36 protein-coding genes, 1 tRNA gene and 2 pseudogenes are annotated in these 42,391 nt (G+C 67.5%); 12 read left to right on the top strand and 27 right to left on the bottom strand.

Features of this window, described 5'->3' with window-relative positions:
* Positions 1 to 280 (bottom strand): annotated as a pseudogene (locus LSI54_RS12435) (hypothetical protein); the annotation flags it as partial.
* 188 nt (positions 281 to 468) lie between these two features.
* Between LSI54_RS12435 and LSI54_RS12430 the strand changes: the two are divergent.
* From LSI54_RS12430 to ppsA, 3 genes are all read left to right on the top strand, one after another.
* Positions 469 to 939 (top strand): pyridoxamine 5'-phosphate oxidase family protein, encoded by a 471-nt coding sequence (locus LSI54_RS12430; protein WP_241466120.1) that lies wholly within the window; start codon positions 469 to 471, stop codon positions 937 to 939.
* A gap of 67 nt (positions 940 to 1,006) precedes the next feature.
* Positions 1,007 to 1,843 (top strand): pyruvate, water dikinase regulatory protein, encoded by an 837-nt coding sequence (locus LSI54_RS12425; RefSeq protein WP_241478512.1) that lies wholly within the window; start codon positions 1,007 to 1,009, stop codon positions 1,841 to 1,843.
* Between the two features lie 10 nt (positions 1,844 to 1,853).
* Positions 1,854 to 4,235 carry a phosphoenolpyruvate synthase gene (gene ppsA / locus LSI54_RS12420; protein WP_241471192.1) on the top strand — a complete coding sequence of 794 codons (2,382 nt, stop codon included), beginning with the start codon at positions 1,854 to 1,856 and terminating at the stop codon, positions 4,233 to 4,235.
* A gap of 95 nt (positions 4,236 to 4,330) precedes the next feature.
* Here ppsA and pth read toward each other — a convergent pair whose 3' ends face one another.
* From pth to LSI54_RS12385, 7 genes are all read right to left on the bottom strand, one after another.
* Positions 4,331 to 4,909 carry an aminoacyl-tRNA hydrolase gene (gene pth / locus LSI54_RS12415; protein WP_241478511.1) on the bottom strand — a complete coding sequence of 193 codons (579 nt, stop codon included), beginning with the start codon at positions 4,907 to 4,909 and terminating at the stop codon, positions 4,331 to 4,333.
* 35 nt (positions 4,910 to 4,944) lie between these two features.
* Entirely contained in the window at positions 4,945 to 5,583 is a 639-nt protein-coding gene (locus tag LSI54_RS12410; protein ID WP_241466112.1) for a 50S ribosomal protein L25/general stress protein Ctc, read from the bottom strand.
* 313 nt (positions 5,584 to 5,896) lie between these two features.
* The gene (locus LSI54_RS12405; RefSeq protein ID WP_241471194.1) at positions 5,897 to 7,321 is read right to left on the bottom strand and encodes an NAD(P)-binding domain-containing protein; all 1,425 of its coding nucleotides are present in this window, start codon (positions 7,319 to 7,321) and stop codon (positions 5,897 to 5,899) included.
* A 293-nt stretch (positions 7,322 to 7,614) separates the two neighbouring features.
* Positions 7,615 to 8,283: a 3-oxoacid CoA-transferase subunit B gene (locus LSI54_RS12400; RefSeq protein ID WP_241478510.1), complete on the bottom strand. Its 669-nt coding sequence runs from the start codon at positions 8,281 to 8,283 to the stop codon at positions 7,615 to 7,617.
* Between the two features lie 8 nt (positions 8,284 to 8,291).
* The gene (locus LSI54_RS12395) at positions 8,292 to 9,053 is read right to left on the bottom strand and encodes a 3-oxoacid CoA-transferase subunit A (protein ID WP_241478509.1); all 762 of its coding nucleotides are present in this window, start codon (positions 9,051 to 9,053) and stop codon (positions 8,292 to 8,294) included.
* Between the two features lie 11 nt (positions 9,054 to 9,064).
* On the bottom strand, positions 9,065 to 10,270 hold the full coding sequence (locus LSI54_RS12390; protein ID WP_241478508.1) for a thiolase family protein: 1,206 nt from the start codon (positions 10,268 to 10,270) through the stop codon (positions 9,065 to 9,067).
* Between the two features lie 121 nt (positions 10,271 to 10,391).
* Positions 10,392 to 11,222, bottom strand: a complete 831-nt coding sequence (locus LSI54_RS12385) for an IclR family transcriptional regulator domain-containing protein (RefSeq protein WP_241476741.1) — start codon at positions 11,220 to 11,222, stop codon at positions 10,392 to 10,394.
* Between the two features lie 141 nt (positions 11,223 to 11,363).
* Here LSI54_RS12385 and LSI54_RS12380 point away from each other — a divergent pair, with 141 nt between their 5' ends.
* On the top strand, positions 11,364 to 12,845 hold the full coding sequence (locus LSI54_RS12380) for a sodium/glutamate symporter (RefSeq protein ID WP_241476740.1): 1,482 nt from the start codon (positions 11,364 to 11,366) through the stop codon (positions 12,843 to 12,845).
* A gap of 120 nt (positions 12,846 to 12,965) precedes the next feature.
* Here LSI54_RS12380 and LSI54_RS12375 read toward each other — a convergent pair whose 3' ends face one another.
* The 3 genes from LSI54_RS12375 to LSI54_RS12365 form a co-directional block, all read right to left on the bottom strand.
* The gene (locus LSI54_RS12375; RefSeq protein ID WP_241466099.1) at positions 12,966 to 13,946 is read right to left on the bottom strand and encodes a ribose-phosphate diphosphokinase; all 981 of its coding nucleotides are present in this window, start codon (positions 13,944 to 13,946) and stop codon (positions 12,966 to 12,968) included.
* A 54-nt stretch (positions 13,947 to 14,000) separates the two neighbouring features.
* Positions 14,001 to 15,464 (bottom strand): bifunctional UDP-N-acetylglucosamine diphosphorylase/glucosamine-1-phosphate N-acetyltransferase GlmU, encoded by a 1,464-nt coding sequence (gene glmU / locus LSI54_RS12370; RefSeq protein WP_241471207.1) that lies wholly within the window; start codon positions 15,462 to 15,464, stop codon positions 14,001 to 14,003.
* Between the two features lie 69 nt (positions 15,465 to 15,533).
* Positions 15,534 to 15,605, bottom strand: a tRNA-Gln gene (locus LSI54_RS12365).
* A 128-nt stretch (positions 15,606 to 15,733) separates the two neighbouring features.
* Here LSI54_RS12365 and LSI54_RS12360 point away from each other — a divergent pair.
* Positions 15,734 to 17,614, top strand: a complete 1,881-nt coding sequence (locus LSI54_RS12360; RefSeq protein WP_241478507.1) for an ABC-F family ATP-binding cassette domain-containing protein — start codon at positions 15,734 to 15,736, stop codon at positions 17,612 to 17,614.
* Positions 17,615 to 17,711: 97 nt separating this feature from the next.
* Here the strand turns inward: LSI54_RS12360 and LSI54_RS12355 are convergent, their stop codons facing one another.
* The 5 genes from LSI54_RS12355 to rsmI all read right to left on the bottom strand — a co-directional run bounded on the left by LSI54_RS12355 (position 17,712) and on the right by rsmI (position 23,649).
* Positions 17,712 to 18,698 carry a 4-(cytidine 5'-diphospho)-2-C-methyl-D-erythritol kinase gene (locus LSI54_RS12355; protein ID WP_241476739.1) on the bottom strand — a complete coding sequence of 329 codons (987 nt, stop codon included), beginning with the start codon at positions 18,696 to 18,698 and terminating at the stop codon, positions 17,712 to 17,714.
* 9 nt (positions 18,699 to 18,707) lie between these two features.
* Positions 18,708 to 19,664: a 16S rRNA (adenine(1518)-N(6)/adenine(1519)-N(6))-dimethyltransferase RsmA gene (rsmA, locus tag LSI54_RS12350; RefSeq protein ID WP_241478506.1), complete on the bottom strand. Its 957-nt coding sequence runs from the start codon at positions 19,662 to 19,664 to the stop codon at positions 18,708 to 18,710.
* Complete coding sequence (locus LSI54_RS12345; protein ID WP_241478505.1) at positions 19,661 to 20,653, bottom strand: TatD family hydrolase; 993 nt, start codon at positions 20,651 to 20,653, stop codon at positions 19,661 to 19,663. The genes rsmA and LSI54_RS12345 overlap by 4 nt, the downstream gene beginning before the upstream one ends.
* A gap of 131 nt (positions 20,654 to 20,784) precedes the next feature.
* A complete protein-coding gene (locus tag LSI54_RS12340) occupies positions 20,785 to 22,659 on the bottom strand; it encodes an AMP-dependent synthetase/ligase (RefSeq protein WP_241478504.1) in 1,875 nt (624 codons plus the stop codon).
* Between the two features lie 66 nt (positions 22,660 to 22,725).
* Complete coding sequence (gene rsmI, locus LSI54_RS12335) at positions 22,726 to 23,649, bottom strand: 16S rRNA (cytidine(1402)-2'-O)-methyltransferase (RefSeq protein ID WP_241478503.1); 924 nt, start codon at positions 23,647 to 23,649, stop codon at positions 22,726 to 22,728.
* Between the two features lie 52 nt (positions 23,650 to 23,701).
* On the opposite strand from rsmI, the gene LSI54_RS12330 reads away from it, so the two are divergent.
* The 4 genes from LSI54_RS12330 to LSI54_RS12315 all read left to right on the top strand — a co-directional run bounded on the left by LSI54_RS12330 (position 23,702) and on the right by LSI54_RS12315 (position 27,754).
* Positions 23,702 to 25,375 carry a dolichyl-phosphate-mannose--protein mannosyltransferase gene (locus LSI54_RS12330; RefSeq protein ID WP_241478502.1) on the top strand — a complete coding sequence of 558 codons (1,674 nt, stop codon included), beginning with the start codon at positions 23,702 to 23,704 and terminating at the stop codon, positions 25,373 to 25,375.
* Between the two features lie 93 nt (positions 25,376 to 25,468).
* A complete protein-coding gene (locus LSI54_RS12325) occupies positions 25,469 to 26,623 on the top strand; it encodes a hypothetical protein (RefSeq protein ID WP_241478501.1) in 1,155 nt (384 codons plus the stop codon).
* Between the two features lie 5 nt (positions 26,624 to 26,628).
* Positions 26,629 to 27,330, top strand: a complete 702-nt coding sequence (locus LSI54_RS12320; protein ID WP_241478500.1) for a 5-formyltetrahydrofolate cyclo-ligase — start codon at positions 26,629 to 26,631, stop codon at positions 27,328 to 27,330.
* A gap of 73 nt (positions 27,331 to 27,403) precedes the next feature.
* Positions 27,404 to 27,754: an FmdB family zinc ribbon protein gene (locus LSI54_RS12315; protein ID WP_241466078.1), complete on the top strand. Its 351-nt coding sequence runs from the start codon at positions 27,404 to 27,406 to the stop codon at positions 27,752 to 27,754.
* Here LSI54_RS12315 and cpaB read toward each other — a convergent pair.
* From cpaB to LSI54_RS12300, 3 genes are all read right to left on the bottom strand, one after another.
* Entirely contained in the window at positions 27,734 to 28,477 is a 744-nt protein-coding gene (gene cpaB / locus LSI54_RS12310) for a Flp pilus assembly protein CpaB (RefSeq protein ID WP_241478499.1), read from the bottom strand. The two genes, LSI54_RS12315 and cpaB, sit on opposite strands and share 21 nt — an antisense overlap.
* Positions 28,478 to 28,846: 369 nt before the next feature.
* Entirely contained in the window at positions 28,847 to 29,095 is a 249-nt protein-coding gene (locus LSI54_RS12305) for a hypothetical protein (protein ID WP_241476732.1), read from the bottom strand.
* A gap of 62 nt (positions 29,096 to 29,157) precedes the next feature.
* Positions 29,158 to 32,937 carry a DUF4011 domain-containing protein gene (locus LSI54_RS12300; RefSeq protein WP_241478498.1) on the bottom strand — a complete coding sequence of 1,260 codons (3,780 nt, stop codon included), beginning with the start codon at positions 32,935 to 32,937 and terminating at the stop codon, positions 29,158 to 29,160.
* Between the two features lies 1 nt (position 32,938).
* On the opposite strand from LSI54_RS12300, the gene LSI54_RS12295 reads away from it, so the two are divergent.
* Entirely contained in the window at positions 32,939 to 33,253 is a 315-nt protein-coding gene (locus LSI54_RS12295) for a hypothetical protein (protein WP_241478497.1), read from the top strand.
* Between the two features lie 247 nt (positions 33,254 to 33,500).
* Here the strand turns inward: LSI54_RS12295 and LSI54_RS12290 are convergent, their stop codons facing one another.
* The 5 genes from LSI54_RS12290 to LSI54_RS12275 form a co-directional block, all read right to left on the bottom strand.
* The gene (locus LSI54_RS12290; protein ID WP_241466069.1) at positions 33,501 to 34,013 is read right to left on the bottom strand and encodes a DUF456 domain-containing protein; all 513 of its coding nucleotides are present in this window, start codon (positions 34,011 to 34,013) and stop codon (positions 33,501 to 33,503) included.
* 12 nt (positions 34,014 to 34,025) lie between these two features.
* Positions 34,026 to 35,576, bottom strand: coding sequence for a glutamine-hydrolyzing GMP synthase (gene guaA, locus LSI54_RS12285; RefSeq protein WP_241478513.1), 1,551 nt, complete (start codon positions 35,574 to 35,576; stop codon positions 34,026 to 34,028).
* A gap of 356 nt (positions 35,577 to 35,932) precedes the next feature.
* A complete protein-coding gene (gene fmdA, locus LSI54_RS12280) occupies positions 35,933 to 37,192 on the bottom strand; it encodes a formamidase (protein WP_241466067.1) in 1,260 nt (419 codons plus the stop codon).
* A gap of 68 nt (positions 37,193 to 37,260) precedes the next feature.
* Positions 37,261 to 37,545 carry an FmdB family zinc ribbon protein gene (locus LSI54_RS13295; protein ID WP_446740433.1) on the bottom strand — a complete coding sequence of 95 codons (285 nt, stop codon included), beginning with the start codon at positions 37,543 to 37,545 and terminating at the stop codon, positions 37,261 to 37,263.
* A gap of 52 nt (positions 37,546 to 37,597) precedes the next feature.
* Positions 37,598 to 38,230, bottom strand: a complete 633-nt coding sequence (locus LSI54_RS12275; RefSeq protein WP_241478496.1) for an AmiS/UreI family transporter — start codon at positions 38,228 to 38,230, stop codon at positions 37,598 to 37,600.
* Positions 38,231 to 38,504: 274 nt separating this feature from the next.
* On the opposite strand from LSI54_RS12275, the gene LSI54_RS12270 reads away from it, so the two are divergent.
* Positions 38,505 to 39,818: an MFS transporter gene (locus LSI54_RS12270; RefSeq protein WP_241478495.1), complete on the top strand. Its 1,314-nt coding sequence runs from the start codon at positions 38,505 to 38,507 to the stop codon at positions 39,816 to 39,818.
* Positions 39,819 to 39,863: 45 nt separating this feature from the next.
* Here the strand turns inward: LSI54_RS12270 and LSI54_RS12265 are convergent, their stop codons facing one another.
* Both LSI54_RS12265 and LSI54_RS12260 read right to left on the bottom strand, forming a co-directional pair.
* Positions 39,864 to 40,385 (bottom strand): DUF3817 domain-containing protein, encoded by a 522-nt coding sequence (locus tag LSI54_RS12265; RefSeq protein WP_241471222.1) that lies wholly within the window; start codon positions 40,383 to 40,385, stop codon positions 39,864 to 39,866.
* A gap of 6 nt (positions 40,386 to 40,391) precedes the next feature.
* The gene (locus LSI54_RS12260; RefSeq protein ID WP_241471223.1) at positions 40,392 to 41,237 is read right to left on the bottom strand and encodes an SURF1 family protein; all 846 of its coding nucleotides are present in this window, start codon (positions 41,235 to 41,237) and stop codon (positions 40,392 to 40,394) included.
* A 137-nt stretch (positions 41,238 to 41,374) separates the two neighbouring features.
* Between LSI54_RS12260 and LSI54_RS12255 the strand changes: the two genes are divergently transcribed.
* Positions 41,375 to 42,019, top strand: a complete 645-nt coding sequence (locus LSI54_RS12255; RefSeq protein WP_241466057.1) for a VOC family protein — start codon at positions 41,375 to 41,377, stop codon at positions 42,017 to 42,019.
* Positions 42,020 to 42,161: 142 nt separating this feature from the next.
* Here the strand turns inward: LSI54_RS12255 and LSI54_RS12250 are convergent.
* Positions 42,162 to 42,391 (bottom strand): annotated as a pseudogene (locus tag LSI54_RS12250) (DUF3618 domain-containing protein); the annotation flags it as partial.

The raw sequence follows: 42,391 nt of genomic DNA, 5'->3' as shown, positions 1-42,391 counted from the left end.
GCGCCATCCCGACGTGGATGAACCGCTCGAGGGAGCCATCAGCGGCGATGACGCCCAGTGCGGCGTACTCGGCGTCCGCGACGGTCCTGGCCTCCTCGGCGATGCGCCGCAGAACATGTTCCAGGTCCAGATCGCTGGCCACGACGTTGCTGGCGTCGAGCAGGGTCTGCAGTCTGCGCTGGGAGCTGAGGACCCGGATAGTGCGCGCGATGGAATCCCCCACCGCACCATTGACTTCAAGCTTCGGAAGGTAGGTCACCCGAAGTTCATCGGCATCCATAACCCTCCTTACATCAAGAACTAAATTCCATTCTATGTCTTTCCTCGGGAAAGAGAACCCCGTTCAGCTCCGCAGCGCTGCGACGGTGAACCGGCGCGGCCAGCAGTCGCCGAGGCGGCGGACGTGAGCGGCATCGCCTTCGCTTCAGACTCTGGCTTCCGCGGTGGAGCCGGAGTAGGCTCGCCGCCATGCAGAAGACACCCTCGACACCCAGGACAGAGGTCCTCGAGAGCCGCGAGTGCTGGGAGCTGCTGCGCAGCGTCTCGCTCGGCAGACTCGCCGTCTGGACCGGTGATCATCCAGAGCTGTTCCCGGTCACCTACCTGGTGGATCAGCGGACCATAGTCTTCCGCACCGGGCCCGGCACGAAACGGACGGCCGCGCTGGGCTCCAGTCCCGTGGCCTTCGAGACGGACGGTGTGGATCCGCGCACCAATGTCGCCTGGAGTGTGATCGTCAAGGGCACGGCGGCGGAGGTCGAGCAGACGGACGACTCTCTCAGCAGCTCTTCGCGCCGACTGTTCCCCTGGGAATCGGGGGAGAAAGACCATTTCGTCCGGATCACGCCGGAGGTCGTCACGGGTCGACGCTTCATCGTCGCCCACCCCCAGGCCTGGGACATCTCCTTGAACGACGCCACCCGATCAGGCCTCGACTGAAGGACCGGCTATGACGATCGTGCACCAGGCACCGGTTCGCTCAGGTGCACGGTAGGGCGGCCAACCCATGACCGGCGCCGTCGGAGCACCCGTGCCGGTGTTCTTCATCTCTGACAACACCGGCGTCACCGCCGAGACCCTCGGCAACGCGCTCCTGGCGCACTTCCCCGGCATCCGATTCGTCCGCAGAACCTTCCCCTTCGTCGATTCCCCGCCGATCGCACAACAGGTGCTGAGTGCGGCGCGCACCGCGGGACCTGCCACCCTGCTGCTCGTGACCGTTCGCGCCGCGGAGGTCAGCGCCGAACTGAGCGCAGGCCCGTTCGCCGTGGTGGATCTCATCAAGGGACATCTCACCGCGCTCGAGAAGCTCCTGGGCGTCAAGGGCGCTGCTGAGGTGGCCCCGCATCACAGCATCGGGAACCTGGACCAGTACAGCTCCCGCATGCGCGCGGTGGAGTACACATTGACGCACGACGATGCAGCGGGCGCGAGCTCTCTGGTCGGCGCCGATCTCATCATCATCGCTCCATCTCGCTGCGGGAAGACTCCCACCGCGCTGTACCTGGCCCTCCAGCACGGTCTGCGGGTCGCCAACTACCCCTTGACGGAGGAGGACTACCCGGCACTGGAGCTGCCCCGGGCGGTGGAGCCGTATCGGGTTCGGTGTTTCGGGCTGACCAGCACTGCGCAGCGGCTGAGCCAGATACGCCAGGAACGCCGTCCAGGCGGGGCCTATGCAAGCCTGTTCCGCTGCCGCCAAGAGCTGCGTTGGGCGGAATCCCTGTACCGACGGCACTCGATCCCGAGCCTGAACACGGCGGCCAGAAGCGTGGAAGAGATTGCGGCAGCGATCCTGCAGACGATGCATCTTCGTCCCGCCGCAGCGCCAAGCAGTCCCTGAGGAGACACTGATGAGCAACATCTTGTGGTTCGACGACATCTCGCTAGCCGATATCGCAGCCGTGGGCGGGAAGAACGCCTCGCTGGGCGAGATGGTGGCCCGCCTCTCCGAGGCAGGAGTGCGTGTACCGGGCGGTTTCGCGACGACTGCGGATGCCTACCGCGTGTTCCTCGCTGCGAACGGACTCGACCACAGGATCCGGGCGGCCCTCGAGCCACTGGACATCGACGATGTCGTGGAGCTCTCCCGGGTCGGCGCGCAGATCCGTTCATGGATCCAGGATCAGCCCCTGGCCGAGGAGCTCACACGAGACCTGCGCGAAGCGCACGCGAGGCTGATCGCAGAGGACCCAGACCCTGAGGCGGTGACGTGGGCGATCCGTTCCAGCGCAACGGCCGAGGACCTGCCGGACGCCTCGTTCGCAGGCCAGCAGGAGACGTTCCTGAACATCGGCGGGGTCGAGAACGTGCTCGCTGCAGTGCACAGCGTCTTTGCCTCGCTCTACAACGACCGGGCGATCGCCTACCGCGTGCACCATGGTTTCGCCCACCACAAGGTCGCGCTCTCGGCGGGCGTGCAGCGCATGGTCCGTTCCGACATCGGAGCATCCGGCGTGATGTTCACGGTGGACACGGAGACGGGCTTCGATCGGGCGGTGTTCATCACGAGCGCCTACGGTCTGGGTGAAGCCGTGGTCCAGGGGGCGGTGAACCCTGATGAGTTCTACGTCCATAAGCCCGCGCTGCAGCAGGGACATGAAGCCATCTTGAGCAGGGCGCTCGGCGAGAAGGCCACCGCGATGCGGTACGCCGCGGGCCGCGGACTTCACAGCAGCACCATCTTCGAGGACGTATCACCTGCCGAGCGGGCACGATTCTCGATCACCGATGCGCAGGTCACCGAGCTGGGCCGCTGTGCTGTAGCGATCGAGGACCACTACGGCCGACCGATGGACATCGAGTGGGCGCTCGATGGAATCGACGGACGGCTCTACATCCTGCAGGCCCGCCCGGAGACGGTGGTGTCCCACCGGGAGCTGCGACAGGTGAGACGCTTCGTGCTCCGCGAGCGCGGTGACGTGCTGACTGTGGGAAGAGCGATCGGGCAGCGGATCGGGACCGGCCCGGTGAGGGTCCTTCGCTCGCCGGCGGACATGGATCGGCTGCAGCCCGGCGACGTGCTGGTGGCTGAGATCACGGACCCGGACTGGGAGCCGATCATGAAGCGTGCCTCGGCGATCGTCACCGAACGTGGGGGTCGCACCTGTCACGCGGCGATCCTCGCCAGGGAGCTGGGTGTGCCCGCCGTGGTGGGAACGGGGGACGCCACAGAGGCCCTGGCCGACGGCGAGGCGGTGACGATCTCCTGCGCCGAGGGCGACAACGGGATGGTCTATGCCGGCACGCTGAGGTTCGAGGAGGAGGTGACCGATCTGGATGAGATGCCGGACGTCCCGGTGAAGATCATGATGAATGTGGCCTCCCCGGATCAGGCATTCTCGTTCTCCCAGCTGCCGCACCACGGGGTGGGGCTCGCCCGCCTGGAGTTCATCATCAACCACCAGGTCGGCATCCATCCGCGTGCGCTCCTGGAGCGTGACAGCCTGCCGCACGAAGTGCGGAGCGCAGTGGACCAGCGGATCAGCGCCTACGGGTCGCCCAGGGAGTACTTCGTGCGGCGGGTGGCCGAGGGCGTGTCGACCATCGCGGCCAGCTTCGCCCCGGAGCAGGTCATTGTGCGGTTCAGCGATTTCAAGACCAATGAATACGCCAACCTCCTGGGCGGGGAGCTCTTCGAGCCGCAGGAGGAGAATCCGATGCTGGGCTATCGAGGTGCCTCGCGGTACATCTCCGCGGACTTCCGGGAGTGCTTCGCCATGGAGTGTGAGGCCCTGCGGTTCGTTCGCGAAGAGATGGGTCTGGAGAACCTGGCGATCATGGTGCCCTTCGTGAGGACGGTGGAGGAGGCCCAGACCGTCGTCGACCTCATGGCGAGTCATGGGCTCCGCCGCGGGGCACGAGGCCTGAAGGTGATGATGATGTGCGAACTGCCCAGCAATGTCCTTCTCGCCGATGCGTTCCTGGAACATTTCGACGGGTTCTCCATCGGGTCCAATGATCTGACCCAGCTGGTGCTCGGTGTTGATCGGGACTCGGACCTGGTGGCTCATCTCTTCGACGAGCGAGACCCCGCCGTGCTCTCGATGCTGGCCACGGTCATCGACAGGTGCCGGACGCAGAACAAGTACATCGGGATCTGCGGTCAGGGACCCTCAGATCATCCGGAGCTCGCCCGCTGGCTGGTTGATCAGGGCATCGAATCGATTTCTCTGACACCTGACACCGTGGTGCAGACCTGGCTCAGCTTGGCGGGTGCGGCAGAGTCTCGGTAGCGCTGCCCGAGCACGGGCGGGCCGCCGTCGTCGGCGACGGACGGTGTCTGCGTTCAGGGCACAGCGTTCAGTGCACGGGGTTCAGTGCACGGGGTTCAGTGCACCGCATTCTGGGCAGCTGGCAGCCCGTCGGAGATCAGCAGCTCCACCGCATCGGCCAGCCGGGAGATGAAGATGCCCAGCTCCTTCTGCTCGGCGGCGCTGAACTTCTGCAACACGTAGTCCGCGCTGTCCATGCGGCCGGGGGGCCTGCCCACGCCGGCGCGCACACGCAGGTAGTCACGATTCCCGCCCAGGTGGGTGGTGATGGATTTCAGCCCGTTGTGCCCGCCTTCGGACCCCCCGCGCTTGAGCTTGGCACGACCGAAGTCCAGGTCGAGCTCATCGTGGACCACGATCAGGTTTTCGGTGGGGACCGAGAAATAGTCCATCAGCCCTCGCACGGGCTTGCCGGAGAGGTTCATGTAGCCCTCCGAGATCGCGAAGACCACCTTCGGCCCTCCCGGGCCCAGCCGGGCCGCGACGGCCTTGGCCCCGACCTTGGTGCGCGTGTACTTCGCATCCATGCGGTCGAGGAGCTCGTCGAGCACCATGTGCCCGATGTTGTGCCGGGTATGACGATAGCGGGACCCGGGGTTGCCGAGTCCCGCTATCAACCACGTCTCTGAAGCCATGCCTCGAGCCTAGTGGAGTCGCAGCGTCAGAGTGTTCAGCTCTCTTCGCCCTCTGCGTTCCCCTCGGACTCGCCCTCGGCGGTCTCGCCCTCGGCAGCTTCACCCTCGGTGGTCTCTGCCTCGTCGCCCAGGTCCTGCTCGGTGGGCTCGTGGATGGAGACGATCGGGGACTCCATGTCGGAGAGCGCCAGCGTCACGCCCTTGGGCAGCTGGATGTGCTCCGGCAGGGCGTTCTCGTTGCGGTCGGTGATGTCGATGGTCACGTGCTCGGGGAGGTGGGTGGCCTCGGCCTCGATGGACACGGTGGCCTGGTCCAGGATCCATTCGAAGCCGACGGCGGGCTCGCCGGTGACCTCGACGTAGACGTCGACGACGACCTTCTCGCCGCGACGCACGGTCAGCAGATCCATGTGGTCGATCGAGCGCTTGATGATGTCGCGCTGGATGGCCTTGGGGATCACCAGCTGCTCGGTGCCTTCGATGTCCAGTGTGATCAGTGCGTTGGGGTTACGCACTGCCAGGTGGGTCTGGTGACCGGGAAGCACCACGTGGATGGGGTCTTCGCCGTGGCCGTAGACCACTGCCGGGATCTGGTCGTCGCGGCGGGCCTTGCGGGCTGCGCCCTTGCCGAACTCGGTGCGCTTGGTAGCGGGAATGACGATCTTGTCAGCCATGGTGTTGTCCTTCGTTGGTTGGATTCGAATTGATCCAGGCACCAACGACAAGTGAATTCCAGGCTCTCCGCGCTGTGAGCGGCGGTGATGTTCTCCTGCAAGTTCGCCTCGTCGATCACGGGGCTGACGTCTCACGGATCGGATCCGGAGATGTCGCCCCCTCGCCTGGGCACAGCTGAGAACTATACCAGCTGTCACCACCGGTCTCACGGTCCCGGGCGCGCGGCGACTCATCCGACCGCCGCCGCGCACCCAGCCCAGCCTTGAGCGGACAGGACCAGCTCTCAGACCATGGAGCTCAAGCCGACGGAGCTCAGGCGACGGGAGCGGCCGCTGCCGCCCCCGTGTCAGCATCGCGTTCCGCGATGACCAGGCTCGGCACCTCGGTGGGCGCCGGGGTGGACAGGTAGCGCTCCAGGGAGTCGTCGAGCTCCTGCAACCATGTGGTGTGGTGCTGTGACCCCTTGGTTCCGGTCATCACCGAGCGGTAGTTCTTGTCCCGGTAGGTCAGGATGTTGGCCTTCTTGTCGGTCTTCCAGTCCAGGAACACCTGGACCACCTCGTCCAGCGCGAACATCGGGTAGTCGGTGGCCCCGATGAGGTCTCGGATGTAGTCGGCCTGAAACTGCACCTCGTCGGCGTCCCCCTCCAGGGACTGGAAGCGGTGGCGCCACTGCTTCAGGTGGGCGGCCCGCTCCTCCGCCGGGGGCAGCTTCGTCCGGCCCATGATGAGGTCGCGGACATACCAGGCCTGCGCGTCGAACATGTTGAAGGTGAACCATTGGTCCTGGGCGCCCAGGTAGTACATCTTCGGGTTCCGCTGCCACACGACTCCGCGGTACAGCCCGCCCGGGTAGACGTTGTTCTGGGACCGCAGGGCCAGTTCGGTGGACAGGAAGGGGTACTTGTGCAGGTAGCCGGTGCACAGGATCACGGCATCAAATTCGCGGGACTCGCCGTTGGAGAAGTAGGCAGTCTCCCCCTCGAACCGGTCGATGAGCGGAAGTTCCTCCATGCCTTCGGGCCAGTCATGGCCCATGGCCCGGGTGCGGTAGCTCATGGTGACCGAACGGGCACCCATCTTGAAGGCCTGCACGCCGATGTCCTCGGCGGAGTAGGAGGCCCCGATGAGCAGCACGCGCTTGTCGGCCAGCTTCTCTGCCCCGCGGAAGTCATGCGCGTGGTGCAGGGTGCCGGTGAAGGTCTCGATCCCCTTGAAGTCCGGGACGTTGGGGAAGGAGAAGTGCCCGGTGGACACGATGACCCGGTCGAATTCGGAGGACGAGGTGGTGCCGGACTTCAGGTTCTCCACGGTGACCGTGAAGGTGTCCTCCTCGCGGTGGTATTCCACCCAGCGAACGGCGGTGGAGAGCTGGACCTTGTCCTTGACGTCGGACATGCGAGCCCGCCCGTCGATGTAGTCCCACAGAGCCGCCCGCGGCGGGTAGGAGGAGACCGGTCGCCCGAAGTGCTCGTCGAAGGTGTATTCAGCGAACTCGAGCGCCTCCTTGGGCGCGTTCGACCACAGGTTGCGATACATCGAGGAATGGACCGGCTCCCCGTACTTGTCGATCCCGCTGCGCCAGTTGTAGTTCCACTGCCCGCCCCAGTCGTCCTGCTTCTCGTAGCAGATCACCTCGGGGATCTGGGCACCGGACCGCTGTGCCGTGTCGAAAGCCCGAAGGGCGGCCATGCCGCTAGGTCCCGCTCCGATGATTGCAATTCGCTGTTTGGACATAGTTACCTCATCCGGCCCGCTACGGCCTCATGGTCAGTCGTCGACGGGTTCCGTGGAGGCGCGACTGTCAGGCGCTCAGCGCCACGGCCTCAACACAGGAAGTTCACGTCCACCCGGGATAGAAAACCCGCGCTCCATCGTTCTGCGCGTGTCCCTGGGTGCGGCACCCCGGCGGGGCGCCTGATATACCCTCAGTCTAGCGCAGACGCCGGCCCGGGCCGGCGTCGTACCCGAGAACGCAAGGGCCCCCGGAACCTGACGGTTCCGGGGGCCCTCTCCGCGACGGGGCGGGGTCAGAGCGTCTCGAACTCCACGCCCGGGTGCCTGTCCCGCAGGTCCTCGAGGGAGATGCCGTGCAGCTCGCGGACCTTGACGATGCCCGAACCGTCCAGCAGGAACACGCCCATGTCTGCGTAGATGCGGGAGACGCAGCCGACCCCGGTGAGCGGGAATGTGCATTCGGGCAGCAGCTTCCGATCACCCTTCTTGGTGAACAGGTCCATCATCACGTAGGTGTCCTTGGCTCCGATGGCCAGGTCCATCGCGCCGCCCACGGCGGGGATGGCTCCAGGCTTGCCGGTGGACCAGTTCGCCAGGTCGCCGGAGGCGGAGACCTGGTAGGCGCCGAGCACGCAGACGTCCAGGTGGCCGCCGCGCATCATGGCGAAGGAATCGGCGTGGTGGAAGTATGCCGCCCCGGGCAGCTCGGTGACCGGGATCTTGCCGGCGTTGATGAGGTCCTCATCGACCTGCTCGCCGAGGGCCTTCGGGCCGAAGCCCAGCATGCCGTTCTCGGTGTGCAGGGTGACCTGCTTCTCCGGGGAGAGGTAGTTGGACACCGTCGTCGGCTGGCCGATGCCCAGGTTCACGAAGGACCCGGGGGCGATGTCCTCGGCGATGGCGTGGGCGAGCTCGTCCTGGGTCAGCGGGGTCTCGGTGGTGCGGAAAGTCTCGGTGCTCATGCTCGTCCTCACTTCTCGGCGGCCAGCTCGGCCGCGGTCTTGGTGGCCAGGCAGGGCTTGCGACGTCCGGCGGCGAGAGCCTCGCGCTCCTCGCGCTGCTTCGTGCCGGAGCCGGTGGGGATCCCGACGATGGTGTCCGTGTAGATGCTCGGAGTGATGATCGCCTCCGGATCCAGGGCCTCTTCGAGGACCTCGTCGACCTGCACGATGGTGTGCGCGGCCGCCGTGGCCATGACCGGGCCGAAGTTCCGGGCAGTCTTGCGATACACCAGGTTGCCGTACGGATCGGCGGCGTACGCCTTAATCAGGGCGAAGTCGCCGCGGATCGGCGCCTCCAGCACGTAGTGCCGGCCCTCGATCTCCCGGGTCTCCTTGCCTGCGGCCAGTTCGGTGCCGTAGCCGGTGGGGGTGAAGAACCCGCCGATGCCCGCACCCCCGGCGCGCAGGCGCTCGGCGAGGTTGCCCTGTGGGACCAGTTCCAGCTCGATCTCCCCGGCGCGATAGGCCTCGTCGAAATGCCAGGAGTCGGACTGGCGCGGGAACGAGCAGATGATCTTGGCCACCCGGCGTTCCTTGATGAGCAGGGCCAACCCGGCATCAGCCTGTCCGGCGTTGTTGTTGACCACGGTCAGGTCGGTCGCACCGGACTCCATCAGCGCGTCGATCAGTTCCATGGGCTGGCCGGCATTGCCGAAGCCTCCCAGCAGCACCGTGGCGCCGTTGCTCACACTGGCCACCGCCTCCGCGGCGGTGTCTACAAATTCAGTCATCGGTTCTTCTCTCAGTTCTGTGTGGTTGCGTTTTCCAGGACGACGGCGATGCCCTGCCCGACGCCGATGCACAGCGTGGCCACACCCCAGCGTTCGCCGCTGAGCTCCATGCGCTTGGCCAGCGTGGCCAACACCCGGGTGCCGGAGGCGCCCAGCGGATGGCCGATGGCGATCGCCCCGCCCCACGCGTTGAGGATCTCCGGGTCGATGTCCCAGGCGTCCAGGCAGGCCAGGGACTGGGCGGCGAAGGCCTCATTGAGCTCCACCGCACCGACGTCGCCCCAGCCGATTCCGGCACGCTTGAGCGCCTTGTTGCTGGCTTCCACCGGGGCGTAGCCGAAGTACTGCGGCTCATTCGCCGCAGCGGCCCAGCCAGCGATCCTCACCTGCGGGGCAAGACCCAGCTGCTCCCCACCCGCGGCGGAGCCGAGCCAGACGGCGGAGGCGCCGTCGTTCATCGGAGAGGCGTTGCCCGCAGTGACAGTGCCGTTCTCGGAGCGGAAGACGGTGCGCAGCCCGGCGAGCTTCTCCGTGGTGGCACCTGCGCGGATAGTCTCGTCGGTCTGAAGATCCACTCCCGGAACGCTGACGATGAGGTCGGCGAATCGCCCCTCGTTCCAGGCGCGGGCGGCGAGCTCATGGGAGCGGGCGGCGAATTCGTCCTGCCGTTCGCGGCCGATGCCGTGCTTCTCGCGCAGCTGCTCGGTGGCCTCACCGAGCGAGACGGTCCATTCCTCGGGCATGCGCTCGTTGATCAGTCGCCAGCCCAGCGTGGAGTTGGCCAGTTCGAGGTTGGCCATCGGGAAGGGCCGCTCGGTCTTGGGAAGCACCCAGGGAGCCCGCGACATGGATTCCACGCCGCCGGCGAGGATCACATCGGTCTCCCCCAGCGCGATCTGCCGCGCGCCGGAGATCGCGGCATCCAGCGAGGATCCGCAGAGCCGGTTGATCGTGGTGGCGGGAACGGTGACGGGCAGCTTCGCCAGCAGCCAGGCCATCCGGGCGACATTGCGGTTCTCCTCGCCAGCGCCGTTGGCGTTGCCGAAGATCACCTCTCCGACGATCTCACCGGCATTCTCCGGGTTCAGCCCGGGGGCCTGCTCCACGAGGGCTGAGATGACCAGTTCGGCGAGGTCATCGGGTCGCTGACCGGAGAGGGCGCCGCCGATCTTGCCGAAGGGGGTGCGCAGACCCTGGTAGACGAAGACGTCCTGCATATGAGCTCCCTGCCTGTGATCGCGTGAGCACCACCAAATGTTCGCTATGCAAACAAGTGTGCGCTATGTGTGACGATCATAGTCTGGCCGGCAGGGTTTCGCCAGAGGTGACGAGAGTTCTCTACAGGCCCTGGGGCACGGTGAGCCGACCGACATCCTCACCCAGGGACCGGATCAGATCCTCCACCGCGGCCGCGCTGTGCAGCAGATGTGGCAGTGTGCGATCCAGGGACTCCTGCGCGGACTCCTTGCCGGCGGAGATCGAGGTGTTCAGCGAGAGCACGATCCTTCCGCTGCCGTCCCGGGCCGGGACGGCCACCGAGCGCAGCCCTTCTTCGAGCTCTTCGTCCACCAATGCGTAACCGTCCGTGCGGACCGCAGTGATGATCTCGCGCAGCCGGTGGGGGTCGGTGACGGTGCGTGCGGTGAAGGCCCGCCGCTCAGTGGTGCGCAGACGCTCCTCGAGCGTCTCGTCGTCGAGGCCGGAGAGCAGCACCCGCCCCATCGACGTGGCGAAGGCGGGCAGCTTGGTGCCCAGCGCGAGGTCGATCCGCATGATGCGGCGGGTGTGCACACGGCAGACGTACATCACCTCGTCTCCGACCAGCAGTGCGGCCGAACAGGATTCGGCCAGCTGCCCGGAGAGCTCACCCAGTGATGGCTGCAGCAGCTCATGCCAGCCGCGGCCTGACCAGTAGCCCTGTCCAAGGCCGAGCACCCTCGGGGTCAGCTCGAAGAACCGACCGTCGGTATAGGCGTAACCCTCATGGACCAGCGTGAGCAGCATCCGGCGGGCGGTCGCGCGGCTGACATCGGCGCGCCGCGCAACGTCGGAGAGCGTCAGCTTCGGCTCCACGGCGGAGAAGGACTCGAGGACCCGCAGGCCGGTGGAGAGCGAACGGACGAACTCATTGCGATTGACGGCGGGCTGAGATGGGCTCTCCTGATCCATGCAGTGATCCTATCCACCCGCCGAGCCCAGCCTTCGTCGAGGCGCGTCTCACTCAGCTCTCGCAACGGCGCCTGAAGTGTGATGTGCTTCTCCTCACATGTGCGGCCGCCGTCGGCGGTCCATTTCGGAGAGGGGCATCCGATGAGTCCAGACGTGGTGGGGTTCGCGATCGTGCTGTTGGCATCAGTGATGCTGATAGGCAAGTACATCCGGGTAAAAGTGCCGTTCATCCAGAAGCTGCTCCTGCCCAGCGCCATCATCGCCGGGTTCATCGGACTCATCATCGGCCCACAGGTCATCGGGCGGCTCGGCGAGTCCCTCGGCTGGGCGTGGTTGGAGGACGGCGGACTTCTGACCGCGGGAATCTACGATGTCTGGGCCACACTGCCTGGCCTGTTGATCTCGGTGGTCTTCGCCACCCTCTTCCTGGGATCAAGGATCCCGTCCCCGGTCAGAGTGGCCAAGCTGGTCGGCCCGCAGCTCTCCATCGGCGTCGCCTACGGCTCCGGCCAATACGTCATAGGCATCGTGCTGGGACTGCTGGTGCTCTCTCCGCTGCTCGGGGTCGATCCCGTCTTCGGTGCGCTGCTCGAGATCGCCTTCGAGGGAGGCCACGGAACGGCGGCCGGAATGCGGCCGGCCTTCGAAGACATGGGCATTCCCGAGGCCACCGACCTCGCCCTGGCCATCGCCACCGTGGGCCTGGTCTTCGGCATCCTCATCGGCATCTCCGTCATCAACTGGGGCGTGCGCACCGGCCGGACACGAGTGATCAAGAACGTCTCCAAGCAGTCGAAGGCCGAGCTGCGGGGGCTCTACAGCGACAACGAGAACGTCTCCACCGGGCGGATGACATCGCGACCCAGCTCGATCGAGCCGCTGACGCTGCATGTGGCCGTCGTCGGACTCGCCATCATCATCGGCTGGCTCATCCTGGAAGGCCTCGTCTGGGTCGAGGATCAGCTGTGGGGTCAGCCGGGTTCGCCGCTCTCCGAGGAGGGCCTCACGCTGCTGGGGTATGTGCCGCTGTTCCCACTGGCGATGATCGGCGGAGTGATCGTCCAGGTCATCTTGGATCGCACCGACAACACCAACCTGCTGGACCACGAGACGATGAAGCGCATCCAGGGTCTCGCCCTGGACATCCTGATCGTCGCAGCACTGGCGACGATCTCGCTCGATGCCATCGCCGCCTTCTGGGAGACCTTCCTGATCCTCTCGATCGCCGGAATCTTGTTCTGCACCACGGTCCTGCTGGTCTTCACCCCGCGGATCATCCCGGAGTTCTGGCTGGAGCGCGGGATCGCAGACTTCGGCCAGTCGATGGGCGTCACGGCCACAGGCCTGGTGCTGCTGCGGGTGGCCGACCCGTACGACGAGTCCCCCGCCCTGGAGGCCTTCGGCTATAAGCAGCTGTTCTTCGAGCCCTTCTTCGGCGGCGGTCTGGTCACCGCATTGGCGATCCCGATCATGGTCGCCACCGGCAACGTCTACATCGTCCTGATCCCGATGGCAGTGCTGTTCGTGGCCTCACTCGTGGTGGGCCACATCTACTTCCGCGGAGTGCGCTCCGGACGGTGGCGCGACCCCTCCGTGGAGGCGGCCAAGGCTGCGCAGGAGTGACCCTGCGCCCGCACCCCCACACGCCCTGAGGGGCGGATTCTCCGGGCATCTGACCCCTTCCAGGGCCTCAGACAGTCGGAGAATCCGCCCCTCAACGGGATGGTGGGGTGCAGCTGGTGCTTATGCGTGGCCGTCGAAGAGGGAGGTCACCGAACCGTCGGTGAAGACCTCCTTGATCGCCCGGGCCAGGATCGGCGCGATGGAGAGCACGGTGAGCGTCTCGAAGCGCTTGTCCTCGGGGATCGGCAGGGTGTTGGTCACCACGATCTCCCGGGCCCCGCAGTTGGCCAGCCGCTCGGCGGCCGGATCCGAGAACACCGCGTGGGTCGCCGCGATGATGACATCCTTGGCGCCGGCGTCCTTGAGGACCTGCACGGCACCGGAGATGGTGCCGCCGGTGTCGATCATGTCGTCGATGAGCACGCAGGTGCGGCCCTCGACCTGACCCACGACCTGCTTCGACACTGCCTTGTTCGGCTGGGTGACGTCGCGGGTCTTGTGCACGAAGGCCAGCGGTGCTCCGCCGAGGCGCTCGGCCCACTGCTCAGCCACGCGGACCCGGCCGGTGTCCGGGGAGACCACGGTGACGTCGTCGTCGGCGACCCGGCCACGGATGTGCTCGGCCAGCAGCGGGACCGCGAAGAGGTGGTCCACCGGGCCGTTGAAGAAGCCCTGGATCTGGGCGGTGTGCAGGTCCACGCTCATGATCCGGTCGGCGCCGGCGGCCTTATAGAGGTCTGCGACCAGGCGCGCCGAGATCGGCTCGCGGCCGCGCCCCTTCTTGTCCTGACGGGCATAGGGGTAGAAGGGCGAGACCACGGTGATCCGCTTGGCCGAAGCCCGCTTCATGGAGTCGACCATGATGAGCTGTTCCATCAGCCAGTTGTTCATCGGAGCCGGGTGGGACTGCAGCAGGAAGATGTCCTTGCCGCGCACCGACTCGGAGGACCGGACATAGATCTCTCCATTGGCGAAGTCATAGGCGCTGATCGGCAGCAGCTCGGTGCCGAGCTCCTTCGCGATCTCTTCGGCAAGCTCCGGATGTGCGCGCCCGGAAGCCAGCACAAGGGTCTTCTCCCCGTTCAGCCTGATTTCGTCCATGAGTGTTGTTGCCTCTCGCCGGCGTTGCTGGTGGGTGGTTGGTTCAGGTGGTCGTCAGACGGCGTCAGGCCGGACGGCCTGGGCGGCGTCGGCCGCCGCGGATCCGGGCCGCTTGGCCTGGACCCAGCCCTCGGCGTTGCGCTGCGGGGCGATGGAGAGCGCCAGCGCTCCGGCGGGGACGTCCTTGCGCACCACGGCGCCAGCGCCGGTGTAGGCGCCGTCGCCCACCGAGACCGGGGCGACGAAGACGGTGTTGGAACTGGTGCGCACGTGGGAGCCGATCTGCGTGCGGTGCTTGTTCTCGCCGTCGTAGTTCGCGGTGATGTTGCCGCAGCCGATGTTGGTGAACTCGCCGATGGTGGCGTCTCCGGCGTAGCCCAGGTGGGACAGCTTGCTGCCGCGCCCGATGCTCACGTTCTTGGTCTCGTAGAAGGCGCCGATCTTGCCGTCCTGGCCCAGCACGGTGCCCGGCCGCAGATAGGTGAACGGCCCGACGCTGGCGCCGGCCCCGATCTGGGCTCCGGAGCCGTGGACTCGGGTCAGCGTCGCGGCCTCTCCGACGATCACATCGGTGAGCGTGGTGTCCGGGCCGACGACGGCGTGGCGGCCGATGTGCGTGGCGCCGTGGAGCTGGGTGCCGGGGAGGATCGTGGTGTCCTGCTCCAAGGTGACGGTGGCGTCGATCCAGGTGCTGGCCGGGTCGACCACCGTGGTCCCGGCGCGCATGGCGCGCTCCACGATGCGCCGGTTCATCTCGGCGCCGAGGGCCTGCAGCTGGACCCGATCATTGGCGCCCTCGACCTGCCAACGGTCCTCGGTGACCACGGCGGAGACTCTGCCGCCCTCGGCGCGGGCAATGGAGAGCACGTCGGTGAGGTACATCTCACCCTGGGCGTTGTCGGTGGTGACCTGGGCCAGCGCGCGGGTCAGCACGGCGGCGTCGAAGGCGTAGATCCCGGAGTTGATCTCGGTGATGCTGCGCTGCTCTGCAGTGGCGTCCTTGTGCTCCACGATCCCGAGCACGTCCTGCGGGTCTTCCTGGCTGCGCAGGATCCGGCCGTAGCCCGCGGCATCGTCGAGCACGGCGGAGAGCACGGTGACGGCATTGCCGTCGCGCTCATGGGTCTCGACGAGCTCGGCGAGCATCTGCGTCTGCAGCAGCGGCACATCGCCGTAGGTGACCACCACGGTGCCGGTCTCGGCAGGCGCTCCTGCGGCGGTGAGCGCGTCCAGGCCGCAGGCCACGGCGCGTCCGGTGCCGGGGACCTCGTCCTGATCGGCGATGACGGCGCGCGGCTCGAGGTGAGCGATGTGCTCGGCCACCTTCTCGCGCTGGTGCCGCACCACAGCGACCAGCTGGTGCGGGGCCAGGCCCATCGCCGCGGTCAGCGCGTGACCGATCATCGAGACGCCGCCGATCGGGTGCATGATCTTCGGGGTGCTGGACTTCATCCGGGTCCCGGCTCCTGCCGCGAGCACGATCACTGCGGTGGGCTGGGTGGACTGGGCGTTGGTCACGAAGGCTGCTCCTCGGCGCGTTTCGATGGGACTCCTCAGTGTAGAGAGGTCCGGCGATCTAGATTGCCGTTCCGCCTCTAGGATTCGAACCTAGACTGCACAGCTCCAAAGGCTGGCGTGCTGCCATTACACCAAGGCGGAGTGCGACGGCGGTCCGACGGTGCTCGGCGCTGCGAACACCCTCATCTCCGGCCAAGCGCTGGTCCATCTTCGCATGCGCGGACTCGCGAGATGAAACCGCGGACTGACGGTGGCATTACCCTGGATAGGTGGCACATCTTCTCGGGGCCGAAGCCCTACACCTGGAATTCCCTACTCGCACCGTGTTCGACTCGGTGACGATCGGCATCAACGAGGGCGACCGCGTCGGCGTCGTCGGTCGCAACGGCGACGGCAAGTCTTCGCTGCTGGCCATGCTCACCGGTCGGCTTGAACCCGACTCGGGGCAGGTCACCCGGCGCAAGGGCGTGCAGTTCGGCGTGCTGGATCAGTCGGACGACCTCGATGACGAGCACACCGTGGGCTATTCGGTCGTCGGGGACGCCGATGACCACGAGTGGGCCTCGGATGCGAAGATCCGCGACGTGATCGCCGGGCTGGTGACCGACATCCCCTGGGAGTCGAAGATCTCCGAGCTCTCCGGCGGGCAGCGCCGCCGCGTGGCGCTGGCGAAGCTGCTGGTGGGCGAATGGGACATCATCGCTCTGGATGAGCCCACGAACCACCTCGACGTGGAGGGGATCTCCTGGCTGGCGAACCACTTGAACCGGCGCTGGCCGCGCAGCTCGGGCGGGCTGCTGGTGGTCACTCACGATCGCTGGTTCCTCGATGAGATCAGCACCACCACCTGGGAGGTCCACGACGGCATGGTCGAGCCGTTCGACGGCGGCTACGCGGCGTATGTGCTCCAGCGCGTGGAACGTGACCGGCAGGCGGCCACCGTGGAGGCCAAGCGGCAGAACTTGATGAAGAAGGAGCTCGCCTGGCTGCGCCGCGGCGCCCCGGCCCGCAGCACCAAGCCGAAGTTCCGCATCGAGGCGGCCAACGAGCTCATCGCCGACGTGCCTCCCCCGCGCAACCCGCTGGAGCTGAAGAAGATGGCCACCGCCCGGCTGGGCAAGGACGTGGTCGACGTCCTCGACGTCTCCATCGGCTTCGGCGACAAGCCGATCCTCAACGAGGTCACCTGGCGGATCGGTCCGGGTGAGCGCACCGGCATCCTCGGAGCCAACGGCGCCGGCAAGTCCACGCTGCTCAACCTGATCGCCGGCAAGCTCGAGCCCGACACGGGCCGGGTCAAGCGCGGCAAGACCGTGCGCCTGGCCACCCTGGATCAGCAGTTCTCCCAGCTGGCCGACATCGAGGGCGATCGGGTCCGCGAGGTGCTGGCCCGCGAGAAGACCCAGGTGGTCATCGACGGCAAGGAACACACCCCGGCGCAGCTGTTGGAACGCCTCGGCTTCTCCACCGCACATCTCTCCGCACGAGTCGGCGAGCTCTCCGGCGGCCAACGACGACGCCTGCAGCTGCTGCTCGTGCTCCTGTCTGAGCCCAACGTGATGATCCTCGACGAGCCCACCAACGATCTCGACATCGACATGCTCGCCGCCATGGAGGACCTGCTGGACTCTTGGCCCGGCACGCTGATCGTGGTCTCCCACGACCGGTACCTGCTCGAGCGGGTGACCGATCAGCAGTACGCGATCTTCGACGGCCGGATGCGCCACGTGCCGGGAGGCGTGGAGGAATACCTGCGGCTCAAGGCCGCCAGGGCCAATGGCGCCTCCGCGGAGTCGGCGGGATCTGGCACGTCTGGTTCAGGCGGTGGACCTGCTGGCGCCGGGGTCGGTTCCGGGAAGGCCGCGGCTGCGGCCCGTCGGGAGGCGATGAAGACCTCCTCGGCCTCATCGGCAGGTGCCCCGGCGCTGAGCAGCGCCGAGGAGCGCGAAGTGCGCAAGGAGGTCGGCGCGCTCGAGCGGAAGATGCAGAAGCTGATCACCCAGATGGAGAAGAAGCAGCGCCAGATGGCCGATCACGATCCGAGCGACTTCGAAGGTCTGGGCAAGCTCACCGCCGATGTGAGCCGGCTGCAGGGCGAGAATGAGAAGCTCGAGGAACGCTGGCTGGAGCTCTCCGAAAAGGTGGGCTGAGGCGCCGCGGTGTTCCGCTGCCCGCGCTCTGCGGGCAGCGCAGGACTGCGGTGCGCCCCGTCAGCTGGGGCGAATCGCGCCCCAGATGACTCTCGGATCAGCTCTCGCGGCCGTTGATCAGTCGTGCCCCGGCGGCCGGACCGGTGACCGGGATGGCCCAGACCTCGGTCCGCTCCTCCAGGCTGGTGCAGAGCTGATGGGCTGACTCAGCATCCCGGGCGAGGAACACCAGGGTGGGGCCTGAGCCGGAGACCATTCCCTGCAGCGCTCCTTCGATCATGCCGATGTCCATCATGTCCTCCAGGGAGGGCAGGCTGGCCACGGCGGGGGCCTGCAGGTCATTGGCCATCAGCGAGGCCACGAGCTCGGCGTCGGCGGTGCAGACCGCCCGGACCAGGTCCGGATCCAGGCCCGGCGCCTCAGCCTCCACTCCGGCTTCGGCGCGCATCTCGTCGAGCTTGGCATAGACGCTGGGCGTGGACAGGCCCGTGTTGGCCGGGACGATGACCAGATGCAGCTCCCCGCGGGTCAGCAGCGGAGAGAGCTCATCGCCCACACCCTGACCCACGGCTGCTCCGCCGAGGATCGCGAACGGCACGTCGGCCCCGAGCTCGGCGCCGATCTCCGCCAGCTGTTCCTTGGAGAGCCCCGCTTCCCAGAGGGCCGAACAGGCCACCAGTGCGGCGGCGGCGTCGGCAGAGCCTCCTCCCATCCCGCCGGCCACCGGGACGTTCTTGGTGATGGTCAGGTCCACTCCGTCGGTGATGCCGAGTCGGTCGCGCAGCTTCGAGGCGGCCTGATGCACCAGGTTGCGCTCATCGAGCGGGATCGCCGCAGCCACCATCTCTCGGGTCTCCGGATCCCGGGTCTGGACCTCGGTGAAGGTAGAACGTTCGGAGAGGCTCACGGTGATCGCCCCGTCCTCGCGCCGGGCCGCGCTGACCTCTTCGTAGAGGGAGACCGCCAGGTAGAGCGTGGCGACCTCGTGATAGCCGTCCTCGCGCAGCGGACCGACGCGCAGGCTCACATTGATCTTGCCCGGAGCCACGGCGGTGACATGTCCGAAGAATTCACTATCGCGCATGCTTCGACCCTACTTCTCGTCACTGACATGCGGGACCGCGCCGGCTGGACCCGAGCTGGCCGCGTCGCGCAGGGCGGCGGCGATCGCGGTGAACCCACTGATGCCCAGGGTCTCGCCGCGGACGGACGGATCCACCCCGGCGGCCCGCAGCACCGCCTCGGCACGGGTCGGGGATCCCGCGATCCCGGCCAGGCAGGCGCGCAGGGTCTTGCGTCGGGTGGCGAAGGCGGCGTCGATCACCGCGAAGACCTCTTCGCGGCTGAGCTCGGCCGAGGCCTCGGCGCGCCGGTCGAAGCGAACCAGCCCCGAGGAGATCCGCGGCTCGGGCCAGAAGACTCGCTTGCCGACCACGCCGGCCTTGCGCATGTTCGTGTCCCAGGCCGCCTTCACACTGGGGACGCCGTAGATCTTGGAGCCGGGCCCGGCGCAGAGCCGGTCGGCGACCTCGTCCTGGACCATGACCAGGCCCTTGCGCAGCGAAGGCAGGATCTGGAGCAGGTGCAGCACCACCGGGACCGCCACGTTGTAGGGCAGGTTCGCGACCAGCACCTCCGGGCCCGCGCCGTCTCCGAACTCGGCGAAGGACTCCGGGGTGAGCTTCAGCGCGTCCTGCTCCATCACGCGCAGGTTCGCCGCGCGCTCGGGACGGAACCTCTGCACCGTCTCGGCCAGCTGACCGGCCAGCTTGGGATCGATCTCGACGGCGCTGACCAGCGCTGATTCATCCAACAGGCCCAGGGTCAGGGACCCGAGCCCAGGGCCGACCTCGAGCACATGCTCGCTGCCGTCGAGATCTGCGAGGCTGACGATCCGGCGGATCGTATTCGGGTCGATGACGAAGTTCTGTCCCCACTGTTTAGTGGGGCGCACCCCGAGCTGGTCGGCCAGCGCCCTGACATGCGCGGCGGAGAGCAGCTGCGGAGGGCTCTGCTGCGGTCGTCCCTGCGGTGAGTGCTGATCGCTCATGTCCAGCTCCCGTAGGCCTGGGTGGTGTTGAACATGACCTGCTGACACATCGCTTCCACGTTGGTGTTGCGCACCTGGGCCATCAGCCGCATGGTCTGCGGGATCAGATAAGGCGCGTTGGGCTGCCCCCGGTAAGGATGTGGGGTCAGGAAAGGCGTGTCGGTCTCCACCAGGATCAGCTGCGGATCAGCGACCGCCAGCGCCTCACGCAGGGCGTGGGCGTTCTTGAAGGTGACCGTGCCGGCGAAGGACATGTACCAGCCGTTGGCGTTGCAGAGGCGGGCCAGGTCCGCATCGCCGGAGAAGCAGTGGAAGACCACGGCGCTGGGCAGGGTGGGCGCGGCGTTGAGCACGCTGACCACCTCCACATGGGCGTCCCGGTCGTGGATCTGCATCGCGAGTCCCCGCTCGACGGCGAGCGCGATGTGATCTTCGAAGCTGCGTCTCTGCGCAGCGACCCCTTCTTCGCCGGTGCGGTAGAAGTCCAGACCGGTCTCCGCGATCGCCACCACCTGTTCGTGGCGGGCAAGTTCGGTGATCCTGGCGAACGCAGTCTCGTAGTCGCCCTTCGCTGCCAGCACCGGCGCATCGTTGGGGTGCAGCGCGACGGCGGCCTTGAGCTGGGGGTGCTCTGCGGCGGCCTTCACGGAGAACTCCGAGGAGGCCACGTCATAGCCCACGCACAGCGCGCCGATCACGCCGACGGCCTTGGCGACCTCCAGGGCCTGCTGGACCGAGACGGAGATCGCACCGTCGCGGAAGTCCAGGTGCGCGTGATTGTCGATCACCGGCACCGTCAGCGGTTGGGGTGCCGGGGGGTATTGCAGGCGACGCTTCTTCCCGGACTGCTCCTCCGCCTGATCTCGCACGGGACCGGCGGCCGCGCCGTCGTCGTCGGGCTGTTCAGGACGGTAGGCGGCAGGGGTCTCGCCCGGCACCACGGCGGGGCTCGACTCGGCGTCTGGAAGGATTCGCTGCTGTTGGCTCACGGTGATCAACTCTATCGCCCACCCCCCGCGCGGCCTTCCACACCCCGCCCTCCGCTGGCTCCTGCGCAGACTGGGCGTGAGAAGTGCTGCAGAGACGAGCCGCGATGCAGGCGGACGTGAAGGCGGCGGCGTCAGTTCGCGTAGACCGAATCGATGACGCCCTCGAAGTCGACCAGGACCCGGTGGCGCATCAGCTTCATCGAGGCGGTCATGTGCCCGGACTCTTCGGAGAGTTCGACGTCGAGCAGCTCGAACTTCCGGATGGACTCCGCGCGCGAGACCCTTCGGTTCGCCGCCTCCACCGAGAGGCCGATCTCCTGGCGCACCCTGGGGTGCTTGGCGGCGTCGATCAACGACAGCGACCGGTACCCGTTGGCCCGGCACCAGTCCGCCACGGCGTCCGCGTCCAGCGTGATCAGCGCCGCGACGTAGGGCCTGTCGTCTCCGACCACGATGACCTCGGCCACCAGCGGGTGTGCGCGGATGACCTCTTCCATCGGCATGGGGTAGACGTTCTTGCCGCCGGCGGTCACGATGAGGTCCTTCTTGCGCCCCGTCAGCGTGAGGAAGCCGTCCTCGTCCAGGGAGCCGAGGTCACCGGTGCGGAAGAAGCCCTCCGCGTCAAAGGCCTCTGCCGAGGCCTCGGGCTTCTCGTGGTAGCCGTCGAAGATCACCGGGCCCTTGAGCAGCACCTCTGAATCGGCGGCGATCCTCACGGTGTTGCCGGGCACCGGGATGCCCACCGTCCCGATGCGGGTGGCTCCGGGGATGTTCAGCGTGATCGGAGCGGTGGACTCGGTGAGGCCGTAGCCCTCCTGGACCGGCAGTCCGATGCCGGTGAAGAAGTGGGCGATCTCGGGGTTCAGCGCGGAGGCGCCGGAGATCATGTAGCGGACGCTGCCACCGAGGCGGGCGTGGAGCTTGGAGTAGACCAGCTTGGCGAACATCGCTCGGCGTGCGCGCAGCCGCACAGAGGGCCCGGGACCCTCGCCCATCGCCTCGGCCTGCAGGGCCTTCGAGTACAGGATCGCGGTATCCTTGGCGGTCTCGAAGATCTTTCCCCTGCCCTCGGCGCGGGCCTTGGCGGAAGCACCGTGGTAGACCTTCTCGAAGACCCGCGGCACGGCGAGCAGCCAGGTGGGGCGGAAGCTGGCGAGATCTTCGAGCAGCTTCGCGGAGCTGGCCGAATGGGCCACCTGCACTCCGCGGTACAGACACATCAGCTGCACCGCGCGGGCCAGGACGTGGGCCAGCGGCAGGAAGATCAGCGTGCGGGATTCGTTCTCGCCGAGGATCTGATCGGCGAAGGGCAGAATGTTCGCCGCACCCTCGGCCAGGTTGCGGTGGGTGATGCGCACCCCCTTGGCGCGGCCGGTGGTGCCGGAGGTGTAGACCAGCGTGGCGACGTCGTCCAGGTTGGCCCGTGAGCGGGCCGCCTCGAGCTGCTCATCCGAGATGTGCTCCCCGGAGCCGGCCAGGTCATCGAGCTGGCGCACCTCTTCGATGGGCAGCACCGCAGGGCGGTTCCCGTTGAACTTCACCACGGCGGCGCGCAGGCAGTCCTGGAGCTCGACGCTTCCGGCGAGCGCAAGCGTCGCCCCGGAATCCTCGAGCACGGCGCTGACCTGGTGCACGGAGCTGGTCTCGTAGATCGGCACCGAGATCGCGCCGGCGAACCAGATGGCCTGATCCACCACGGCCCAGCTGTAGCTGGTCGGTGCCATCACCGCGACCCGGTCCTCCGGCTCGACGCCGAGTGCGATCAGCCCCTTGGAGACGCCACGAACCTGGTCCAGGAAACTGGTGATGGAGACGTCCACCCACCCGCCGGTCCCGTTGGGCACGGCGTAGACCGGCTGATGCGGGCGAGCGGCCCAGAGGTCGAGGACCCCGTCAGTGGCGTTGGTGTGCGGTTCCAGCCACGCCACCTGCGCGGTGGCGGCTTCGCGGATCTGATTGCTGCTCGTCTGGGCAACGTGTTCGCTGCCCGTATGCTCCTCGGTCATGGCCCCGCCTGCTCATCGATTACCCTGCGGTGGAGTGCCTCTCCGCTCTGGACGCCATTCTACTGTTCAACCGGACTTTTCGGCGCGCCTCAGGGCCAGGGCGGCATCATAGATCTCGCTGGCCGGGACAGAGTGTGCGGCCCCGATCTCCTTGGCCGCCGTCTTGAGCTTGGTCCCCTCAGCAACCCGCGTCAGCACGACGCCGGCCAGCTCCTCCAAGCTCATCGGCTCGCCCCCCGCTCCGGCGGGTGACCCCCCGCCGAGCACCAGGACCATCTCCCCGCGCAGGTGACGTTCAGCAGCCACGGCGGCGAGCTCGCCCAGGCCTCCGCGCAGCACCTCTTCGTAGCGTTTCGTCAACTCCCGGGCCAGCGCGGCAGGTCGGTCCTCCCCCAGCGCCGCGGCGAACTCGCGGAGCGTGGCGGCGACCCTGTGCGGAGATTCGAAGAGCACCGTGGTCCACTCCTCGGTGGCCAGCCGGTCGAGCAGCTTCTTGCGCTCCCCCGCCTTGCGCGGGACGAACCCGGCGAAGGTGAATCGGTCGGTGGGCAGCCCGGAGAGCGCCAGCGCGGTGGTGACCGCCGAGGCGCCCGGCGCCACGGTGACCCCGACGCCGGCAGCGATGGCGGTCTCGACGAGTCGGAACCCCGGATCGGAGACCGCGGGCATGCCGGCGTCGGAGATCACCAGGATCCGGGTTCCCTTCCGGGCCTGTTCCACGAGCTCCTCGGAGCGGGACGCCTCGTTGTGCTCGTGCAGGCTGAGAAGGCGGGCATGGAAGGTGACCTGCAGCGCTCGGGCCAGGTGGCGCGCGGTGCGGGTGTCCTCGGCGGCGATGACCTCGGCGGTGGCCAGGAGCCGCTTGAGCCGGTCGGTCGCGTCACCGAGATTGCCGATGGGGGTCGCGGCGAGCACGATCGGGGTGTCCCAGAGGCTGGTATCAGCTTGCTCCAAGGGGTTCTCGACCTGTTCTGCCTCGCCTGACTCCATGACACGCCCGCTTCTGATCGGTGACCGGCTTGCGCCAAGTAGCATACCCATAGTGAACCCTGCCGAGCCCGCCCGCAGCACTCCGGCCCCCGCCGGGGCGCCCGGGAGCGTCGCCGAGCCGGAAGCCGCAAGGCTGTCCCGGATGGAGCGCCGGCTCCACGCAGAACCGTACCGTCCAGGTCTCTGGGGATGGATTCTGCCCGGGCTGATCACGCTCTTAGCCGGAATCCTGCGGGTGAGAGATCTCGGCACCCCGCACCTGTTGATGTTCGACGAGACCTACTACGTCAAGGACGCCTACGCGCTGCTGCTCACCGGCTATGAGCTGGTCTGGCCGGAGGATGCCGATGACTCCTGGCTGGCTGGTGAGGCACAGCCCACCGGCGACGGCGCCTACGTGGTGCACCCGCCGCTGGGAAAGTGGCTGATCGCGCTGGGGCTGCGGGGCTTCGGCCAGGACAGCGCCTTCGGCTGGCGGATCTCGGCGGCGCTGGCAGGCACCCTGGCCGTGCTGCTGATCGCGCTCATCGCGCAACGGATGTTCCGCTCGGTCTTCCTCGGGGCGTTCGCCGGGATGCTCACCGCCATCGAAGGCCACCACCTGGTGATGAGCCGCGTGGGCCTGCTGGACATCTTCATGATGTTCTTCGTCCTCGCCGCCTTCGGCGCCCTGCTGGCTGATCGATACAGCGGACGACGGCGGCTGGCCGCCTGGGCGGTGCGCCGCAGGCCTGGTGACCGGCAGGCCAGCGGACCCTGGCTGGGGGTCCGCCCGTGGCGGCTGCTCGCCGGGGTGCTGCTCGGAGCGGCGGTGGCGGTCAAGCTCTCGGCGCTGGCCTTCCTCGCGGTCTTCGGCATCATGGTCATCCTCTGGGACCTGCAGGCCAGGCGACTGGCCGGCGTCGAGCGATGGGCGCGGTCCGGGCTTTTGAAGGATGCGCTTCCGGCGCTGGTCACGGTGCTGCCCGTTGCCGCCGGCACCTATCTGGCCAGCTGGACCGGCTGGCTGAGCACGCAGGCCGGCTGGGGTCGGCAGTGGCACCTCGAGCATCCTGCCGAGGGGCTGGCCCGACTGGTGCCGGATCCGCTCCGCTCGCTGTGGAACTACCATGTCTCCGCCGCGGACTTCCATCAGGGGCTCAGCAGCGGACATGACTACGCGTCCTCGCCGTGGACCTGGCCGTTCATGGGCCGACCGGTCTCGATGCACTACGATTCGGTCTCCGCCGGCGAGATCTATGCACAGACCGGTGAGACCTGCGCCGCGGAGACCTGTTCCTCCGCGGTCCTGGACCTGGCGAATCCGCTGATCTGGTGGAGCGGGATGATCGCCCTGTTACTGGTGGGGCTGCTCTGGGCCGGTCGCCGGGACTGGCGCTGCGGCGCGATCCTCTCCGGCTTCGTGGCCGGGCATCTGGTCTGGCTGCTCTTCCCGGACCGGACCACCTTCTTCTTCTACACGATCAGCTATCACCCCTTCCTGATTCTGGCGCTCACCGCGATCGCCGCCCTGGTGCTGCGCATCGGGACCGCTGGTCACCGCCCCGACGGGACGGCCCGCGGGGAGGGGACGATCCTGGCGGCGCGCCAGCGAAACACCGTGATCGTGCTGTGCTTCGTGATGCTGTGCGTGGCCGTCTCGGTGTTCTTCCTCCCGCTCTGGACTGCGGAGATGATTCCCTACGAGCAATGGCGGATGAGGATCTGGATCGATTCCTGGCTCTGAAACTGCGCGCGCACCCTGCGCACCCCGCGATCACCTCAGGGTCCCGGGCCTAAGCTGGAGGGAGCCGAACCGGTCGAAAGGAACGTCTCGAACATGCTTGACCCCGCCGCATCACTGCCTTCGCGCATCCTCTCCGCCGAAGAGACCCGCTGGTCAGTGGAACGCGCCTGGCCGGTGCCGGGGAAGCCGAAGATGCTGGCGGTGGAGGTCACCGCCTTCGAGGCTCCCGAGGACGCCGGCACGTCGACCTCCTCTGCCGCTGGCGCTGCGCCCCGTGCCGCCGCGTCGCGGCGCGCCCGAAGAGCAGGCTGCTTCCGCGTCGAGCACGACCGCGGTGCCGCCCGACCCAGCGAGCACCTCGACCTGTTCCCGCCCGATACGGATCCGGAGCTGCCCGCCCTGCGGCAGGCCGCCCAGGGCGGCCTCGTGATCGCCCATGAACCAGGACTGCGGGCAGTGGTGCGGCATCGAGACGGTTCGGACGAGACCTACACCGTGGTGCTGCCGGCAGGCCGCGCGACCGAGCTGCTCGACGGCATGAGACGCGCACAGGCCTTCTCCGGGCCCTTCAGGCTCCCTCGATTGATCAGCCATGATGACTCCACCGCGACGTTCCAGGCGCTGACCGGCGCCTCTCTGCACAGGCCCCAGCGGATCGGCGCGCAGGCATGGGAGACCGCCTGGGACCAGTCCCTGGATGCGTGGTCCACCGCGATCCAGCATCCGGGGGAGCTGCCCGCGAGCGCCCCGGTGCACGGGGCCGCCACGGAGATCCGTCGCCTGCAGCGCTGGGAAGCGCTGGTCAGGCCCTATCTCGTCGGGGCGGAGCTGTTCCACGCGAGCGTCATGGCCGCCTGTGACGCGTTGGCCTCGATCCCTGAGCGTCGGATGGTGCCTGCCCACCGGCAGCTCCGGGATGAAGACCTGCTGTACTCCCCCGAGCTGGGACCGGCGCTGGTGAAGGTCTCCAACGCGGGGTGGGCCCACCCCGCGCTCGACCTGGGCGGGCTGCTCGCCTGCGCCAAGTGGAACGAGCTGCGCGGCCTGTGGGACGCGCCGCGTCGCGCAGTGGTCTTCGGACTGATCAACGACGCCGCCTACCGGAACGGGGTCGCCGGCGACGCGCTGGAGGCCTATGAGAGGGCCGCGCTGCTGCGCCTGAGCGCTCAGTTCACCTTCTCGCCCGGCCTGGCCGACGCCGCAGAGGCCCTGCGCGCCAGCCTCATCCAGTCTGAATCCTGGCGCTGAGCCGCATGCCGACACACGCAGACGAGCCCGCGTCCGCCGCGGCAGCGAAGGCGGCCGCGCGATCCCGGCTCCGGTCGGCGCGCCGGGAGCTGACAGCTGACCAGATTGCGATCCGCGGCCAGGCCCTGGCCCGGGTCCTGCCGTCCGTGGTGCCCGCAGGCTCAGCGGTGGCGGGGTATGTGCCGATGCCCGGCGAGCCGGACGTGCGGCCGTTCCTCAGCGGTCACGCCGCCGGCGGGGGTGCCGTGTACGTTCCCGTAATCGCCAGCACCCGGGACCGGGTCCTCGAGTGGGTGTCCTGGGCGCCTGACGCGGAGCTGCGGCGCAGCGCGTTCGCGGCCGTCGACGAGCCGCTGGGAGACCGCCTCGGCACCCTCGCGCTGCGTGAACGCCACCCGGAGGGGCTCACCGTCCTGGTGCCCGGCCTGGCCGTGGACCAGCAAGGAGCGCGCATGGGTCAGGGCGGCGGCTTCTACGACACCGCCTTCGGAAACGACACCGCCTTCGGAAACGACGCCGACCACCAGGCCTCCACGCCCGTGGAGTCCGCCGCGGACAGTCCGACCGACCTCGCGCCGCTGCGCTTCATCGCGGTGGTCCATGCCGCGGAGGTCCTCAGCCCCGGCGCCCTCCCAGTGGAGCCCCATGACCTGCGGGTCCACATCATCGTGACCGAACGCGAAGCCACGACGCTGAGGCCCGTATAATTGATTGGCAGTATTGCCGCAGGCTGGCCGGTTGCACCTGACCTCCCAGCGCCCTTCACCTCTGAGGAATCCGATGCCCACTTACGCCTATGCCTGCAAGGATTGCAGCCATGCCTTCGACATCGCACAGAAGTTCAGCGATGACTCGCTGACCGTCTGCCCCGAATGTCAGGGCACACTGCGCAAGAAGTTCGGCTCGGTCGGAGTCTCTTTCAAGGGCTCCGGCTTCTACCGGACGGACTCCCGCGCTGCTGCCAGCTCAGGCACCGACGCCTCAAAGCGCTCCGGTTCCGACGGGGCACCTTCGAGCGCCAGCGGGAACGGCTCCTCCGACTCCTCCTCGAGCCCGGCCAAGGCTGCCTCCGGCGCGGGGTCCTCGAGCGCAGGGTCCGCGGGATCGGGTTCATCGAGCTCCTCCGACTGACCCCTCGGAGGAGGTCTCCGGCTGGTCCGAAGATCGCGGCGGCCCCGTACCGAGCAGACTCAGATGCAGCCGTCCCTCCTGGGTGGCCTGGGCGATGGACTCCGCAGTGGCGGGATCCACCGCAAGGATCACGACGCCGCCCGCCTCAGTCCCGCTGGGCAGCCAGTTCTCCGAATCATCCTGCGGGGCCCACAGCACCGGCGCGGCGGTCGCCACCAGCTGTGCGGACGTGCCACGCTCGGGGATGTCGCTCGAGGCCAGCACATCCACTCGCTGCCCCGGCGTGAGCAGTGCGACCATCGCCGGATCGGCCGGGCGCACCGGCACAGCCACCGTGCCGGGGTCCTGTCCGGCGAGCAGCCCGGGCCCCACCAGCTGATCCGGGTGGATCAGCGCCCCTGCCGGGAGCGGCACGGCGACCTGTCGTCCCAGCACCTGCTCCGCCTCCACGGCGTAGTCCCGTGGAACCGCCGCGACATCCACCTGGACCTCTTCCATCACGGCGGCGCTCAGCCGCTCCCCCGCGCCGATATCGGCGCTTGCCCGCAGCGCCGGCGTGGTCTCCACCTGCCCTTGAACTCCGGTGAGCACCGCTGCACCGGCGGCGCCCAGTCCCAGCAACAGGGCGAGGGGGATGCGGAACCGCTGGATCAGCCGGGGCAGCCCGGCACCGCGCAGTCGGCGGCTGATCCGCGGCGGCCTGACCCTCTGCCCCCGGGCCACGCTGCTCCGATCGGTTGGCATCCGCGGCGCCGATGGGTGAGCAGCCGGTATCCGCCGGGCACGTCTCCGCGGAGATCGTTCCCGGGTCGGCGCCGGCGGCTGAGAGCGGCGCCGACGCGGTCGCTGCGGAATGAACGGACCCGTCGATTCGGTGGCCGGTTCACCCCGGCGGGCGCGGGGGCGGGCCTCGTCAGCGCCGCGGGTGCCTGGACGGGTGCGTCGATCGGAACTGATGCTCTGCATGGCCACCAGCGTCCACGAGGAGCGCGGCGCAGGTGCCGCAGCTCCTTGCGCTGTGGAGTCGGGCGACTGACGGCCCTCTCCCCGCGGCCTGGGGAAGATGACCCCGGACCAGCGTGTGGTCCCGGGCTAACCCCAGTGCGGGGGACGCTGACTCAGAATCCACTGCTCATGGGCGGTCAGTGGCACACTGGGCGCGGAGCCCTCGGTCTTCTGCGTCCTGCCGGGGGTCTCCTCTTCTGCGGCGCTGGGATTCTGTGCGGCAGCCCCCGCCCCGCGGCCGGGGACGGAGTCTGCAGCGCCGAAGGGCTCGGTGCTGAATGGGTCGGTGAAGTCAGACTCCACCTCATGGGACTGGCCCGAGGTCGGTGGGGCCACCACGCGCCGTCGTCCTCTCCGCCCGGCGCGTCCGGCGCGTCCGGCGCCACCGGGCCCAGGCCCTACTGCTTCCATGCCCCGCGCTCCCGCGGCGGCAGCCACTTCTTGGACTTCCGGTGTGAATCCTCGTCCTCGAGGTCCGCCGCGCCGCCGAAGCGGATGCCCTCGCTGCGGGCAACCTGCTCCCGGCCCTTGCGACTGCGGGGGGCCGCCCCCGCAGTGTGCACGGTGATCCGGCCTGACTCGGCGAACTCCGGTCCCGAGGCCAGCCCGACCTGTTCGGCGACGACTTCGGTGCAGCGCACCGGGTTGGAGAAGACCTCGATGGTCCAGAGCGCCATGTAGGTCCAGCCCAACGCCTCAAACGCGGCGGGGCGCTGCCTCGAGCGTTCGCGCACAGACATCGCGCCATAACTTCTGGTCCCGTCGGAGACCATCGCCACCGGCACCATCGGCTGGTCCGGGGTGAACCTGCGTGAGCAGGCGGCGAGGTCCAGGGTCCCGCGGAACCCGTCCTCCACCCGCCCGCCGCGGGCCCGGATCCGGTCCACCAGGTCCAGCACCAGCGGATCGGTCAGCTGCGCCGACGCGGTGGGGTTGTCCGACCCTTCGAGACCGAGCCTGATCAGGTCGTAGATCTCCCGAGCGCCGTTGGTCAGCGAGGCGGGGTTCATGTCGGCGTTGGAAAGCGAGGTGACCACGCGCAGGTGCTCACGAGCTCGGGTCAGCGCGATCGCGAAGTGTTCGCGGCCGCGCGCCTCGGAGAGCTCCCCGAAGCGGGTCGCGGCATCTCCCTTCACCGAGCGGCCGAATCCGAGGCTGAAGATCACGTCGTCGCGGACCAGGCCGGCGGCACGCTCCACCGGGGTCACCACGAAGCCCTCGCCGTGAGCGCCATCGGTGAAGAACTCTTTGGCCCAGCCATGGTTGGCGAGGTTCAGCCGGATCGCGTCGGCCAGCCGGCGGGCGTGCCATGCCGAGCCGGTGATCACGGCCAGCGAGTGCCCGCGTCGTGAGCGCACATGCTCGAAGACCATGTCCACCACCCGGTTGACCTCCCCGGTGGGTGACTCCACGGCGTCGCGGTATCCGGCCTGGATGCCCGCGACCAGCTCCACGGTGAAGCGACGATCCTGGCCGGTCAGCTGGGCGGCGTCGGGGAGTCGCGTGAGCTCGCCGTCGTAGAGCGCGGACGAGAGCAGCCCGGTGAGCTCCTGATCGACCCCGCGGTGGACCTGACGCAGCGCATAGTGCGGGAGCACGGCGGCCAGCTCGGTGTAGATCGAGGCGGGGCGGGGCTGCTCGGCCTCGCGCGCGACCGGATCGGCGGAGACGTGGAAGGGGGTGGGCGAACCGGCCACCGGGTCACCGAACGCCACCACCTGGGCGGCACGGGTCACCGCGTTCAGCGCCGTGGGCACGGCGAGCGATTCGGCATCGAGCAGGATGACGACGTCGGCGCGGTATTCAGGCGGGAACTGCTCTCCCAGCCCCAGCGGCGAGGTGGTCCAGATCGGGACCAGCGGCTGGGTCACCTTGGAGTTGATCGCCTCCAGGGCCTCGATGGTGGGGGTGGAATCGCGCAGCAGGGCGCGCAGGTTCGCGGCCGCCTGCGGGTGGGCCTCCACGGCGGACTTCCAGCGCACCGCAAGGGCGTGACCCAGTCGCTGGGCGCTGGACTCGATGTGCCCGGCGTCGGATTCGCGGAAGGTCTCCTCGATGCTGCGCAGGTTCTCGCCGGTGGTCATCGCCAGGTAGTCGTCACCGGAGATCATCGCCTCCAGCGCGGACTGCCACCAGGCGAGCTCCAGCTCCTCGCCGACGACGTTCGCGCTGATCCCACGCTCGGAGAAGTCCTCCATCAGGTCCCGGAAGCCCTGCTCGCGCAGCTGTTCGCCGAGCAGCGTGCGCTCGGGCAGGGTCTCCAGCGGCTTCTCATCCGCGGCCAGGGTCTCCACGGTCTGCAGCAGCTCTTCAATGGGCATCTCGGTCAGTGATCCCGTCTCCAGGACCTCATCGAGACGCTGCAGCCGGGCCTGGACCTTCCCGAAGCTGTCACAGAGCGTGTCCAGCCGGGGTGGGACCTTCGGCGCGGAGTCGGAGATGGACCACTGGTTCCACTCCTCCCGCTCGGACTGCACATCGATCAGCGAGGAGTGCAGGTCTCCGATGGCGACGCCGGGGCGCACGTATTCCTTGGCGACCCGGCGCAGCCGCGAGCGGGTCACGGAGGTCATCTCCACGTTGTTCTGTCGGCGCCACCAGCCCGGGGCCGTGGCGGCGATGAGGTCGTCCACCGCGCGGGCATAGACGTCGTGGCTGAACCTGCCCAGCGATTCCTGCACCCGCTGGAAGAGCAGCACCTGGCTGTTCCACTGGCTGAAGGTCGCACCCGCGGTGATCCCGGCGGCCTGGCATGCCGAGACCATCATCTGCTGCAGCTCCGGCAGCTCCTCACGCAGCTGGACGACCAGGGCCATAGCGTCCCGGGTCTCCTGCCGGTTGGACAGGCGCGCGTTGAACCAGGGGCTGTCGCGGGTCTCGGCGGAGAAGGCGCCCAGCTCGGCGGCGCGCTTGAGCTTCACGGTGATCTGGCTTCGGTCCACGGTGTGGTCCAGCACCGAGCGTTTGAGCCGGACAGAGGTCGACGGCGCGGGCGTCAGGCTGGTCAGCGCGGCCAGGGCCTGCATGGCCTGGTAGGGCGAGCAGTCCCAGCGGCGGCGCACATTGTGAAGCGACTTCACGTGGTCCACCAGCTGGTGGCGCGACTTCTTCAGCCTCGAATGCACGGTTCCCAGTCGGGGCGGCTCGGCCCGCTCATTGCGCCGGATGGCGCGGATGAGCTGGTCGCGGATGTCTTCGGAGGTCGCGGCGGCGGAGATGTTGCCCGCCAGCGTGCCCAGGTGGACCTGCGCGAGCCGGTCCTTGAACTGTTCCAGGGTGGCGGTGCGCTCGGCGAGGACCAGCACCCGCCTGCCCTGCCAGGCGAGGCCGGCCGCGGCGTTGATCGCGGTCTGGGTCTGACCGGTGCCGGCGGGCGCGGAGACCACGACGGACTGCCCGGCGAGCACCGCGTCCAGTGCGGCCTGCTGGTGCGGATCGGCGTCGGCGACCAGGCGCTCGTCGCGGGGTTCCCGATCATCCACCGAGGGCAGGTCTTTCAGCGTGCGATCGGCCCGGGTCTGCCCCAGCGGCTCACCGGTGGCCATGGCATGGATGACGGGGTGATCGAGCTCCAGCCCCGTGGGATCACCCAGGAAGGTCAGGTCCGCAAAGGTCGAGACGTAGAGCTGGCGCCACACCTGCACCGAGTGCAGGGTGTCCACGCCGGCGGCGATGCGCGCGAGCGTGTCCGCGGGACGGTTCGGGTCGAAGCGGGCTGTCACATAGCCGGTGTTGTGGAACTCCACCGGGTCCAGTCGGGTGCCGTGCCGGGCGGCCAGGTGACGGATCAGCGCGGGGTTGAGCCGGGCGGCTGCGCTGAACTGGATCTCGAAGTCACCGCTGCCGTCCTCACGCGGGCGCAGGGTGATCGGCACCAGCATGATCGGAGCTGTGAAGTCTTCGGTGAACTGCTCGCCGGAGGAGGCCTGGCCAGCGTCCTCGGTCCAGCTGACCACCCCGGCGGCGAGGAACCCGACGTCGATCCCGCGCTCCTCGGACATCTCCCGGGTCTTGGCCCGGATGCCCTGGGCGGCGTGCTTGCCGATGGTGAACGCGTTCTGATCGTTGAGCAGCGTGGAGAGCCGGGTCTTGCGACCCGCCATGAGCTGCATCATGCCCGAGGAGTTGGCGTCGGTGAGGTCGATGGCGTTGTGCTGGTTCGGGGAGAAGCGAAGCATCGTGTCGTTCTCGGTGCCGGACCCCATTGATTCCAGCCAGGCGGCCACCGGGTCTCGACCATCGGGGCGGGAGCCGACGGAGGCTGGGGAGTCCGCGGAGTCGGGTGAGGCTGGGGACTGCGGCGAAGCCGGGGACCCGGGCGAAGCAGGCGAGTCTGGGGACTGGGGCGAGTTCGGGGAGCTCGGCGAGCCGGGAGACCCTGCCGAGGCAGCCGAATCAGCGGAGCCTGCCGAACCTGCAGACTCCGCGGTGGACGCCGATGCCGCCGAGCTCGCGGTGGCGCGGGCGGCGTCGTCGGAGGTGTCACGGCGCTGATGCTCCGTCACAGGTTCTGCCGGCCCATTCTCGGACGACAGGTCCCACTCCTCAGCGGCTGGTTCTTTGCTCACAGACGACCTTCCACAATCCCCACCGGGGTGGGCTCACGCCCACTCCGGCACCCCCGTCTCCGTCAGGAATGACGAGGATCGCCGATAATTACATGCATTGAAGTCTAATGATCCCGACGGCACAACCTGCAATCGGTCTCAGCCTGACCTTGAAGCCGCTGGCCCGTCCCGGATCAGGAGACGAAGTTGATCAGCGAGCCGATCAGGAACGCCGAGATCGCCAGTCCGGCGAGCAGGAATTCGAGCAGGATCCCAAGTCCGACGGCGCGCAGCGCGTGCAGGCTCGCTGTCCCGGCGGCGAGCCAATCGCGCTCTCGACGGACGAACTCCGCGCCGAAGAGCCCCGCGGCGAAACCGATGAAGAGCCCCAGCGGCGGGAATACGATCAGCCCGACGAGCGCCGTGACGACGGCGATCATGATCGGTCCGCGCGGGATCTGTTGCCGGTGCAGCGATCGACCGGTGAGCACCGTGGAGCTTCCCCAGCCGATCACGGCCAGAACGACGCCGATGATCGCCGTGGTCCAGACGACCGGTCCGCCGAGCAGCAGCGCCCAGACGATCAGGGTGATGATGATCAGCAGCGAGCCGGGCAGGATCGGGAGCACGACGCCGAGCGCGCCGATGACCAGCAGCAGCCCGGCGATGACGGTGGTGATCGCCTCAGCGGCGGAGGAGTCGAGCATGAGTCTTCCGACTCACTCCCATTCGATGGTGCCTGGCGGTTTGGAGGTGACGTCCAGGGTGACCCGGTTGACCTCTTCGACCTCGTTGGTGATCCGGTTGGAGATCTTGGCGAGCAGCTCATAGGGCAGCCGGGACCAGTCGGCGGTCATCGCGTCCTCGGAGGAGACCGGGCGCAGCACGATCGGGTGACCGTAGGTGCGGCCGTCGCCCTGGACGCCGACCGAGCGGACGTCGGCGAGCAGCACGACCGGCATCTGCCAGACCTCCTGGTCCAGCCCCGAGGCGGTGAGCTCCTCGCGGGCGATGGCGTCGGCCTTGCGCAGGATCCGCAGCCGGTCCTCGGAGACCGAGCCGATGATCCGGATGCCCAGGCCGGGGCCCGGGAAGGGCTGGCGCTGGACGATCTCGGCGGGCAGGCCGAGCTCGGCCCCGACGGCGCGGACCTCGTCCTTGAACAGCGCGCGCAGCGGCTCGACGAGCTTGAAGACCATGTCCTCGGGCAGGCCGCCGACGTTGTGATGGGACTTGATGTTCGCCGCGCCCTCACCGCCGCCGGATTCCACCACATCGGGGTAGAGGGTGCCCTGGACCAGGAACTCGACCTTGGCACCGTCAGCGGCCGCCTCGGCGAGCACGGCCTTCTCGGCGCCCTCGAAGGCCCGGATGAACTCGCGGCCGATGATCTTGCGCTTGGTCTCTGGGTCGGTGATGCCCTCGAGCGCGGCGAGGAAGCGTTCGCGCTCCTCGGCCACATAGAGCCTGGCGCCGGTGGCCGCGACGAAATCGCGCTCCACCTGTTCGGCCTCACCTTCGCGCAGCAGCCCGTGGTCGACGAACACGCAGGTCAGCTGGTCTCCGATGGCCTTCTGCACGAGGGCGGCGGCCACAGCGGAGTCCACACCGCCGGAGAGTCCGCAGATCACACGGGAGTCTCCGACCTGGGCGCGGATCGCGGTGACCTGTTCTTCGACGATGTTGCCGGTGGTCCACTCCGGGGTCAGGCCGGCCCCGATGTAGAGGAAGTTCTCGATGACCTGCTGGCCCTGGGGCGAGTGGCGCACCTCGGGGTGCCACTGCACGCCGTAGAGCCTGCGCTGCTCATCGGCGAAGGCTGCGACGGGGGCGCCTTCTGAGGAGGCGAGGACTTCGAAGCCCTCGGGGGCCTTCTGCACGGAGTCGCTGTGCGACATCCAGGTGGACTGGACCGCGTCGGTGCCGGTGAGCAGCGAGTGCGGGGCGTTGACGCTGCGCACCGCGGTCTTGCCGTATTCGCGGTCGCCGGTGCGGGCCACCTCGCCGCCGAGGCTGTGCGCCATGGCCTGGAAGCCGTAGCAGATGCCCATCACCGGGATGCCGGCCTCGAACAGCTCGGTCTCGACCTCTGGGGCGCCCTCGGCGTAGACCGAGGAGGGTCCGCCCGAGAGGATCACAGCGGAGGGGTTGCGCGAGATGATCTCGGCAGCGGCGAGGGTGTGCGGGACGACCTCGGAGTAGACCCGGGCCTCGCGGACGCGGCGGGCGATGAGCTGGGCGTACTGCGCGCCGTAGTCCACCACCAGCACGGTCTGGGCCGCGGAGTTGGACCGCTCCACGGCGGGGACAGCAGAGTCTGCGGAATCGGGCTGAGAAATCACCGCTCCATCCTAGCGGTCCGGGTGTTGTCGCCTGTCCCCGGGTCCTCCACCCACCTCCCTGGGACGCAGCCGGGCGGGATATCGAGTCGTCCGGCGCTCATGACACCCGTTCGTGCCCCAGCGATGGGAGCCCCGCCAAAGATTCTGGCGCGCCGCACCAGGTCTGCGCTGACAATGAGCAGATAGGTCTGCCGCGCGCCTGCAATGGGTGAGCGCCCCCACTTGCTCATCGAAGAGCTCCTTGTCCTGGATGAGGGCGCTCACCACTTCACGTTGCGCGCGGGCTATTTCTGATTGGCTGCGCGGGGCGCACCGATCCCTGGATCGATCTGCACGGGACCCGACGCGGAGGGGCGAACGTCGAAGTCGAAGATCGCGGTCGGCAGGTAGACCGTGGAACACGAGTTTGGAATGTCGACGACGCCGGACAACCTCCCTTCGATCGGCGCTGCGCCGAGCAGCAGATACGCCTGCTCGGGGCTGTAGCCGAACTTCGTCAGGTAGTCGATCGCATGCAGGCATGCCCGCTGATATGACAGATGCGAGTCAAGGTATCGCTGCTCGCCATCGAGAGTCACCGAGGTGCCTGAGAACGCGAGCCACTCGCTGTACTGCGGATCGACGTTGCCTGGCATGAAGATCGCGTTCTCCGAGACGCCGTAGGTCTCCATGCCACCCTTGATGACATCGACCCGGAGATCGATGAACCCGCCCATCTCAATGGCACCGCAGAACGTGATCTCGCCGTCTCCCTGTGAGAAGTGCAGGTCGCCGAGAGAGAGGTTGGCGCCGTCGACGAACACGGGATAGAAGACACGACTCCCCTTGGTGAAGTTCTTGATGTCCTGGTTTCCCCCGTTCTCGCGCGGCGGAGCAGTGCGGGCCGCCTCGGATCCGACTCTGTTCCATTCCGCCTGATCAAGCCCCCCGAGCACGGCATGCTCCGACTCAGGAGGGAGCGCGAGCGGAGGCACACGGTCTGGATCCGTCGCGATCAGTGCACCCTCACGGGCATTCCATTTCGCCAGCAGCTCCGCCGAGGGCGCGGTACCCATAAGGCCCGGATGGACGATGCCGGTGAAAGAGACTCCAGGTACATGGCGTGAGGTGGCAGTCTGCCCCGAGAAATCCCACACCGCCTTGTAGGCGTCTGGGAACTGCTCGGTGAGGAAACCACCACCATTGTTCCTCGAGAAGATACCTGTATATCCCCAGCCCTGTCCGGCGAGCGGACCGTCGTCTTCCTGTGGAATAGGGCCGACGTCCAGAATGTCCACGATGAGCAGGTCTCCGGGTTTGACCCCCTCCACGTGGAACGGGCCGCTCAACGCGTGGACCGTGAGCAACGGCGCATTGAGGATGTCCTCTGCGGAATCATTGTTCTCGATGGCCCCGTCGAACCATTCTCGGCAGTCGACGCGGAAACTTTCTCCCGGCTTCACGGTCGCTACGGATGGAATCTCAGGATGCCAGCGATTGTGTCCCAGCTTTTCCTGGTCACCGAACTTTTTCGAGGAATCTAACTTGAATATTGTCTTCGGCATTTTGGTTTCTCCTTATGAATTCAACATCGCCTGTGGTCATGTCAAATATCTGGCAGGAAAACCTCCGTTCAGGTCCGCGGGAGAGTCGCGTGAAGAGGATTAGTGGTAATCGGAGTCGACCGCCCTGCCTGGTGCGGCAACTGGGAGACAACGTCGGGCTCGTGAGCGCTTCGCAGGGAACTCTCCACGGCTCGGAACGCTGTAGTACCTGCTCGAGACAGGTTCACTGAGGTGATAATCCGCACCGCTGATCCATCGCATTGCTGGCACGCCCGCTTTCGCGGCACTTCATCCATTGTGTAGGAGGCATCGAAACTGCAACCTTCATCGCACCGGAAGCTGTAGAGCGGCATATGACCTCACCATCCTGTTGATATCGGACACCCAAGCGGAACCTTTCGAGTCTCATGGCGACGCATTCAACGGGTCTTTGTCGCGAGAGACGCTCACCCTGTTTGGAGCTCCTAGAAGCCAGGCCAGGAGAAACAGCACCACTGCAAGCGCCGCCCCGATCAGCGCTGCTCCATCTCCGGTCGGGTAGTTCTGGGTGAGCAGCAGGAACGAGGTGACGGCTCCGGTGAAGATCCCGAGGAACAGCGTGAACCAGCCAGTACGCCGCTGGATGCTGACCTTGCCGAGTCCCAGCAGCACGAAGAACATGAACCAGAGCACTGCCCAGGAGAACCAGATGACACCGAACAATGGGTCGTCTACCAGCGTGAAATTCAGCGTTCCGTAGACAACGGCGCAGGCCGCGACAAAGAGAGAAAACCAGCCCAGACCCTCACCTGGAGCATCGGTCAGGACATTCCATGCGACATACAGGTAAGTGAAGCCGAAGAGAAAGAGTCCTGACGCACCGAGTATGATCTCGGGATCACCTTCAGACTGTGCAAGAATAATGGTCGGGAAAACCACCTGCATGGCTCCGACGAACAAGTTCATTGCAGCGGCGGCTTTACCGGGAACCACATCCAACAACATCAAGCCATTGATGATCAGAACCGCACCAACATAGAGCAAACCCACACTACCCATGACCGCCTCCTTGCGATGCCGAGTAAAGGTCGCGAAGAATATCAGTCTCTCCCCTGAGCGAGCAAATGTCCAGGATTTTTCAGGCCCAGACGGAAATCGAGGGTCAGCGATGTGCGGACGCATGCCCTGATTGCCGCCGTCTCGACCTGGTGTCTCGGTGTGGACCAAGCGGACCCCGCCCTGCCGGGCGTCGGTGATCAACGTCCGGGGGCTGGACGGGACCAGGATGACTACGAGGGCTTGCCTGCCCTGCGCCCGGTGTAGGTTATCGACCATGTATTCAGGGGGCGACCAGCAGCGGGACAAGGTGCGACGAATCGACGTCCAGCGGCGCACGCTCACCGTCGTCGTCTTCAGCCAGATCCTCGGCGGCGCCGGCCTGGCCGCCGGAGTCACCGTGGGCGCCCTGCTGGCCCAGGAGATGCTCGACTCTGCGAGCCTGGCCGGGCTGCCCATCGCCCTGTTCACGCTGGGCTCCGCGCTGGCGGCGTTCTCCGTGGGGCGGGTCAGTCAGCGCTGGGGCCGCAGGGTCGGACTGGGCATCGGCTTCACCGCCGGCGGGCTCGGAGCGATCGGGGTGGTGGCTGCCGCGGTGGAGGATCATGTCCCGCTGCTCTTCTTCGCGCTGTTCATCTACGGCGCCGGGACCGCGACGAACCTGCAGGCCCGCTACGCCGGGACAGACCTCGCACCTGAATCACGCCGCGGCACCGCGATCAGCATCGCGATGGTCTCCACAACCCTCGGTGCGGTGGCCGGACCGAACCTGGTGGAACCACTCGGGGATCTGGCGAGGAGCCTAGGAATCCCACCACTGGCGGGCCCCTTCCTCCTCGCCGCAGCGGCATACCTCGCCGCCGGAGCGATCCTGTTCATCTTCCTGCGGCCGGATCCGTTCTTGCTGGCGCGTGAACTTGCGGAGATCGAAGCGGCCGACGCCGCCGCAGAGCAGTCCGCGGAGCAGGCCGCCGCAGAACCTGCCGCCGCCACAGGGCCCTCCCCTGCCCCGAAGCCTGAGACCGGGGCGTATATCGGCGCCACGGTGATGGTGCTCACCCAGGTCGCGATGGTCGCGATCATGACCATGACCCCGATCCATATGCTCGCCCATGGCCACGGTCTGAGCTCGGTGGGGCTGGTGATCGGGCTGCATGTGGGCGCCATGTGGCTGCCCTCGCTGGTCACCGGGATCCTGGTGGACCGCTTCGGTCGGATCCCGATGAGCGTCGCGGCGGCGGTGATCCTGCTCAGCGCAGGCCTGGTGGGGGCGGTCGCCCCCGGGGATTCGCTGGAGCTGCTGGTTCTGGCGCTGATCCTGCTGGGGGTGGGCTGGAACGTGGGTCTGATCGCGGGCACGGCGCTGGTCGTGGATGCGACCATCCCGGAGAATCGCCCGCGCACCCAGGGCGGCATAGATGTGCTGATCGCCCTCGCCGGAGCCGGCGGCGGGGCGATGTCGGGGATGGTGATGTCCGCGACGAGCTTCGAGCATCTCTCGCTCGGCGGCGGCCTGCTCGCACTGCTGCTGATCCCGGTGCTCTTCTGGGCCCGCCGGACGCGCGCCCGGCCGATACCAGCTCACCGCTAGATCCGGTGCCGAGAGCCACCTCGTGCCAGCGGCCCGAGACCGCGCTCAGTAGCGGCGCACGGCCTCCGGGTTGGACTCCATGTCCACCCTGACCTCGCGGGCGATCTTGCGCTCCACCACGAAGCTCAGGAACGGCACGACGCCGCCCAGCACGATGGTGACCAGCCGGCCGACCTTCCAGTTCATCAGGTACCAGAGCCGGAATCCGGCGATGATGTAGATGACGTAGATCCAACCGTGGATCACTGCGATCCAGTAGGAGATTCCGGTGCCGTCCATCACCGAGTCCTTCGGGTGGAAGCCCAACGTGTTCTCCGCCCCTTCGGCGGTGGTGCCGCCGGCGTAGAGCTCGTAGCCGAATCCGTAGTCCATGATCATCTTGGCGACCAGGATCAGCAGCATGATGCCGGTGATGAAGGCGAAGACCTTGTAGAAGGTCAGCGAACCCTGGATCTGCGCGGCGGTGCCGCCGAAACGGCGCTGCTTGGGCCGCGGCGGCGCCGGAGGGATGTCATCGGCGATCTGGGGATCGGTCACGGGGGAATCGCCCGTACGGGAATCACTCATGAGTCTCTAGTCTTTCGCTTGGGTCTGCTGCCGCAGGGCGAGCTGCTCGGCGCGCCACTGCTCCTGCCATTCGCGGTCCAGCCGCTCTTCCTCCAGCTGCTTCTCGTGGGCGTCCTTGACCAGCCGCCACCAGAGATAGAAGGCGAACCCGGCGAAGACCGTCCATTCCACCCCGTAGAAGAGGTTCAGCCAGTTGATGTCCGACGTCTCGGGCTGCGGGTCGACCTGCACCGGTTCCATGCCGGAGGACGACGACGCCGCACCCACCTCCGCGCCGCTGGCGTCTGAGCTCTCGAAGGCTACGACGAAGCCGGAGTAGCCCGGCTCGTCCCACACGTTGATGAGCTCTGCCGGGGAGAGGGTGGGGAAGATCTGCGTCCCATCGGCGGACATCCCGCGCTGACCCGGTCCGGGAGCCTCGGGAGGAAGAAGCCGCCCTTGGATCTCGAGCGGCTCGCCGGAGGGAAGCTCATCGGCGTCAGCCGGATCCGTGACCCAGCCGCGCACCACCGGGATGATGTTGTCATCCGGCGCATCGTCGGGTCGGAAGGCCGCGACCACCCAATAACCGGATGTTCCGTTCTGCAGGCGTTCATCGATGATCACCTGGGTGTCTTCGAGGAACTCACCGCTGACGTCCACGATCCGGTCGGCTTCGGCCACCGTCATCGGCTGCTGCGGCTGGTGGGCCTCGGTGAGCGGGACCGGGGTCTCGGTGACCTCTTCGGTCGGGGGCGGTTCAGAGCTCGATTCGCTGAACTGCCAGGCGCTCAGCACCACGAAGACTGTGGCCAGGACCAGCGCCAGGGCGAGGGTCCCGATCCATTTGGGCTGCAGAGCGGTCTTGAGCACTTATCAAGGATACGCGCCATGCGGAGGCTGGGGGCGCCGTCGTCGTGATGTTTCTACAATCAGTAGAAAAACGCCGGATAAGTATGAATATTCAACCCGATTTATATCTCTGCGCCCAGTGGTGTCATGATGGCAACATGATGCGCCTCGATCACGTCTCGTATGCAGTCGGTCCCGATGGAATGAAAGCCACGGTGGAACGAATCACCGATGCGCTGGGCGTGGAACGCGTCCGCGGCGGCATTCACCCACGTTTCGGCACTCGCAATGCGATCATTCCGCTGGAGAACCGGCAGTACCTCGAGATCGTCGAGGTGCTGGACCACCCCAGCGCCGACAAGGCCCCCTTCGGCCAGGCCGTGCGCAACCGTTCCCTGGTGGGCGGCGGCTGGATGGGCTGGTGCGTGAGCGTCGATGACCTCTCCCCCTTCGAGGAGCGGCTGGGACGCAAGGCCGTCCCGGGCAACCGCAAGTTCCCCGACGGTCAGGAGCTGACGTGGCAGCAGATCGGGATCAAGGGACTCATCGCAGATCCTCAGGTGCCCTACCTGCTGCGCTGGAACGAAGGCACCTACGGACTGCACCCCTCCCAGGCCTATCCGCCTGAGGCGGCGCTGACGAAGCTGAGCATCGCAGGCTCCCCAGACCGGGTCACCCAGTGGCTGGCCTGCCCGAACGTAGACCCCTTCGAGGACGTGGACGTGGAGTGGATCGCACCCTCCGGAACGCCGGGCATCATGTCGGTGACCTTCCGCAGCCCCAAGGGCGACGTCACCATCTGAGCCGCCTCCGGCGGGTCCGTATACTCCCTCTCACCACATGCGAAGGCGGGGCCCACCATCGGTGGAGCCCCGCCTTCGCATGTGAGCGTCCGATCATTCGGTCTTCAGCTCGACCATACGGAGACCCTCGGGGATCTCGGTCTCAGCTGCCGCGGACCTCCTCTGCCGAGGACCTGGCCGAATCCGTGACGGTGCTCTTCTGCTCCTGACCCTCAGACCTCACGTTCTGAGCGCTCTCCGCCGCAGAATCACGAACCCGCTGCACAGATTCCTGCGCAGGCTCCTTGAGCTCCTCAGCCATCGACTGGACCTGACCCTTCGCGTCATCGACCAGCGGCTGAGCCTGATCCTCAAGCTTCGCCGCCGCCTTCT

Source organism: Nesterenkonia sp. AY15 (assembly GCF_022565855.1).
In the GTDB taxonomy this organism is placed as follows: domain Bacteria; phylum Actinomycetota; class Actinomycetes; order Actinomycetales; family Micrococcaceae; genus Nesterenkonia.
The sequence above is the reverse complement of the archived record's forward strand: the minus strand, read 5'-3'. Positions and strand labels throughout refer to the sequence as shown.

What these genes read in the sequence shown, in the direction of transcription:
- LSI54_RS12430 (WP_241466120.1), top strand. Translation starts at nt 469, where the DNA reads ATGCAGAAGACACCCTCGACACCCAGGACAGAGGTCCTCGAGAGCCGC.
- LSI54_RS12425 (WP_241478512.1), top strand. Translation starts at nt 1,007, where the DNA reads ATGACCGGCGCCGTCGGAGCACCCGTGCCGGTGTTCTTCATCTCTGAC.
- ppsA (WP_241471192.1), top strand. Translation starts at nt 1,854, where the DNA reads ATGAGCAACATCTTGTGGTTCGACGACATCTCGCTAGCCGATATCGCA.
- pth (WP_241478511.1), bottom strand. Translation starts at nt 4,909, where the DNA reads ATGGCTTCAGAGACGTGGTTGATAGCGGGACTCGGCAACCCCGGGTCC.
- LSI54_RS12410 (WP_241466112.1), bottom strand. Translation starts at nt 5,583, where the DNA reads ATGGCTGACAAGATCGTCATTCCCGCTACCAAGCGCACCGAGTTCGGC.
- LSI54_RS12405 (WP_241471194.1), bottom strand. Translation starts at nt 7,321, where the DNA reads ATGTCCAAACAGCGAATTGCAATCATCGGAGCGGGACCTAGCGGCATG.
- LSI54_RS12400 (WP_241478510.1), bottom strand. Translation starts at nt 8,283, where the DNA reads ATGAGCACCGAGACTTTCCGCACCACCGAGACCCCGCTGACCCAGGAC.
- LSI54_RS12395 (WP_241478509.1), bottom strand. Translation starts at nt 9,053, where the DNA reads ATGACTGAATTTGTAGACACCGCCGCGGAGGCGGTGGCCAGTGTGAGC.
- LSI54_RS12390 (WP_241478508.1), bottom strand. Translation starts at nt 10,270, where the DNA reads ATGCAGGACGTCTTCGTCTACCAGGGTCTGCGCACCCCCTTCGGCAAG.
- LSI54_RS12385 (WP_241476741.1), bottom strand. Translation starts at nt 11,222, where the DNA reads ATGGATCAGGAGAGCCCATCTCAGCCCGCCGTCAATCGCAATGAGTTC.
- LSI54_RS12380 (WP_241476740.1), top strand. Translation starts at nt 11,364, where the DNA reads ATGAGTCCAGACGTGGTGGGGTTCGCGATCGTGCTGTTGGCATCAGTG.
- LSI54_RS12375 (WP_241466099.1), bottom strand. Translation starts at nt 13,946, where the DNA reads ATGGACGAAATCAGGCTGAACGGGGAGAAGACCCTTGTGCTGGCTTCC.
- LSI54_RS12355 (WP_241476739.1), bottom strand. Translation starts at nt 18,698, where the DNA reads ATGCGCGATAGTGAATTCTTCGGACATGTCACCGCCGTGGCTCCGGGC.
- rsmA (WP_241478506.1), bottom strand. Translation starts at nt 19,664, where the DNA reads ATGAGCGATCAGCACTCACCGCAGGGACGACCGCAGCAGAGCCCTCCG.
- LSI54_RS12340 (WP_241478504.1), bottom strand. Translation starts at nt 22,659, where the DNA reads ATGACCGAGGAGCATACGGGCAGCGAACACGTTGCCCAGACGAGCAGC.
- rsmI (WP_241478503.1), bottom strand. Translation starts at nt 23,649, where the DNA reads ATGGAGTCAGGCGAGGCAGAACAGGTCGAGAACCCCTTGGAGCAAGCT.
- LSI54_RS12325 (WP_241478501.1), top strand. Translation starts at nt 25,469, where the DNA reads ATGCTTGACCCCGCCGCATCACTGCCTTCGCGCATCCTCTCCGCCGAA.
- LSI54_RS12320 (WP_241478500.1), top strand. Translation starts at nt 26,629, where the DNA reads ATGCCGACACACGCAGACGAGCCCGCGTCCGCCGCGGCAGCGAAGGCG.
- LSI54_RS12315 (WP_241466078.1), top strand. Translation starts at nt 27,404, where the DNA reads ATGCCCACTTACGCCTATGCCTGCAAGGATTGCAGCCATGCCTTCGAC.
- LSI54_RS12300 (WP_241478498.1), bottom strand. Translation starts at nt 32,937, where the DNA reads ATGCTTCGCTTCTCCCCGAACCAGCACAACGCCATCGACCTCACCGAC.
- LSI54_RS12290 (WP_241466069.1), bottom strand. Translation starts at nt 34,013, where the DNA reads ATGCTCGACTCCTCCGCCGCTGAGGCGATCACCACCGTCATCGCCGGG.
- fmdA (WP_241466067.1), bottom strand. Translation starts at nt 37,192, where the DNA reads ATGCCGAAGACAATATTCAAGTTAGATTCCTCGAAAAAGTTCGGTGAC.
- LSI54_RS13295 (WP_446740433.1), bottom strand. Translation starts at nt 37,545, where the DNA reads ATGCCGCTCTACAGCTTCCGGTGCGATGAAGGTTGCAGTTTCGATGCC.
- LSI54_RS12275 (WP_241478496.1), bottom strand. Translation starts at nt 38,230, where the DNA reads ATGGGTAGTGTGGGTTTGCTCTATGTTGGTGCGGTTCTGATCATCAAT.
- LSI54_RS12270 (WP_241478495.1), top strand. Translation starts at nt 38,505, where the DNA reads ATGTATTCAGGGGGCGACCAGCAGCGGGACAAGGTGCGACGAATCGAC.
- LSI54_RS12265 (WP_241471222.1), bottom strand. Translation starts at nt 40,385, where the DNA reads ATGAGTGATTCCCGTACGGGCGATTCCCCCGTGACCGATCCCCAGATC.
- LSI54_RS12255 (WP_241466057.1), top strand. Translation starts at nt 41,375, where the DNA reads ATGATGCGCCTCGATCACGTCTCGTATGCAGTCGGTCCCGATGGAATG.